Annotated in this window: 41 protein-coding genes and 1 pseudogene (1 of these 42 only partly in view); 33 read left to right on the top strand and 9 right to left on the bottom strand. The window is 38.7% G+C overall.

Going from position 1 to position 57,671, the window contains the following annotated elements; genetic code table 11:
- Positions 1-713: the 3' portion of an AraC family transcriptional regulator gene (locus FDK13_RS29225; RefSeq protein WP_229216267.1), read on the top strand. Its footprint begins 169 nt before the window's first position; the window shows 713 of its 882 coding nt (coding positions 170-882); its start codon lies beyond the left edge, outside the window; it ends in the stop codon at positions 711-713.
- 100 nt (positions 714-813) lie between these two features.
- Here the strand turns inward: FDK13_RS29225 and FDK13_RS29220 are convergent, their stop codons facing one another.
- The gene (locus FDK13_RS29220) at positions 814-1,212 is read right to left on the bottom strand and encodes a response regulator (RefSeq protein WP_137343555.1); all 399 of its coding nucleotides are present in this window, start codon (positions 1,210-1,212) and stop codon (positions 814-816) included.
- Between the two features lie 112 nt (positions 1,213-1,324).
- On the opposite strand from FDK13_RS29220, the gene FDK13_RS29215 reads away from it, so the two are divergent.
- Positions 1,325-1,708, top strand: a complete 384-nt coding sequence (locus FDK13_RS29215; RefSeq protein ID WP_137343554.1) for a response regulator — start codon at positions 1,325-1,327, stop codon at positions 1,706-1,708.
- Positions 1,709-1,815: 107 nt separating this feature from the next.
- On the opposite strand, the gene FDK13_RS29210 is transcribed toward FDK13_RS29215, so the two are convergent.
- Positions 1,816-2,460, bottom strand: a complete 645-nt coding sequence (locus tag FDK13_RS29210; protein WP_137343553.1) for a 3-keto-disaccharide hydrolase — start codon at positions 2,458-2,460, stop codon at positions 1,816-1,818.
- A 177-nt stretch (positions 2,461-2,637) separates the two neighbouring features.
- On the opposite strand from FDK13_RS29210, the gene FDK13_RS29205 reads away from it, so the two are divergent.
- Positions 2,638-4,410: an ABC transporter ATP-binding protein gene (locus FDK13_RS29205; RefSeq protein ID WP_137343552.1), complete on the top strand. Its 1,773-nt coding sequence runs from the start codon at positions 2,638-2,640 to the stop codon at positions 4,408-4,410.
- Positions 4,411-4,609: 199 nt separating this feature from the next.
- On the opposite strand, the gene FDK13_RS29200 is transcribed toward FDK13_RS29205, so the two are convergent.
- Complete coding sequence (locus FDK13_RS29200) at positions 4,610-6,349, bottom strand: T9SS type B sorting domain-containing protein (protein ID WP_137343551.1); 1,740 nt, start codon at positions 6,347-6,349, stop codon at positions 4,610-4,612.
- A gap of 542 nt (positions 6,350-6,891) precedes the next feature.
- Here FDK13_RS29200 and FDK13_RS29195 point away from each other — a divergent pair.
- The 23 genes and pseudogenes from FDK13_RS29195 to rfbD all read left to right on the top strand — a co-directional run bounded on the left by FDK13_RS29195 (position 6,892) and on the right by rfbD (position 33,657).
- Positions 6,892-7,626, top strand: a complete 735-nt coding sequence (locus FDK13_RS29195; RefSeq protein WP_137343550.1) for a tyrosine-protein phosphatase — start codon at positions 6,892-6,894, stop codon at positions 7,624-7,626.
- A gap of 227 nt (positions 7,627-7,853) precedes the next feature.
- Positions 7,854-8,681, top strand: coding sequence for a polysaccharide biosynthesis/export family protein (locus FDK13_RS29190; RefSeq protein ID WP_137343549.1), 828 nt, complete (start codon positions 7,854-7,856; stop codon positions 8,679-8,681).
- A gap of 43 nt (positions 8,682-8,724) precedes the next feature.
- A complete protein-coding gene (locus FDK13_RS29185; RefSeq protein WP_137343548.1) occupies positions 8,725-11,085 on the top strand; it encodes a GumC family protein in 2,361 nt (786 codons plus the stop codon).
- 454 nt (positions 11,086-11,539) lie between these two features.
- Complete coding sequence (locus tag FDK13_RS29180; protein ID WP_137343547.1) at positions 11,540-12,862, top strand: UDP-glucose dehydrogenase family protein; 1,323 nt, start codon at positions 11,540-11,542, stop codon at positions 12,860-12,862.
- Positions 12,863-12,906: 44 nt separating this feature from the next.
- Positions 12,907-13,908: a mannose-1-phosphate guanylyltransferase gene (locus FDK13_RS29175; RefSeq protein ID WP_137343546.1), complete on the top strand. Its 1,002-nt coding sequence runs from the start codon at positions 12,907-12,909 to the stop codon at positions 13,906-13,908.
- Positions 13,909-14,042: 134 nt separating this feature from the next.
- Positions 14,043-14,984 carry a GDP-L-fucose synthase family protein gene (locus tag FDK13_RS29170; RefSeq protein ID WP_137343545.1) on the top strand — a complete coding sequence of 314 codons (942 nt, stop codon included), beginning with the start codon at positions 14,043-14,045 and terminating at the stop codon, positions 14,982-14,984.
- 59 nt (positions 14,985-15,043) lie between these two features.
- A complete protein-coding gene (gene gmd, locus FDK13_RS29165) occupies positions 15,044-16,186 on the top strand; it encodes a GDP-mannose 4,6-dehydratase (protein ID WP_137343544.1) in 1,143 nt (380 codons plus the stop codon).
- 76 nt (positions 16,187-16,262) lie between these two features.
- Entirely contained in the window at positions 16,263-17,630 is a 1,368-nt protein-coding gene (locus tag FDK13_RS29160) for a lipopolysaccharide biosynthesis protein (RefSeq protein WP_137343543.1), read from the top strand.
- A gap of 20 nt (positions 17,631-17,650) precedes the next feature.
- Positions 17,651-18,256 (top strand): acyltransferase, encoded by a 606-nt coding sequence (locus FDK13_RS36285; protein WP_170982947.1) that lies wholly within the window; start codon positions 17,651-17,653, stop codon positions 18,254-18,256.
- Positions 18,253-19,587 carry a hypothetical protein gene (locus FDK13_RS29150; protein ID WP_137343541.1) on the top strand — a complete coding sequence of 445 codons (1,335 nt, stop codon included), beginning with the start codon at positions 18,253-18,255 and terminating at the stop codon, positions 19,585-19,587. The genes FDK13_RS36285 and FDK13_RS29150 overlap by 4 nt, the downstream gene beginning before the upstream one ends.
- Positions 19,588-19,734: 147 nt before the next feature.
- The gene (locus FDK13_RS29145; protein ID WP_137343540.1) at positions 19,735-20,484 is read left to right on the top strand and encodes a glycosyltransferase family 2 protein; all 750 of its coding nucleotides are present in this window, start codon (positions 19,735-19,737) and stop codon (positions 20,482-20,484) included.
- A gap of 113 nt (positions 20,485-20,597) precedes the next feature.
- Entirely contained in the window at positions 20,598-21,803 is a 1,206-nt protein-coding gene (locus FDK13_RS29140) for a glycosyltransferase (protein WP_137343539.1), read from the top strand.
- Positions 21,796-22,620, top strand: coding sequence for an O-fucosyltransferase family protein (locus FDK13_RS29135; protein WP_137343538.1), 825 nt, complete (start codon positions 21,796-21,798; stop codon positions 22,618-22,620). Before FDK13_RS29140 ends, FDK13_RS29135 begins: the two co-directional genes overlap by 8 nt.
- A 226-nt stretch (positions 22,621-22,846) precedes the next feature.
- Positions 22,847-23,755 carry a hypothetical protein gene (locus FDK13_RS29130; protein WP_137343537.1) on the top strand — a complete coding sequence of 303 codons (909 nt, stop codon included), beginning with the start codon at positions 22,847-22,849 and terminating at the stop codon, positions 23,753-23,755.
- Between the two features lie 630 nt (positions 23,756-24,385).
- A pseudogene (locus FDK13_RS36775) lies at positions 24,386-24,535 on the top strand (DapH/DapD/GlmU-related protein); the annotation flags it as partial.
- Positions 24,536-24,580: 45 nt separating this feature from the next.
- On the top strand, positions 24,581-25,501 hold the full coding sequence (locus FDK13_RS29120) for an NAD-dependent epimerase/dehydratase family protein (protein ID WP_137343535.1): 921 nt from the start codon (positions 24,581-24,583) through the stop codon (positions 25,499-25,501).
- Positions 25,498-26,661, top strand: a complete 1,164-nt coding sequence (locus tag FDK13_RS29115) for a glycosyltransferase family 4 protein (protein WP_137343534.1) — start codon at positions 25,498-25,500, stop codon at positions 26,659-26,661. Before FDK13_RS29120 ends, FDK13_RS29115 begins: the two co-directional genes overlap by 4 nt.
- A 340-nt stretch (positions 26,662-27,001) precedes the next feature.
- Positions 27,002-27,778: a WecB/TagA/CpsF family glycosyltransferase gene (locus FDK13_RS29110; protein ID WP_137343533.1), complete on the top strand. Its 777-nt coding sequence runs from the start codon at positions 27,002-27,004 to the stop codon at positions 27,776-27,778.
- A 448-nt stretch (positions 27,779-28,226) separates the two neighbouring features.
- Positions 28,227-29,591 (top strand): sugar transferase, encoded by a 1,365-nt coding sequence (locus tag FDK13_RS29105; RefSeq protein ID WP_137343532.1) that lies wholly within the window; start codon positions 28,227-28,229, stop codon positions 29,589-29,591.
- A 121-nt stretch (positions 29,592-29,712) separates the two neighbouring features.
- On the top strand, positions 29,713-30,768 hold the full coding sequence (locus FDK13_RS29100; protein WP_137343531.1) for a hypothetical protein: 1,056 nt from the start codon (positions 29,713-29,715) through the stop codon (positions 30,766-30,768).
- Positions 30,769-30,903: 135 nt separating this feature from the next.
- Positions 30,904-31,647 carry a YjbH domain-containing protein gene (locus FDK13_RS29095; protein WP_170982946.1) on the top strand — a complete coding sequence of 248 codons (744 nt, stop codon included), beginning with the start codon at positions 30,904-30,906 and terminating at the stop codon, positions 31,645-31,647.
- Positions 31,634-32,761, top strand: a complete 1,128-nt coding sequence (locus FDK13_RS29090) for a YjbH domain-containing protein (RefSeq protein WP_229216266.1) — start codon at positions 31,634-31,636, stop codon at positions 32,759-32,761. Before FDK13_RS29095 ends, FDK13_RS29090 begins: the two co-directional genes overlap by 14 nt.
- 44 nt (positions 32,762-32,805) lie before the next feature.
- A complete protein-coding gene (rfbD, locus tag FDK13_RS29085) occupies positions 32,806-33,657 on the top strand; it encodes a dTDP-4-dehydrorhamnose reductase (RefSeq protein ID WP_137343529.1) in 852 nt (283 codons plus the stop codon).
- Positions 33,658-33,832: 175 nt separating this feature from the next.
- Here the strand turns inward: rfbD and FDK13_RS29080 are convergent, their stop codons facing one another.
- Both FDK13_RS29080 and FDK13_RS29075 read right to left on the bottom strand, forming a co-directional pair.
- Positions 33,833-35,506, bottom strand: a complete 1,674-nt coding sequence (locus tag FDK13_RS29080; RefSeq protein ID WP_170982945.1) for a T9SS type B sorting domain-containing protein — start codon at positions 35,504-35,506, stop codon at positions 33,833-33,835.
- A 425-nt stretch (positions 35,507-35,931) separates the two neighbouring features.
- Positions 35,932-37,692, bottom strand: a complete 1,761-nt coding sequence (locus FDK13_RS29075) for an alpha-L-rhamnosidase-related protein (protein WP_137343527.1) — start codon at positions 37,690-37,692, stop codon at positions 35,932-35,934.
- 362 nt (positions 37,693-38,054) lie between these two features.
- Here FDK13_RS29075 and FDK13_RS29070 point away from each other — a divergent pair, with 362 nt between their 5' ends.
- From FDK13_RS29070 to FDK13_RS29060, 3 genes are all read left to right on the top strand, one after another.
- Entirely contained in the window at positions 38,055-38,393 is a 339-nt protein-coding gene (locus FDK13_RS29070; RefSeq protein WP_137343526.1) for a PadR family transcriptional regulator, read from the top strand.
- Positions 38,390-41,098: a permease prefix domain 2-containing transporter gene (locus FDK13_RS29065; protein ID WP_137343525.1), complete on the top strand. Its 2,709-nt coding sequence runs from the start codon at positions 38,390-38,392 to the stop codon at positions 41,096-41,098. The genes FDK13_RS29070 and FDK13_RS29065 overlap by 4 nt, the downstream gene beginning before the upstream one ends.
- Positions 41,099-41,626: 528 nt before the next feature.
- Complete coding sequence (locus tag FDK13_RS29060) at positions 41,627-42,397, top strand: class I SAM-dependent methyltransferase (RefSeq protein WP_137343524.1); 771 nt, start codon at positions 41,627-41,629, stop codon at positions 42,395-42,397.
- 390 nt (positions 42,398-42,787) lie between these two features.
- Here FDK13_RS29060 and FDK13_RS29050 read toward each other — a convergent pair whose 3' ends face one another.
- Positions 42,788-43,567, bottom strand: coding sequence for a GNAT family N-acetyltransferase (locus FDK13_RS29050; protein ID WP_137343523.1), 780 nt, complete (start codon positions 43,565-43,567; stop codon positions 42,788-42,790).
- 595 nt (positions 43,568-44,162) lie between these two features.
- Here FDK13_RS29050 and FDK13_RS36275 point away from each other — a divergent pair.
- Both FDK13_RS36275 and FDK13_RS36270 read left to right on the top strand, forming a co-directional pair.
- Positions 44,163-45,722, top strand: a complete 1,560-nt coding sequence (locus FDK13_RS36275) for an ABC transporter permease (RefSeq protein WP_229216265.1) — start codon at positions 44,163-44,165, stop codon at positions 45,720-45,722.
- Entirely contained in the window at positions 45,719-46,603 is an 885-nt protein-coding gene (locus FDK13_RS36270; protein ID WP_229216264.1) for an ABC transporter permease, read from the top strand. The genes FDK13_RS36275 and FDK13_RS36270 overlap by 4 nt, the downstream gene beginning before the upstream one ends.
- A 421-nt stretch (positions 46,604-47,024) precedes the next feature.
- On the opposite strand, the gene FDK13_RS29040 is transcribed toward FDK13_RS36270, so the two are convergent.
- The 3 genes from FDK13_RS29040 to FDK13_RS29030 all read right to left on the bottom strand — a co-directional run bounded on the left by FDK13_RS29040 (position 47,025) and on the right by FDK13_RS29030 (position 53,954).
- The gene (locus FDK13_RS29040) at positions 47,025-51,185 is read right to left on the bottom strand and encodes a hybrid sensor histidine kinase/response regulator (protein WP_137343522.1); all 4,161 of its coding nucleotides are present in this window, start codon (positions 51,183-51,185) and stop codon (positions 47,025-47,027) included.
- Between the two features lie 501 nt (positions 51,186-51,686).
- Positions 51,687-53,129, bottom strand: a complete 1,443-nt coding sequence (locus FDK13_RS29035) for an alpha/beta fold hydrolase (protein WP_137343521.1) — start codon at positions 53,127-53,129, stop codon at positions 51,687-51,689.
- Between the two features lie 60 nt (positions 53,130-53,189).
- Positions 53,190-53,954: a helix-turn-helix domain-containing protein gene (locus tag FDK13_RS29030; protein ID WP_229216263.1), complete on the bottom strand. Its 765-nt coding sequence runs from the start codon at positions 53,952-53,954 to the stop codon at positions 53,190-53,192.
- A 982-nt stretch (positions 53,955-54,936) separates the two neighbouring features.
- On the opposite strand from FDK13_RS29030, the gene FDK13_RS29025 reads away from it, so the two are divergent.
- Both FDK13_RS29025 and FDK13_RS29020 read left to right on the top strand, forming a co-directional pair.
- Positions 54,937-55,269 carry a hypothetical protein gene (locus tag FDK13_RS29025; RefSeq protein ID WP_137343519.1) on the top strand — a complete coding sequence of 111 codons (333 nt, stop codon included), beginning with the start codon at positions 54,937-54,939 and terminating at the stop codon, positions 55,267-55,269.
- Positions 55,270-56,922: 1,653 nt separating this feature from the next.
- Complete coding sequence (locus FDK13_RS29020; RefSeq protein ID WP_137343518.1) at positions 56,923-57,507, top strand: sigma-70 family RNA polymerase sigma factor; 585 nt, start codon at positions 56,923-56,925, stop codon at positions 57,505-57,507.
- Positions 57,508-57,671: the final 164 nt, after the last annotated feature.

Here is a 57,671-nt window from a genome sequence, read left to right as displayed (position 1 = left end):
TTGATTATCTGCCGGGCGAAACAGTATTGGTGCCAGCACATGTGACAATGAAGATTGATTTCCCCGAAGCGACTGAACTGAACCCGACCCAGTGTATTGCCCTGGCTTTGGACCAAACAAAAATCCAGCAAATTGTTGACCGGCTAAATGAGCAGTATCCGCGTGAAGGCCAGGATCAATACTGGCAGCTGCATCATAACCAGTATCATTTTCTCAACAATCTGGATCTTGCCCAAAGCATTAACAAACTGATTCATATCTGCTCAGGCAGTGCGCTTGGAAAGGATATCCTGGCTGATCTTACTTTGCAGGAACTGATAGTGCACATCATCCAAACCCAGCATCTTCATTCGGCAGAGGAAGGTCTTTATCACGAACATGACAGTCCGCTGGCTTATGTGCTGCATTATATCCGGACGAACATCGGAGAAAAAATCCAGGTGGAGCAGCTCAGCGAAAAAGCTTGTATGAGCCGCGCATCCTTTTACCGGGCTTTTAAAAGAGAATTCAGCATCAGTCCGGTGGAGTTTATTTTGAAGGAAAAAATTAAAAAAGCAAAGTCTCTGCTCTCGGATTCAAAGGCGACGATTTCGGATGTTTGTTATCAGCTCGGATTTTCGGATCTGAATTATTTTGGAAGGCAATTTAAAAAATCAGAGGGAATTTCGCCTTCGCAGTACCGGCATGTTTCTGGTCTGCACGAAGAAAAATAGGGTTTTAAACGCTGGCTTAGGGAGTAATTGCGTGGAGGCATTGAGTTTTGTTCTTTTTGATTTTTAGAGAAATAGTGAGGTTATTTTGTCTCGTTTTGAGTTATCTTAAAAATTTGAAGAATATTTTTTTGGCTATATCAATGAGTGCCAAGAAAGAATTTGGTTTGGTAAAATAGTCGGTGGCGCCGGCTTCGATTGCTTTCTTTTTAAGCTCCGGATTATTGGATGTTGACAGCATAACCGCTGGCACTTCTGATAGTTGAAGATCATCTCTTATCGCTTTGATCGTCTCGATACCATTCATTTTTGGCATATTCATATCCACCACAATGACCGTATCATCCAGATCATCTGCATTTTTGATATTTTCTATAAGTTCTTTGCCGTTTTGCGCCTCCACAACTTTAACTTCCGGATTTGCTTCCTGCAAAGCTTCTTTAAATAACATTCTGTCGTCTTCGTCGTCGTCTGCCAGATGAACAGTTTTTGTATTATCCATATCGTATAAATTCTTCTACATTGTTGACATCTATAATCAAAAGTACAAAAATATTTGTTGTGGAATGATATTTTGAATATTTTCAAAAACTCCAATTTAATAAATCCGGGATATGAAAAATCGAGCCTTCCTTCTTATCGATGATGATCAGGACGATCATATCATTTTCGCGGATGCGTTAAAAATTGCAGATCCGAATGCTACCTGCGATTATGTTTTCAATTGCCCTGACGCAATTGATTTTTTAAAGAAACAGGTAATCACCGTTCCGGATTTCATTTTTATGGATTGGAGTATGCCTTACATGGATGCCATTGAATGCATACAGGCTCTTCGCGAAATCCCCGGGATTGACAGAACGCCCATTTATATACTTTCAGGCTCAAGACCAAGTTTCGAAATTCAGGATAAAGTGGGACTGATGATCCAAAAAGTTTTGACCAAACAAAATTCGATCGAACAGCTGGCTATGGAAATTCAGGAAGCTATCGCTTGAAATTTAAAAGCAGAGTTAAATGAGTTAAACACGGAGTTACGCTGCTTCCAATAAAAAACGCTCTGCGAAACTCTGCGCCAAACTCATTTAACTCTGCGTTTAAAACTTTATTCCGTTAACGGTTTTACCATGATATCTTTGAAGTATACAATACTTTTAGGATCGTGTGCCTGGAAGGCGAATGTTCCGCTGCTTAGGAATCTTTCTTTATGATCAGGCGATCGTTTATCCGCGTCTGCTTCCTCGTAATCTACTACGGTTTTATCGTTGATTTTAATGGTGATGTGTTTCCCTTCTACTTTTACATATTCGGTATACCATTCATTGTCCTTCGCGTAGGTTTCTTTTACGTCCACAATATCATACAGACTTCCTGTCCGTTTCCAGTCCGTGTGCGAGTTGTTCACCTGAACTTCATATCCCTTGGATGGCCAGCCCGTCTCCTGATAAGTGGTATGAATGTAAATTCCTGAATTTGCTCCCGGTTTTGTCATCACCTGCGCTTTAAATTCGAAGTTTTTAAACATATGGTTTTTAACCGGCCCTTCATAAAACAAATGACCCACCGGCCCATTCACCTTAATAGCGCCGTCTTCGATCGAGAAAGAACTTGCATTATTGCCGACTTTCCATCCTTTCAAAGATTTTCCGTCAAAAATAGAAATCCATCCGTCTTGTTTGGGGGCTGAAACAGCACTGATTAAAACCGTAAGGGCCAATAGCGCCGAAAATAAATTTATTGTCTTCTTCATAAGATTGGGTCTTAACACGGTTTAGATTAAATGTTGGTTTTTATTTATAAAAAGAAGAAAATTTATTAAAAACTACTCCCTGTTGCCAGGAAATAATATTCTACCGTTAAGATCCGATAACTGCATTTCTACAGGAAAAACAATCCAGCTATCTTTACATTTGAAATAACAATCTGAATGCGTAACCCTTATATATCCCTACTGGCCACTTCCTGGCGTTATGCCCGCCAGCAGAAAAATCGCTACCTTCTGGTTTACGGCATGTTTATCATGTCTAACCTGATACTGGCCTTGCAACCTATTTTGTACGGCTGGTTTGTACAATCACTGCAAACAAAAGGCACCGAAGTACTTAAAAATGTATGGTGGTATGCCGGTGCTTACATCGGGCTTAATTTGCTGGAATGGGCATTTCACGGACCCGCACGCGTGATGGAAAGAAAGCTGGCCTTTGATCTGAGCCGGAATTTTCTGGATGAACTCTACCACCAGTCGCTGCATTTGCCCATCCGCTGGCATCAGGATCACCACAGCGGTGCGACTATCAACCGGATCAGAAAAGCCTATGAAGCATTGAAAGATTTCTTTCAAAACGGTTTTATGTTCCTGCACGCCTTCTCTAAATTCGTCTTTTCTTTTGCCGCAATCGTCTATTTCTCTCCTTTGTATGGAAGTATCGGTGTCGTGATCGGGATCATTACGGTTTGGGTGATTTTTAAATTTGATGAACCTTTTATAAAAGCGCTAGACGAAACCAATGAAAAAGAACACATTGTTTCCTCAACGCTTTTCGACAGCCTGTCCAATATCATTACCGTGATCACACTCCGGCTTGAAAAACGAATGCAGGTGAGTCTTCAAATGAAAATTGCAGATGTTTTCCCGCCGTTTTTAAGAACTGTTATTATTAACGAATGGAAATGGTTTGTAGCCAGTCTTTTCATCGGACTTATTTACGTGGTGATTACCGTCGGTTATATTTACCAGAACTATATTCCCGGAACCATTTTTCTGGTCGGCGGACTGGTAACGCTGCTGGGCTACGTCAACCAGTTTACCAGCGTTTTTCAGGATGTCGCCTGGCAGTACACTGAAATCATCCGCTACAATACCGAGGTACAAACAGCCCGCAATATTGGCGAAGCCTACGCCAGTTCTCACAGCGCGGAAATCGCGGATTCTCTGCCGGAAAACTGGAAAGAAATCCAGATCAGAAACCTGAATTTCTCACATTCGGCTGTTTACCAGGCAGAAAAAAAGGCGCATAGCCTTCACGGACTGAATATCCGCATCCAAAGAGGCCAGCGTATTGCTTTTATTGGTGAAAGCGGAAGTGGCAAAAGTACGCTGCTGGCGCTTTTACGCGGTTTATACGATGCTGAAAAAGATGTACAGCTTCGCGTGGACGGATCCGAAAACCTGCCTCTTGAAATACTGGCGGATACGGTTACCCTTTTTCCGCAGTATCCTGAAATTTTTGAAAATACCATCGCCTACAACATCACGCTCGGACTGCCTTTCCCTGCCGAGCAAATAAACCACGTCTGCGAAACCGCGCAGTTCAGCACGGTGCTCGACAAACTGCCCAACGGAATAGAATCCAACATCCAGGAAAAAGGCGTGAATTTATCAGGTGGACAAAAACAGCGGCTTGCTCTCGCCCGTGGCGTTCTGGCCGCCAAGAGCAGTGATATTATTCTTCTGGACGAACCCACCAGCAGCGTCGACCCGAAAACAGAAGCTTTGATCTATGATAATATGTTCACCGAATTCAAAGAAAAAGCGGTGCTTTCCGCGCTGCACCGGCTGCATCTTCTGCCAAAGTTTGATTATATCTACATTTTAAAAGACGGCCGTTTGATTGAAGAAGGAACGTACGCTGATCTTCGGGCAAGTAGTCAGGTCTTTTCGGATTTGATGGGAAGGGATGAGCGGGAATCGGTTGGGTGATGGATTGTCTCATGCAGGTATCACAAAAAGCCAGACGATGGAACGAGCCACCCGTCCGACGGCTTTTCGCCGTCGGACAGGTAAAAAACCGTTTTCATTCTCAGCAAAAACAGAAAAAGCTCCTTCAACCTTTTACGATCATAGCGACTTTCATTACCCGTTGGACGGCAGAAAAAGCCGTCCGACGGGAAACCTCTCACTACTTCAACAAAGTCACAATCCCTTTATAATCCACCAGCTCCCCGCTTTTGAACTCCACCTTGATTTTGTAAGGATAAACACCCGGCTCGGTCGGCTGGCCTTTGTAATTTCCGTCCCAGCCATTTGACGGCTCCGAGGCTGCAAAATTTTCTTTCATATAAATCACCTCACCCCAGCGGTTATAAATGACCATTTTTCTGACGCGGTTCACACAGCTGTTTCCGTAGACAAAAAATACATCATTCTCTCCGTCGTGATTCGGCGAAAACGCTGTTGGCGGATAAATGCCACACGGCCTGACTTCCACAATCACCTTCCCATTCCGGCTGCAAATCTGGTTTATATCCGAAACCTTTAACGTATAAAGCGTCGTGGATGCGGGCTGCGCCCAGGTATCTGCGCAGGTCGGACATAGCAGACTTGCCGGTGGCTGCCAAACGTAATTGTAATTTCCCACCGGATCCACTACCGCATGAAGCTCCACACTATCGCCCTGGGTTATGTACAAATTCTGCATCGCAGCCAAATTCAGCTGATCTACTTTCAATTCCGTAGTTACCGTGCTGTCACAACCCAGTTTTGTGCTCAGTATATTGACATAAGTACCGGCGGCACGGTAAAGTGAATCGCCAACCGCCAGACTATCCCCTTCACAGATCGTAATGTTCTGCGTGTATTTGGCAACAGGATTTACAGTCAGCTGAAGATTAACGGTACTATCACATACGTTGCTATGACTGATGTGTCTGGTAAAATTTCCGCTCGTCCGGTAGGTGGTGTCTCCTACGGCCACACTTTCTCCATCACAAATCGTTTTGACAATTGTCGTATCACTTTGTTTGAATTCAATCGTATAATCCATTTGCAGCTCGCAGGATTCATCCAGGCTTCCTACCGGCACCAGCTTCACAGAATATTTATCACCCAGGTTCGCCTTTACTTTCGTCTCCGAAGTCGTTGCGCCGTTGCTCCATGTATACTTTCCAAAACCCGTTGGTGCCACAAGGGTCAGGTAGCCATCGTCGTCCGGACAGTTTGCCGCCTGCCTCACTTCCGATTTCGTGCACTGTGCATCAAAATATGCATAGCCAAAATGTTTCTTTTTCGTACATCCGTGCGCCGTTACTTCCACCGTGATCGTTTCTCCGATGTGATCCCTCAAATCCATAGCGCCCGTCGTCCAGTTGCGGTACTGGATATCGCCCTGCGTTTTGAAACCATCCACCGTATTGTCCGCTTCAAGCTGAATGTCATAATTGCTGCACGCGATATCATTTCCGCTCGCATCATAGATCCGGATATTAAAACCAGGCTTTTGGTATGGCTGGTGATCATTGGTCGGGTTCTCTAATAAAATGGCAAACTTGTACTGAAACAAAGTATTATCCGGCCCCACCACAAAAGAAGTCTTGGCTCTGTCAAAGCGGCTTCCCATCAATGTATTTCCAATCCGCAGCGAATAATTGCTGCCGGGTGCAACCATCGGTATCGCCTCTGCTGTGATCTTGGGGTCATTGCCATCAGTCGCCTTTGTAACCAGATGACCATTTGCGTATATACCGACAGTTTCGTTGGTGTAAACCACTGACGTTCCAACGTTTTCAACGGTTCCGTTTGTTAAAATCCAGCCATTGGTACTGCCTTCTTCAAAACCAATGTTGCCGCAATCTACTTTTTGCCCGTACAGTCTTACCGACAAACAGAAAACAAGTCCCGTCAAAAATAGAATTTTTCCCATAACCAAGTGAAAGGATCAAATACCTGAAAAAGCGTTCAATTATCCTTACGTAGGATAGACGTAACCTGTTGCAGTAGTAAGCGGCTATATTTTGGGGCTATCGGAGATTGGCGGTCGGCCTGCGGAGGTCGGCTGTCAGATGCTTGCTTAAAAATGAATGTCAAGAGTCGAAATTCAAAACCTGCCATCAAGCACCTCAGGATACGAGATTTCTTAAAATGATCAATAACCAAAACTTTCAATCGCTCGTCACTGAAAGCCGACCGCCGCCACATCAATTTTCGTCTACAACCCCATCGAATTTATATTGGTAGCCTTATAGAAAAAAATATAATCCATTTTAAAAACGGAATTTTGATAAACAAATCAAATAATTATGAATTTTGTATTAAACTTGAAATATTCCAAGCAATATTCTGTGAAGTGTGCCGTTTTTTACATTAAATTTGCCCTACCCTTAGATACACAATATTCCTGAAATAAGTAACTACCCAATCGCGAACATCCGGGGTAAGGAAATTTTTGGGGCACTTATAAAATATATGCTCAACTGGTTATTCGATAAGAAGAAGAAAGAAGTGAACCTCGAAAGGATTGGAATGGATATCCATTCACATCTGATCCCGGGTATTGACGACGGCGTAGAAACCATCGAAGAATCCGTGGCGATGGTTCAAAAAATGCAGGATCTTGGCTTTTCCCAAATTTACACCACACCCCATGTGATGTGGGATTGCTACCGCAACACCCCCGAAGTTATATTATCCGGACTGGAAGATGTCCGCAGCGCTTGCCGGATTGCAGGACTTACCGTTGAGATCAACGCAGCCGCTGAATATTTCATAGACGAACACTTCATTGAAACCCTCAATACCGGACAGGGGCTTTTAACTTTACCGGGAAACAGGCTCTTGGTGGAACTTCCCTACTCCACCCCTTTAATGAATACCTCCGAAACTCTTTTCAAAATCATCGAAAAAGGATTCCAACCGGTTTTAGCACATCCGGAACGTTACACCTATTTCTATTCCGACCCTTCCGTTTTCAAAAAATTAAGTGACCAGGGCTGCGAGTTGCAGGTGAACATTTTATCTCTTGGCGGTTACTATGGCGACAATGTTCATAAAATGGCAGACTGGCTTTTACGCCACCGTCTCATCACGTTTTTAGGCACTGACGCCCATCGTATGCAACATTTAGACTTAATTTCCAAAGGCGACAAAGCATCGTGGTTAACAAAATACGACTTCCAAAACGAAAAACTATTAAGTGCCTGATTTGAAATAATAGAACTTATTCTACATTTCAATTAGAAATTTTCGACAATAAATAGTAGTATTAAAAATAACTTTATATAACTTTGCCAAGAATTCGTCAGAAATTGAAATAGAATAGTATAAAGCTCAAAAAATTAAATAAGACAAAACCAGTTTTCTAACAAACCATTTTAAGCCACTTACCATCAACAATTTAATTTTCACAAACTGATTTTTTACATCGACTTATGAAGAATACCTTTTCAAAAATATCCGGTTACAGTGCCTTTATTGCTTTATTATATCTTGTGATATGGGGAGGAGCCACTTCTTGTGTTTCACCTAAGTCGATTGTGTATTTTCAAGGGGATAGTTCAAGGTATTATTCACAGGCGGTTACCGAAACCTATATACCTACGATACAGAGCAACGATCTTTTATCTGTTGTGGTTGGAAGTTTAAATTCCGAGGCCAATGAAATGTTCAATGTGGCTAATACTGCGATGACCGCAAGTACAAATTATTCTTCAACCGCAGCTGGTGCTAAGTTACAACCTCTAGGTTATTTAGTTAATTTAGATGGTTATGTAGAAATACCACTAATTGGTAAAGTCAAGGTTAAAGGCCTAACTACCACTGTTGCCGCGGATACGATTCATCTGCGACTATTAAACTATTTAAAAGAACCGTCGGTAGTGGTTAGAAATCTAAATTTCAAAGTTTCTGTCTTGGGGGAAGTTAAAATACCGGCAGTTTATACAATACCTGATGAAAAAATAACTCTTCCAGAAGTTTTAAGTATGGCAGGTGACTTGACAATTTATGGAAATAGGAGTAACGTAATGATCATTCGCGAGGAAGATGGAAAACGCGAATACGCAAGAATAAATCTTACCGCAAGAGACATATTTAATTCTCCATATTATTATCTTCATAAAAACGATGTAATTTATGTTGAACCTGTTAAATCAAAAATGCTTGACACAGACAGTCGCGTTCGAACTGTGCCATTAATTGCTACTATTGTCGGAGGAATTAGTACACTTGGAATTTTGATAATAAATATCAGTAAATAAATGATTTTCTTAATCATCGTTTTCAACGACTAGAATTAACATTATGTCAAAAGAATTTTTAGAGGAAGAGCAGCAGGAATTCCATTTACAGGATTACATACGCAGATATTTAAGATACTGGTATCTTTTTCCTATTTTCCTTATGCTTGCACTAACCGCTGCATTTTTTTACCTACAGATTACACAGCCGGTATATAGTGCAAAGACAAGTATTCTTATCAAGGATGAAGAAAAGGGATTGGGAGGATCCCAAGGAGATATGCTGTCTGAGTTGAGTAATCAGTTTGGAGGGAATAAGCTTGTCGAAAATGAACTTGAAATTCTCAAATCGCAGACTTTAATGGAGCAAGTTGTTAAGGATTTAAATCTCGATGTCTCTTACATTACCAAAGACGGATTGAGAACTATTAATTTGTATAATGAAAGTCCGATAATTGTAAAACCCGAAATTATTACAGACCATGGGCTGCAAGAGCCACTTGTCGTTCACTTAGTAGACAGTGCACATTTCAGATTCAACGATGAAGAAAAATTACATACGTTTGGTCAGCGCTTCAATAATGTCTGGGGTGCATTTATTGTAACAAAGGGAAAAAATGCAGAATATAGAGATATTAATGTGAGTTTTGGAGATGTTAAAAATTTAGCTGAAAATATGCTAGGACGACTTAACGTACAACAGCCTAATGTTAAAAGTACGATTATAGAACTTTCATATGAAGATGTATCCATTCAAAGAGGAAAAGATGTACTAAATAAATTATTGGACGTATATGTTCAATCATCCTTAAGTGACAAGAATAGTGAAGCAAGCAATACCTTAAAGTTTATTGAAACACGTTTGGGGTTGATTACCGGAGAATTAGGTGATGTTGAGAAAGATGTAGAATCTTATAAGACAACCAAGGGCATTACGGATATTAGTGCAGAATCTCAACTCTTTCTAGAAAATATTAAAGATAATGATGCAAAATTGAATGAAGTCAATACTCAAATAAGTATTCTGGAAAGTGTAGATAGCTACATTAAGGATGCTGGAGACGGCGCAGTAGCACCGGCCACTTATATGATTAATGATCCAGTTTTGGTTTCACTCCTAACAAAATTCAATGAACTTGAATTACAGCGCGAAAGATATGCACGTACGACGACTACAAACAATCCACTGTTACAAACTATCAATACGCAGTTAGATGGCACTAGGCAGGCAATTCGCGAAAATGTTCAGAATTTGCGTCGTGGGATGGATGTTACTAAGCAAAATTTACAGGGGATCAATACACGTTTCTCAGCTGGTCTTCGCAGCATCCCGCAAAAGGAACGTGAATTTGTGGGAATTAAGAGGCAACAAAGCATCAAAGAGGGTCTTTATCTCTATTTGTTACAGAAAAGAGAAGAAACAGCATTAATGTATGCCTCCACAGTAACAGACAGCCGTTTGATTGATGCACCAATTTCATCCCATAATCCTATTAAACCGAAACGTTCCCTAATCTGGGGTGGGTCTTTCGCAGCTGGCCTAGCTATCCCATTTTTGTTAATAAACCTATTGTTTTTGCTTAACAATACGGTTCAAAGTAAAGCAGAAATTGAAAAGGCAACTCATGTTTCTATTTTGGGCGAAATAGGGCACATGAAAACCGAAAAAGGTGAACCCGGGGAAGATGCCATCATCAAAATGACTAGTCGCAGCGCAGTAGCAGAACAATTTCGTGCGTTGCGAACAAATTTGCAATATCTGGGAGATGGAAGCTGTCGAGTTCTAATGTTTACATCGTCTATTGGTGGAGAAGGGAAAAGTTTTGTGAGTATAAATCTCGCTGCAAGTTTGGCCTATTCGGACAAACGAGTATTGCTTATAGGACTTGACCTAAGAAAACCGACGTTACATGAAAGGCTTCAAGTACCCAATCAGTATGGTGCTTCAAATTGTCTTATCGGTCAAGGCAAACCTTCTGATTTCATTCAAACAACCATTGTCCATCCAAAATTTGATGTGCTGACAAGCGGTCCTATACCTCCGAATCCATCAGAACTATTGAGTAACGGACGATTACCTTTATTAATAAATGAACTTCGTAAAGACTATGATTATATCCTAATCGATTCACCACCATATGGCTTAGTAACGGATTCTTCTCTTATTGCAGAACATGTAGATGCTACTTTGTATTTGGTCCGTTATAATTATACGATGGTCGATCACCTAAAACGCATAGGAGATCTTCAGCGTGCCAAACGCTTCTCTAATTTATCAGTAATTTTTAACGGCGTTAACTATGGTGCAGGTTATGGCTACGGATACGGTTATGGCGGTTACGGATATGGATATTACGGAGATGACAAAGAAAATAAAGTTCAAGGACTTGCCTATCGTCTAAGAAAAATGGTTGGTAAAGCTTAAAACAGAAGTTGGAGAGTATTTTTTATACACATTGCCGAAATACTCTCCACTTATACTAAGAATTGTGATGTAACGAGCTGTTACTAAGGTTCAATATTATTGGTATAATATTTATATGTACAGATTAAAATACTTTTTACTATTCAGTACTATTTCAATATAATACAAGCAACCAGTATATAGAACCCAGTATTTTTTGTATTATATCACGAACTTAAAGAAAAGCTTGATACTCAAAATAAATTGCATTAAATTGAGTAGTCAATTATAGTTACACGATTCTAAAACAGATTATCCTGTAATAAATTATTTACTCAACGTTATATGAAAAAAATAATATCTTCCCAAATCCGACCTGAAGGTCGCTGTTATTATACTCCTTCAAAGTTTCTTAACTTTGCATATGTAAAGTTAGAGCCTCTCCTTTTCATTCATTTTAATTGCTGATTCTGATATGAAAATCGCAGTTGTTGGTACAGGCTATGTAGGCCTTGTCACAGGTACTTGTTTTGCAGAAACCGGTAATCAGGTTACTTGCGTTGATATCGATGTTAACAAAGTTACGCGTTTGCAAAAAGGAGATATCCCTATTTATGAACCTGGTCTTGAGGTACTTTTTGATAGAAATATCGCAGAAGGTCGCCTGACATTTACAACAGATCTAAAAGAAGGGATAAAGGGTGCCGAAGTAATATTTCTGGCTTTACCAACCCCTCCTGGTGAAGACGGGTCAGCGGATTTGAAATATATTTTGGGCGTGGCTAATGATCTTGGGCCAATCCTTGAAAATTACGCGGTGATTATCGATAAAAGTACAGTTCCGGTTGGAACCGCAGAAAAAGTAAGCGCAGCAATTAGGCTGAATGCAACAGTAGATTTTGACGTTGTATCAAATCCCGAATTCCTCAGAGAAGGTGTTGCCGTTGAAGATTTTATGAAACCTGATCGCGTTGTCGTAGGAACCACTTCCGAAAAAGCGAAAAAGGTGATGGAAAAACTCTACGCACCATTGGTACGTCAGGGTAATCCTGTTATTTTCATGGACGAGCGTTCTGCTGAAATGACGAAATATGCAGCGAATTCTTTCCTTGCATTGAAAATTACTTTCATGAATGAGATTGCTAATCTATGTGAAAAGGTTGGCGCCAACGTGGACGATATTCGAAGAGGAATTGGAACAGACAGCAGAATTGGAAAACGTTTCCTATTTGCAGGTATTGGGTATGGCGGAAGTTGCTTTCCAAAAGATGTACAAGCGCTGGCTAAAACTTCTGATGATTATGGTTACGACTTCCGCACATTGAAATCAGTTATGGCCGTAAATGATGACCAGAAAAAACGCCTTCTCCCTTTAATCACAGAGTATTTTGACGGTGATTTAAAAGGAAAAACGATAGCAGTATGGGGACTGGCATTCAAACCTTACACCGATGATATACGTGAAGCACCTGCTTTGGAAAACATAAAAGCCTTATTGGCAGCAGGAGCAAATGTTACGGTTTACGATCCCGAGGCGATGGACAATGTGAAAGGACTGTTGCCTGATCTAACCTATTGCCATACAGCATATGCTGCACTCGACGATGCTGATGCTTTAATGATCTTTACCGAATGGCCCCAATTCCGGACACCGGATTTTGATAAAATGGCCAAACTTATGAAAGAAAAAGTAATTTTCGACGGGCGAAACCTATATGAACTGGAAGTAATGCGTGAAAATCAGTTTACATATTATAGCATAGGCCGGGAATCGGTTGACTCGAAAGTGACTGCTTAAATCAAGATTAATCAATAATACTCAACAGATATAAAAAATAAAATATGGCGGTTGTTCATGTAATTCTATCAGGCGGTGTCGGAAGCCGGTTATGGCCGGTTTCCAGGAAGTCAATGCCCAAGCAGTATATTCCTATGTTTGGAGAGAAGTCATTGTTTCAGCTTACAGCAGAAAGAAATGCACATTTAGCTGATCAAACGCTGGTTGTAGGGAATAAAGACAATTATCTATTATCGCAGGCAGATCTGATACGTGCAGGTGTGCATCAATACACGGAAGTGATAGAAGCTGCTCCACGTAATACCGCAGCGGCCATTGCTTTCGCAGCCTTTGATCTTAAAAGTGATGATGTCATTCTTGTAACTCCATCAGATCATATCATCACAGATGAAGATGCTTATGCAAAAGCCATAGCAGAATCTATTCAACTTGCAAAGGAAGGTTACCTGGTCACTTTCGGTATCAAACCTTCTAAACCTGAAACAGGGTATGGTTACATTGAGCATAATGGAAATGAAGTAATCGCTTTCCGGGAAAAGCCAAATCAAAGTACAGCAGAATTGTTTCTGGAACAGGGTAATTTCCTTTGGAACAGTGGTATGTTTTGCTTCCAGGCCGGTATATACCTGGAAGAATTAAAAAACTTCGAACCGGAGATTTATGAAACTTCCCTAAAAACCTGGGAAGCTCGCTCTAACGCCTTTCTTCCGGAAACAGAAACGATGTTGATTCCGTCAGTAAGTATTGACTACGCAGTAATGGAACGCTCTGAAAAAATAAAGGTGGTTGAAGCCACCTTTGGCTGGTCCGATCTGGGTTCCTTTGAATCCATCTGGGAACACTGGGAAAATCAGGGAGAAGTTCACCATTTCAAACAGAACAACTGTGTCGTTGGATCAACAAAACATGTTGAATTTTTGGGTGTAAGCAACCTGATGCTTGTCGAAACACCGGATGCAATTCTGGTTCTGGATAAAAGTAACTCGCAAGACGTAAAAAAAATCTATGAGAGGTTGGAGAGAGAGATTCCGGAACTCGTTCGATAATGGTTAGTTGTTAAGGCCGGGTCGCCGATGCGATTAATTGTTAATGTTGGAAAAGGAAAGATTAAACTAGAAGTAAGTTTAGGCTGTGAAAGTTCTGAGCAGTACTAAACGCTAATAGCCAAAAGCTAAAACTCATGGAAAAGGGATCAAAAATATATATTGCTGGGCACCGCGGGATGGTGGGGTCGGCTATTGCCAGAGGATTGGCTAAAAAGGGTTTTGAAAATATTGTTACGCGTACTTCTGCGGAACTGGATCTTCGTAACCAACAGGCTGTTGTCGATTTTTTTGCAGAAGAAAAACCGGATTATGTTTTTTTAGCGGCTGCCAAGGTGGGCGGAATTTTAGCTAATAACATTTACCGTGCCGAGTTTTTATATGACAATTTAATCATGGAGTCGAATGTGATCAATTCTGCTCATGTCAATGGTGTTAAAAAATTGATGTTTTTGGGTTCGTCTTGCATCTATCCGAAACTGGCACCTCAGCCTTTACGTGAAGATTATTTACTGACAGGATTATTGGAAGAAACAAATGAACCTTATGCAATCGCAAAAATTGCAGGTATTAAACTTTGCGAAGCCTATCACGATCAGTATGGAAGCAATTTTATCAGTGTTATGCCAACAAATTTGTATGGGTACGGAGACAATTATGATTTGAATAACTCACACGTATTACCTGCCTTGATCCGCAAGTTTCATGAGGCAAAAGAAGAAAATAAACCTTTTGTTGAAGCATGGGGAACAGGATCTCCGAAAAGAGAATTTCTTTTTGCAGATGACCTGGCTGAAGCCTGTTTATTCCTTATGGAAACTTACAATGGCCGGGAATTGGTAAACATTGGTACCGGAGAAGATTTAGCTATTAAAGAATTGACAGAACTTGTAGCGAAAACCACAGGTTTCGAAGGCGAAATCAAATGGGATACTACCAAACCAGACGGAACTCCCAGAAAGCTAATGGATGTATCCAAACTTCACGGATTAGGATGGAAACATACCATAGAACTTCCGGAAGGCGTTTCCCTCGCCTACCAGGACTTCTTAAAAAATCAGGAAATTTACACAGTTTAGTTAAAAAATATACTCTAACCCGCCGACAGCCGAAAGCCGACAGCAAAATTTCAAGTAACATGTCAAAAGTAGCACTTATCACCGGCGTAACAGGACAAGATGGCGCCTATCTTAGCGAACTTCTTTTAAGCAAAGGATACACCGTACACGGTCTAAAACGCAGAAGTTCTTTATTCAACACGGATCGTATTGATCATTTGTATCAGGATCCTCACGTTGACAATGCGAAATTCATTTTGCACTACGGCGATCTTACGGATTCAATGAACCTTACCCGTATCATCCAGGAAGTGCAACCGGACGAAATCTATAACCTGGCCGCTATGAGCCACGTGCAGGTAAGTTTTGAGATGCCTGAATATACTGCAAATGCGGATGGAATTGGAACACTTCGTATACTGGAAGCAGTTCGTTTACTTGGATTAACTAAAAAGACAAAGATTTATCAGGCATCCACTTCTGAATTATACGGTTTGGTACAGCAGGTTCCCCAATCAGAAACAACGCCCTTTTATCCACGTTCTCCATATGCCGTTGCTAAAATGTATGCCTACTGGATAACGGTTAACTACCGTGAAGCTTATGGTATGTTTGCATCGAATGGTATTCTGTTCAATCATGAATCTCCATTGCGCGGCGAAACTTTTGTAACGCGTAAAATCACCCGTGCAGCTGCCAAGATCGTTTTGGGCCTGCAGGATTGTCTATATATGGGTAATATCGATTCGCAGCGTGACTGGGGACATGCCAAGGATTATGTAGAAGCCATGTACCTTATTTTGCAACAGGAAGTTTCAGAAGACTTTGTTATTGCAACAGGTGTGACAACCCGTGTTCGTGAATTTATCCGTAAAACATTTGCTTTCCTGGGTGTTGAATTAACCTTCACAGGAACAGAAGAAAGTGAAGTTGCAACAATTTCAGCCGTTGATTCTGCTCGCCTGGTAGAACTAGGCATTACAGCCGGCGACCATTTAAAGCTGGGAACAACCGTAATGAAAATTGATCCAAGATATTACCGTCCAACCGAAGTTGAATTGCTAATTGGAAATCCTGGTAAATGCGACGAAAAGCTGGGATGGAAACCAAAACATACTTTGGATATGCTGATTGAAGATATGGCTACTTCTGATTTACGTTTGTTCCAGAAGGATCAATTGTTGTTGAAAGAAGGATTTGGGGTTTTGAATTATTTTGAATAATACCAATGTTTCCTCTTAAACTTCTAAGGGGAAACATTAGTAAAAAGTTTATACTACATAATCTAATACCTTTACCATGATAAGCACTTATAGATTAAAAATTAGTAATCTTTTTGAGAAGAGAAACGAACGTTCTCAAAAAATTATTAAGAACATCTTAATGTCTGTAGGTATAAAGGGAGGTAGCATTGTTATTGGTCTGTTATTGGTTCCAATGACAATAAATTACATTAATCCTCTCCAATATGGCATTTGGCTTACTGTGAGTTCTATCATTAGTTGGATGAATTTTTTTGATATTGGAATGGGCAATGGCCTTAGGAATAAATTGACTACTTCAATTGCACTCGGTGAATACGACAATGCTAAAAAGTATGTAAGTACGACTTATGCAACATTATGTATAATTTCATCATTGTTATTCATAATATTTTGGTTCATTAATCCTCATATTGATTGGCGTAAGTTTCTAAATATCCCTACGTCAGTCAGTGACAATATTAATCTTGTGATCCTAATAGTATTTAGTTCTTTTTGCTTGCAATTTGTTATACAATTAATTAATACGGTACTGACTTCTATACATGAACCCGCGATTGCTGGGCTGATATCTTTTATAGGTCAAGTTATGTTATTATTGACAATTTTTATTTTAAAAAATACCTTTTTACCTGGTAGTTTACAAGTTCTAGTTTTAGCGTTAACCGCTGTTCCAATATTAATTCTGCTAGTTGCGAGCATAATTCTTTACGCTACAGAACTGAAACACTTTGCTCCCTCCCTAAAAAGTGTTGACTTTAAGTATGCTAGAAATATTTTAGAAGTTGGAGGTGCTTTCTTTGTGATCCAAATTGGAGCCTTAATATTGTTTCAGACGAACAATATTATAATAACAAAAATAATTGGCCCAGAAGCAGTGACTCAATTCAATGTAGCTTACAAACTATTTTCAGTTGTAATTATGGCTTTTACAATAATTATGACCCCTTATTGGAGTGCTTTCACTGATGCGTTTGCAAAAAAAGATTTTTTGTGGATGAAAAAAAGCATGACTACATTAAGAAAAATCTGGGCATTTATCGCGATTATAATTGTACCATTAATCGTCGTAATTTCGGACTATCTATTCAAAATATGGCTGAATGATAGTGTAAGTATTCCATTTAATTTATCTATTGCTATGGGACTTTACGTGATATTTTATACTTGTTTATCTCTTAACTGCTTCTTTTTAAACGGAGTTGGAAAGTTAAAAATACAGTTGTATTTATATATTATAGTTAGTGTCATAAATGTTCCACTTGGCATATATCTTGGTAAAAATTTTGGACTTCAAGGAGTCGTTTTTTCTAATGTTATAATTTTCGTAGCCATGAATGTAGTTTTATGGATACAAACAAACAAGGTTCTAAACAATGAAGTATCAGGAATATGGAATTCTTGAAAAACTTCAATAATATCGGGATGTTAAAGAAAATAGCTAGAAGTCCATATTATATACTAAAACGTTACAATTACTTCGTAAATGAAATAAGAGGCCATTTACAACTTAAATTTTGGCAAGTAAAGTATGCTAGTAAACCACAAATTAGAGGACGGTTGTACTTAAACAATCAAGGAATTATAGAGCTCGGAGAAAATGTTATATTCAATAATGAAATTGAATCAAACTGGGTAGGATTAAATAAAGCTTGTACTGTTAAAGTTGAAAAAAATGCATCACTTTTTATTGGAAGCAATTCTGGTTTTTCGGGTGTTTCTATTTTTTGTATGACAAAAATTACAATAGGTGATCACGTTAATTGTGGGGGAAATGTTTGTATTTGGGATACTGACTTTCATCCTTTACAATATGCAGATAGGAGAATTCACAATATCAAAAAAATAAAATCGTTCCCGATTACTATCGGGAACGACGTTTTCATTGGTGCAAATTCAATTGTACTAAAAGGTGTATCAATTGGAGATCGTGCAATAATTGGAGCAGGTAGTGTTGTTACGAAAAACGTACCGCCAGATGAGATATGGGCAGGTAATCCTGCGAAATTTTTAAAAAAGGGAATAATATGATTTGTTATTTGCTTGTAGTAATAAGTATAGCTCAATACATAAGAAAAGAATATTTTTATTCCTTGCTAATCTTCTTTTTTTTATTGCTAGAAGGCTTTCAAGTGATACCATTAAATATATTAACTATTGGTTTTTTTTCGGGATCGTCCATTGATGCTTCCCTATTAGTATTTTTAGGTCTATTTGTTCTTAGGGGTAACTATTGGATAAAAAATGCCGTCAGGAAAACAAAATTCGCCAAAGCTATCTTTATATTTATATTTATTCTAATATCCAATGTGATTTATGGCCTTTTAATTGGCTATTCATTTGGTGATGTATTTAAAGGAGCAAGACTATATATTTTCTTACTGTCCTTCTTAATGTTCACTGAAATAAGCGAAGTTGAATTAATCCGCGTACTTAAAGTACTTTTAATAATCACGTTTGTCCAATCAATACTATTTCTTTTACAAGTAGTTACGGGACAGACTTTATTACAAGGACCTAAGGAGTTATTGGTAAATGATTTAAAATATACCCGATTTTACAATACACCTAAATTGCTCGATTTATCCCTAGCGATAACTTTGTTTTGGTTTCCCTTTGGGTATTCTAAAAAAATTCGTTTCGTATTTATATTCATATTTGTTCTAGCCGTATTGGCACCATTGCATCGAGGATATATGTTTGCATGGTTCCTAACAGTAGCTATTCATTCATTGATTTATAATAGCTATACTAAAAAAATCATATACGTAATTTTATTAGGATTTTTATTAATTATAATTCTGTCAGTAGAGGTTTTAAGATCCAGGGTTTTTGAAGCAATTAACCAATTATCAATACTCAGTGACATTTTTTCAAATCGTGTTATTTATGATAGTAATACTTTTTTATACAGAGTAAACCATTTAACTGAACGTTTATCGTATATAAATAATATTCCCTTAGGTTGGCTTTTTGGAATTGGTTTGGTTGATGAAAAGGCCCCAGAAGTACTTACTTTACCTCTTCGATATGGTCTACCTGATCCAATATCCGGTAATATTGTAAAAGTATATACACCAGATTTAGTGTGGTCTATGCTTTTTCTAACAATGGGATATATTGGAGCGTTTTTTTATGTCAATATTTTTATTGTTTTGGCTCGTAGGTACTCTTACAATACAATAAACTTAAATATATCAAAGGTTATTTTATCATTAATACTTATTGGAGCCTTTTCTTCCTTCACTTCAAATACATTCCTTCAGCCACATTTTTTTATTCCAATTCTTTTGTTAGCGATAATAGTTGAAAAGAAAAAAATTGCTGGGAAACAGAGGTTAATCAAATATAGGGTTACTTAATTTTTCAAGATGTGTTGAACCATCCTTTATTAAATTCCAAGAAAAATGATTAGAGCGCAAAGCAATTAATAAAAAAAAATAGAAATAAGATATAAGACCAGTAAAATAACAAAATCATACTAAAAAAAGTAACCCTAATAATATCCAATGATGCAACCACTAGTATCTATAATTACTGTTTGCTTTAATAGTCAAAAAACCATAAAAAAAACTATACAATCTGTACTCGATCAAAGTTATCCCAATATCGAATACATAATTATAGATGGAGCGTCTAGTGATTCAACATTACCTATCATTAAAGAATTTATGACCAACAGTTCAGAGGATTCTTTCATTTTAGTATCTGAACCTGATAAAGGAATTTATAATGCGATGAATAAGGGGATCAATATGGCAAAGGGGGAATTAATTGGAATCATTAACAGTGACGATTGGTACGAAACAGACGCAGTTGAAACAGTCGTAAGTTCTTATTTGCAGCACAAAGAAGCCATTCATTATGGATTTATGAGGATTATAAAATTTGATCAAGAATATTTAGTTGAAAGAAGTCATTTTAACTTCTTAAATGAAAAAATGATTCAGCATCCTACATGTTTTGTTCCTAAGAAAATATATGAACTCAATGGACTTTTTGATGAAAGTTTTAAATCGGCGGCTGACTACGATTTTATGCTACGTATAAAAAAAAATGGAATTAAGTTTATCACTATTGATAGGATATTGGCCAATTTCACAGTTGGAGGGGTATCAGGAAGTGATATAGGACTTTTAGAAAGCCTTAAAATAAAGTATATGAATAATATAATAAGTAAGAAAACATACAATACAAAAAAAATCGAATTAAAATTTAAGGCAAGTTTGAAAAGATTTATTTCTTATAAAATCAGTTAGCTCGAAGGCTTAGCTTAAAAGTAACTAAGTCCATTGTAATGAATTTAGGATTGCGCTGACAATTTACAACTTAGTAGAGAAATTTAAAAGTCTTCAAACATTAAGTATAATCCATGATAAGTGATAGAATTATTTGGATAATCCCATCTTTTTATGTTTCTGAAGATTATCCCTTAAGAGGTATATTCTTTAAAGAACAGGCAGAAGCCATATCCAAACACTTTAAAAATATTACCTTAATATATCCAGAATCAAGAAGCATTCGTGACATTTCATTAAAAGGGTTAATTAAAAATCACTTCCAGTATTCAAAAAATGAAGAGAATGGCTTACAAGTTTATCGTAAACATCGCTGGAATCTTTTACCAACTAGGTTTGATCTTTCTTTGGGACAAAGGTTATGGATATCAGAAGTAATGAAAATGGCAGAGCGATTGTTAAACAGCAACCGAAGACCCGATATTATTCATGCCCATTGCGCGATTGGTGCTGGTATAGCAGCGATGTACCTCTATAAAAAATATAAAATACCTTACATTATAACTGAACACTTAACACTATATCAAAATTCAACTTTAACTAATCAAGAAAAAAAAACCTTAAAGGCAGTATTTGAAAATGCAAGCAAAGTAATCACTGTGAGTTCACCTTTCAAGGAATTACTTTCTAAAGTACTTGGATTAAATAAAGAGATCGTATCGGTAATTCCTAATTTCATTGATACAGATTTTTTTAGTCCTCTAAAATTGAAACCGGTAAATGCAAATTTTATCTTTCTTACTGTTTGTCATTTGAGTACAAAAAAAAGAATAGACAGATTGATCAATTCTTTTTCAGAACTAATAAAGAAAGGGCATGATTCAAAATTAATTATTGCTGGTGAAGGTACAGAAAAGCCTGGCCTTATGAAACTAGTAAACGATCTTAATTTAAGCAACAAAGTTAGCTTTCTGGGATCTGTTGATAGGCAAGAGGTTAGGCAATTGATGCAAACCTGTGACTGCTTTGTTCTACCTAGTGATATTGAAACTTTTGGGGTAGTTTTAATTGAAGCACTATCTTGCGGCCTACCTGTTATAGCTACAAAGTCCGGCGGTCCAGAAGATATTATAAGCCCTGATTGTGGTTTTTTGGTAGAAAAAAACGAAGACGATTTAACAAAGGCAATGATCAATATTATTGATAGAAGAAACTTTTATCCTCCTGAAAAATTAAGGGATTACGCGGTGGAGCATTATGGTGCTACTAAAATTTCTTTACAATATGCTCAACTTTATGAAAAAATAATTATTGAAAGTCGGTTAAATCAATATGAATAAACTAACTATATTACCGCAAGGAGGTCTAGGGAATAGAATGAGAGTTTTAGAATCGGCAATTTATTTCTGTCATCAATTCAATTATAAATTAAAAGTTATCTGGATTAATAACGACGATTTAGGTTGTAATCTTGAAGACATTTTTGAGAGTATCGGAATTGATTACTCGAAACCAAAAACGCTTTTCGAGTATAACTTTTATAAATATTTCTGTCGTTATAAGCTTTTAAAATATTTACCATCTCTTTACTCAACATTTGGATTGCTGCTTTATGATAAGGTGCTATTAGATTTGAATATTAAATCTTTTAACGGAGATATTGATATAAAAATCGTAAAAGATAAACACAATTTGTTTATTTCAACATGTTATCCTTTTTTTCAATTTCCTAATTATAATAACTTTCTTCTTAAAAAAAGTTTGAGCGAGGATTTATCTCTTTTGAAGAAGAATCTTGGAGAATCGTACTTCGGAATTCATTTCAGAGGTACAGATAACTCAAAAGCTTTAAAAAATAGCCCATTGGAAAAGTACATAACTGCAATAGAAAAAATACTAGAAAGTGATTCCAATTCTATATTTTTTTTAGCAACGGACGAAGAGAAAGTTAAGAAAAAGATGAAACTTATTTTTGGAGAAAAAATACAAATGTTTTCAAGCTCCTTAAATAGAAATACAAAAGAGGGAATACATGATGCCGTGTTAGAGCTGTATTGTTTAGCCAATGCCCATACAATTATTTGTTCACCCTTTAGCAGCTTTTCTGATACTGCCCAACTAATTGATAAAAAAAAGAGAATTATTTTAATTCAATAACTTATTAAAAACAGATCTTTTAAGATTATCCCCAACAACACTATTGTACACTTTGTTAAGTACCATTTATAATAATAAATCATTAAGGAGAGATTGAATTTTATTTTAAAGTTTACGCGCAGTATATAGATTATGAATTCTTGGAAAATGTTTCATTGGCTCATAAAAAGTCACACTACAAGATGTAAGTCATAAGTCTCTTTAAGGATAACTATAAATATATTTCATGAACAGATACGCCCCCATAGCCCTCTTTGTTTACAATAGACCTAACCACACAATTAGGACTATTAGCGCTTTACAGACTAATCATTTAGCCAAAGAAAGTGATTTGTTTATATTTTCAGATGCTCCAAAAAACGAGTTAGCAAATGATAGCGTTGAGGAAGTACGAAAATTCATCAAGAGTATTAGTGGATTCAAAAGCATAACAATTATTGAACGCGATATCAATTATGGTCTTGTAAAATCAATATCAGAAGGAGTCACTGATATTATTGATAGATTCGATAAAATAATTGTAGTGGAAGATGACCTAATTACCCATAAGCAATTTTTGGAGTACATGAATAAGTCACTAGACCTTTATAAAAACAAGCAAGACGTACACGAGATAACTGGATATTCTTATATAAATACAAAAAGTATATCCCTAGAAAATCAATCATATTTTCTAAAAATTTCAAGTACATGGGGTTGGGCTACATGGTCTGATCGATGGATTAAGTTTTCAGATGGATTAACTGGTATCGAATCCTTGCATAATGATTCTAAGTTGAAATACCAGTTCAATTACAACAATTCATACAATTACTATAAATTAGTTAATGATAATAAAAAGGGGATTGTGAAGTCATGGGGGATTGTTTGGTACTGGAATATATTTAAAAATAATGGCTTAACTCTTTATCCCACAGAAACGTTAATAGATCAAATTGGATTTGATGGTAGTGGCGAAAATTCAAAAAATTACTTGCAGTTACCCAGCAGAATTAAAGATCAAAATTATGAGTTTCATTTCCCAGATATAATTGAAGAGTCCTTAACATATAGAAAAAAAATAATTAAAATACTCCGGTTTCGAAAACTTTTTGTAATAATTAATGCTTTAAAATATATTTTAAAGATCCAGTAAAATCATTATATTCCTAACTAAAATACCTCATTCATCTCTCATTTTCTTATTAAACATAGATTGGTTTGTTCCTAACCGTGTTCAATAAGCTTTGAATTCAAAAAGCTATATAACTTAGGATATTTCGTTTTTAAAGGCAAATTAGATTTATTTTACAACCAATTAGTCCATAGTAATTTTATTATGTGTGACCATCTTTTTTCTTAAAAAATGCATTTAATCAAAAAAGTCAAATATCTTATTAGACGTATCTTGAGTGTTAATATCCGCCGTAAAATGAATGCCTCGTCTAGTGCTGTATTTTATCTAAGTACAAAAGTATTCAACCTCTTAAATGATCCAACTAAAATTGTAGTAGGAGATCAAACTTTTGTTCGAGGTGAGTTACACGTATTTGGGTATGGTGGTGAAATTACTATTGGCAACAGATGTTTTATCGGAGAAGGAAGTAGAATCTGGTCGGGCAATAAAATCAGTATTGGAAATGATGTTCTAATTTCACACAATGTAAATATCATAGACACAAATTCTCATGAAATGGATCATATAGAAAGAGCCGAAGGATTCGTGCATCTGATTAATGTTGGATACCCAAAAGGGCCTGTCAATATAAATACCGCTCCAATAATAATTGGCAACAACGTTTGGATAAATTTTAATAGTATCATACTAAAAGGCGTAAACATAGGAGACGGAGCTATCATTGCTGCAGGATCACTTGTAACAAAGGATGTTCCAGCTTTTACAGTTGTTGGGGGTAATCCGGCACGCGTAATTAAGAATCTTAAGTAATCCTGAATTAGGCAATTAATAATCTCAACGTTCATGAATAAAATAGTAATAATAACCGGCGCCATCGGTTTTATTGGTCAAAATATAGCTAAAGAATTTAAACAAAACAATTATTACGTCATTGGAATTGGACATGGTTTCGTATCTCCAGTTCGATTAAAAAGTATGGGTATTGACGAATGGTATGAGTCAGATCTTTCAATGGTTGCTCTATTAAAGATCACCAAAAGACCGGATCTCATTGTACATAGTGCCGGGGGAAGTACAGTTGGAAAGTCAATAGATAATCCTTATCTCGACTATCACAAAACAGTCAACTCTACGCTTGAATTATTAGAGTATATAAGATTGCACACTCCTACTACTCCAATTATTTACCTTTCAAGTGCAGCAATTTACGGTGCAAAAGAAGATATAATTATTCATGAACAAGACAATCCCAATCCTGTGTCACCATATGGATTCCATAAATTGGCCTCTGAATCAATTTGCAAATCGTATTCCCAATGCTTTGGAATTAAAGTGGCGATTGTAAGGCTATTTTCAATATATGGAGAAGGATTGACCAAACAACTTTTATGGGACGCATGCAACAAAATTATTAATGCAGATAAAGATGTGTTGTTTTATGGAACTGGACACGAAACTAGGGACTGGTTACATGTTAAGGACGTTGCATCATTGGTACGACATTTGGCATCTACTGAATTTTCATTTTTGGTTTTAAATGGCGGATGTAGTAACAAAACGACTGTAAAAGATATTCTGGAATTGTTGGTACTAGAATTAGATAGAAAGGACGTTAAAATTGTGTTCAATGGTCTGGTAAAAGAAGGTGATCCCAAATTCTATCATGCAGGTATTGAAGAAGCATTGAATATTGGTTGGCGACCTACTTTACCAATTGAAACGGGAATAAAAAATTATGTTAAATGGTTTAAAAATTATTTATGATACGAGTTGGATTCACAATAATAGACGGTAAGGTTGAATGGATGGGTGGAATAAATTACTTAAAAAATTTACTATTTGCCCTTTCACAACTTGAAAATAAACAAATACAACCTATTTTGTTTGTTGGAAATAATACGGATGAAAAGCTCATCAAACAATTTGAAGATCTAGCGGAGATACAAAGGGATTCCTTATTTGATAGATATAGCCTTAAATGGTTTGTTTATACATTTATGCGAGATATTTTGAAAAGAAATTTTCTTATAAATCAAATTATAAAAAAAAATAGAATTGATATTTTCAGTCATTCTTATATTTATGGACCTGACATTAACTGCTACACGGCCAATTGGATACCCGATTTTCAGCATCTTAGACTACCAAAGTTATATTCTCGATTGCACCTCATAGTTAGAGACTTCAGATTAAAATCATTAGCTAAATTTAGCAATAAAGTTATTTTGAGTAGTTACGATGCTCTCAGTGATTTTAAAGGTTTTTGTCCAGAATTTGTATCGAAAGCGAGTGTTATCCATTTTGTTTCACAAGTTACTTCCTTTGAAAATAAGAATTTCGGCTACTTAGAAAAAAAGTATAAATTTACGGGTAAGTATTTTTTCCTTCCAAACCAATTCTGGGCTCATAAGAATCATAAGGTTGCGTTTCAAGCCATATTGCTTGCAAAAAAACAAATTCCCGAAATAAAGCTGATTTGTAGTGGTTTACTTTCTGATAAAAGAGATAATAATCATATACAGAATCTAATAAAGTTTATTGATGAAAATCAGTTAAACGCCAATATAATGTTATTGGGACTAATTCCTTTTAGTGATGTTCTTATATTCATGCGACATTCACTATCAATAATAAATCCATCATATTTTGAAGGATGGAGTTCCACTGTCGAAGAGGCAAAAAGTATGAAAAAAGACCTTATTCTTTCGAACATACCTGTCCACCAAGAACAAGTTTCTATTAGTGGCGACTTTTTCGATCCCGACAAACCAGAAGAATTGGCAGCGATTTTAATCCACAAATGGCATGAGACAAATTCCACTATTGATCAAGCATACCATAAGGTTGACGAGCAAAGCTTACGAACTATTGAATTTGCAAATAATTACACATCAATAGTGACAGATTTGCTTAGGTCTCATTAATTCACAGCGTACGTGATAGTTTGTAAACTAATGAAGCATACGCATTGAACTGATACTAAATAATGTTGGCATTTTTTATTTATTCAGGATTAGTACTAGAGAATAATATAATTTGTGCAACACCAAAAAAATCTGTTGCTAATCCTTTTGAGAAAATTAAGCAAGGCCGTTGTTCATAAAATATAAAAACAACATTTTAGATTTAGCGGATAAACTTTTGTTAGAAAGTTTTGATATATGTCGATCTATCGTGATATCTAAGTATTCTAATATACAAATATTAATTCAGTAAAACTTTGTTAATCAACATTATAGCCAATAAGGAGAAGTCTTTATTCATATGAAGAAAGCAATCATCAGTCTCAATATCACAACAGGAAGTTACCGAATGTTTATCGATAATATTCTTGCCCTGATCAATGATGTTACATCCTGTTACATATGTGTTGCCAACGTACATATGCTTGTGGAGGCCTACAACGATCCCAGATTTGCATCAATTGTCAATAAATCTGTAATGACTACTCCTGACGGTATGCCTTTGGTATGGAGTATGAATATTCTTCACGGAATAAAACAAGATCGAGTTGCCGGCATGGATTTACTACCCGATTTACTTAAGGAGACTTCGGAAAAACAAATTCCAGTGTATTTCTACGGTGGTACTCAGGAAATGTTAAATAAAACTAAACAATTCATAATTACGAAGTATCCGGGCTCGGTTCTTGCTGGTTTACATAGTCCACCTTTTCGTGAACTTACAAAAATTGAAGAAAATGATATTGTTGAAAAGATAAATCAAAGTGGAGCTAAAATCCTTTTTGTGGCATTAGGCTGTCCAAAACAGGAAAAGTGGATGGCAAGTATGAAAGGGCGTATTATGATGCCCATGATAGGCATAGGAGGTGCATTACCAGTTATGGTAGGACTACAAAAACGGGCTCCTGAATGGCTACAAAAAACAAGTCTTGAATGGCTATATAGGTTAACCCAGGAACCCAAACGTTTATTTAAGAGATATGCAATAACTAATTCTTCATTTATATGGCTTTTATTTAAAGCAGTCGTACAAAAAAAGATTTCAAAGAGGTCACCAGAATTACATCCCTATAAGTGAATTTTACTTTCTTTCTTGCTGATCTACACTTCTTAATTTAACTGAAATTATGGAACTTCTTACTGAATTAATTCTCTTAAAATTTAATTATATCTCAGTGTAAATCTACTCGTTGTACTACATAAAAAAATAATAAAAATAGAAAATTAAGAAGAATGTTTAGACTTATTTAGTTAATTTATAATATTAATTGCTTGGCTATCTGAAACTTAAACAAATTTTACTTTTATTTGATTGGGATTTACCAAAGATTTGTCGTAAACTTGTTAAAACTATTCAACTACAATCGTTATGAAATAAATACTACAAATATCTATTATAAATACGATGCCGGTAAAGACAAATTGAAAATGATCTGTTAAGATAAGCACGAATATATTACGTATATAGTCCACTAGGGCAAAATAGGAAGCAATACAAAGACATACTCAACGTTATTTTTAAAATCATGAAAAACCGCTATCCCGGGCTCCTTCCCAAGGCCCACCTCTGGACAGATCTTGTCCTCCTAAATGGAGCTTTTCTTTTTGCTTATTCCATACGTTTTGGTGATCTATCAAACCTATTTGAAAATCAGTATATTAATTTGTTACTGGTATCAAATTTACTTTGGATCTTCGCTATCTACTCATTAAAAACTTATCTGTTTACACGACTTTCTTACAATTTCAATAACCAGATTGGTAATCTTTTTAAAGCTACCCTAATACACTCCGCTGCTATTATGGCCTTTTTGTATCTTACACAAAAAGGAGATGAATATTCCAGACAGCAGTTTGTAATGACATATGGCATGTTCGTTATTCTGGCCGTTACTGTTCGAGCTGTAACGGTTTTGTTTTTAAAACTTTACCGCCAGGCTGGGTACAATTACAACCGCTATGCCATTGTTGGTAAAGGTGATTTGGCCACTCTTATTCGTGGCTTTTATAGCGACCGAAAAGAATTGGGTTACCGGTTCTGTGGCATGTTTGAATTTAATGATCACCGGGACGAACTTCAAAAACTCGAAGCTTTAATGAGCAATGAGAAACTGGATTATGTCTATTGCTGCCTATCTGAAATGTCTGACGAGCAGGTAAGGGGCGTTATTAAACTTGGAGAGCGTCAAAAAACACAAATTCGCCTGGTTCCTGATTTTCGTGGATTTATGACTAATATGGCGACGATTGAATACCATGACATGTATCCGATTATTCAGGTTAACACAAAGCCATTTTCTAGTGTGAATGAGCAAACACTGAAACGCTCGTTTGACCTGATTTTTTCAAGTATCGTTATGATCCTGGGTGCGCCCATATTCCTTACTGTGATGGCTGCGGTAAAAATCACATCTCCCGGACCTGTTTTTTATCGTCAAAAACGTTGCGGACAGTGGGGTGAAATGTTTGAGATTTACAAGTTTCGCAGTATGTGCCTGAATGCTGATAAAATGGGGCAGCATTCCACTGGAGATAACGACCCCCGGATCACACCAATTGGCAAGATTATGCGTAAGACAAGACTTGACGAATTACCACAATTCTTCAATGTTTTAAAAGGTGATATGTCCGTTGTGGGTCCACGTCCTTTGTACAAATATGACGTCGATATGTTAATGGAAGCTGAACCACATGATTTTCAACGCCTGTTAACTGTAAAACCTGGTATCACATCCATTGGACAGATTAATGTTGGTTACGCAGATACAGTTGCAAAAAATGTTGAAAGATTGAAATACGATTTACAGTACCTAAAAACTTACAGCGTACTCGAAGACATCAACCTCATTTTTAAAACAATGCAGGTCATGGTATTAGGCAGAGGACAGTGATCTGAGTCCTATTTTAGTAAACCAACAATAGTACTGGAACCACCTCTGAGTGTTTTGAACTTTTGTATTTATTTATATAAATAATGTAAACTATTAATTCCACAAATCAATTTTACTCGCAATGAAAAAACGTACAATTAAATTAGCAGTACTTGGTCTGATGATGACCGCGGTCCTGTTCAACTGTAAGAAGGACAACACTGATCCTACGACACCTGATCAAGGGATTACAGACGCTCTTAAAGCGGTAACCATGGCTACGGTTACTCCGGCTGCGCCCGTAGCGGTAGTTTCAACCCCATCAAGCTTTGCCACTTCTGCTCAAGCCAATGCGGTAAACGGAGCTTTGGGTGACATTGCATCAACTGGTGTGGTTCCTGCAAGTGTAACTGCCGCAGCTACTGCCGTTTCAGGAGCTGTTTCAGCTTCTGATGTTGCTGCTCTTAACTCTGTATCTGCTTCTACGATCGCGTCAGTATCTAATGGAGGTGCTGTTCCTGCAGATATCAAAGCGATATTAGACAAAGCAAGAGCAAACCCTGCATTGGCTGCTTATCTGCCAGTATTTACTTTTCCAAGTGTTGGTGGTGTAACTTTAAATGGAACACGTATTGCTGGAACTACGACTATTGATAAAATTGCTGGTGTTGATGCTGTTGAAAAAGTAGAGAAGGTATTGGTAAACGATGCATGTGTCGCTACCGCAACTGCTACATTTGACGGAGTAAAAACAACTCTTGATGCTTCAAAGGCTACTCAAACTGCAACTGTTTTAGCTGCATATAATACTGCACTTGCCGCAGTTCCAAGTTCAGCTACTTGTACTTCTTCGGTTACTGAAAAATATGTTGCTACCAGAGCTACTGTAAATGCTCAGGGAACCAAAGCTCTTGCCGATATTGAAAATGCAAAGGCTGCTTTGGGAAGTAGTTATGATCTTGTGAAAGCACTTACTAATATTGCTCTATTAGATGCTTTGAGTTCAATTAACGCCCTGGAACTTGCTGACAAACAAGCTTGTACTTCTGTTTCAGCTGCTGCTACGGCTAATGCACTAGCTGCAAAAAATGCAAACCAAGCGCTTGTAGACGCTGCTTATGCAACGGCATTGGCTTCAGCTACGAAGCTTAAAAATGACGCAATTGCAAGTTGTCACAATGAGGGTGGAAGTAACTAATCATCCAATATGAATCTAAGACTGATCGTCATATTTGACATATTGGTTGGAAAGATTTACGTTAAAAATAGCAGGAGGGGCAGTTTTTTGCCTTTCCTGCTAATTTTATTTGTGAACACTCCACTTTTTGCTCAAATGAATTTTTCTGGTAAACCAGGGCTTCTCAATATTCCCACAGCCATAGAAACAAAAAGCGGCTCTCTAATTGCAGGATATGCATATAATCCGGTAAAATATAGTTTTAGAAGAAATGGAATTCAATCTGAAAGTATTTATTATGTGAACTTAACAATTCTCTCAAGGCTTGATCTCAATCTTAACCTGATGCGAATGAATGGCGAAACTCGTTTTCAAGACAAAGGTATAGGAGACAGACAGCTGGATTTAAAATATCTGATATTAAAAGAAAAGAAATACCAACCCTCATTGGCGCTATATTTATCAATGCCATTTGCAATTGACAACTCCTTTACTACAAATGCTTTGGTTGCAACTAAAACTTTCAAGTTGAGTAATAATTTCTTTGCAGAAGTAACGGGTGGTTATGGAAGCCCTGTTTATATCAAAAGAGGTGATTCTGAAAAAGAAAATTCGAATATTTTTAGTAACCTGAAAATTCAAAACAAGAATACGGATAAAAGATATAAATATTTATCCGGCCCTATTGGCGGTCTAAATTTACGCTATCAAAATAAAGGCGGAGTAATGCTCGAATGGGATTCCAGACACTTTAATATTGGCGCCTATGGTAAACTTTTCAAGAAGTGGACCATACAAGCAGGCGTTATAAATTTTGATCAGGTAACCTTTGGCACTTCTTATGCCCTCAATCTTAAAGCGCTTCCCAAGCGTCTGAAAAAAGCGAATGAAAATAAGTAAACTGCTTTCAGGCATCGTTATGATGTTTCTCATGTCCCCTGTTTTCGCACAGACCGAAGAAACAGAAGCCCAGAGAAAGTCACTTTGGCTGAATTACGAAAATACCACCCTCGATCCGGCGAATGGGAAGATATATTATGAACAACGTCTTGACCGTAACCCATTGTATGGATTATGGGAAATGCGTAAATCCCTTGCTGACAATAATATTCACGAGTATCTTCCGATGTTTCAGGGAATTATTATAGGTAATTATAAACTTGGGTCTAAAATAACTGCTGCTGTACCAACTTCCGAGGAGCGTAAAACTCAACGTATAAAGTTTTTACCACACCCAGGCCGCTACAAATTTGATTTCTGGATTCAGCCTGCATTCGCAGCCATTTTTGGATATAGAGAGCAGGTAGTACAAAGCAATACCAGTGTACTGTTGCAGACTCAATTTTATCTATGGCAGGGAATGGTTTTAAATGCCGGAATTCTGTTTCCCATTACCAATGACATGGATGGTAATCCGAAAATAATCCGCCCTGCCCCTATTTTTCTGAATCAGTTTTTTGCAATTGGGAAAAACTTTGTTAACGCTTCGGCAGGGTTCTTTTATAACGATCAATATGGCGTTAATGTACAATATCGGCACACGGATATGACGACTCCATTGTCTTATGGACTGGAAGCTGGCTACACTGGCAGATATTTTTATGCGAAGGATGGCATTCATTATAGCAGTTTTAACCAATTATTGTTGCAAGCAGATATTGCCTACCGACTTGCCAGGCCTGACGTAACGCTGAAATTATCCGGAGGACAATACTTGTGGCAAGACCGTGGTGTGAGAGTTGATTTTATCAAACAATTTACAAACGTTGAAATTGGTCTTTATGCCATGAAAACTAAAAATGGTTCTACCGCCGGCTTTAATTTTGCAATTCCAATTCCGCCCGGGAAGATTTTACAAGGACGTAATGCCCGGTTACGGACAACGGATCAGTACCGTTTTGAATACTCCTATACTCGCGGATTTCAGATTGGTGAACGTTACCGCACAGGATATCAACTGGATCAGAAGCTTAGACAATACCACACGAATTATCTAAACAGTCAAAGAGAATAACAATCTAATATTCTAACTTTGCTGCGAAACATTAATACTAAAAAATGAAAATAGTAGTACTAGGTGCATCCGGACAACTAGGCCATTGCCTTAAAAAGGTTTCCGAGGAAAGAGGCAATACAGACATTTCTTTTCCATCGGAGCAAGAAGGTAATATATTAGACATCAATCTACTTGATATATTATTCACAAAAGAAAAACCTGAATTTGCCATCAACTGTGCTGCCTATACTGCTGTTGATAAAGCGGAAGATGACATTGATATTTGCCGGAAGGTGAACAGAGACGGGGCTGAAAACATTGCAAAGGCTTGTGCCAAACACAATGTAACTTTAATTCATGTTTCTACCGATTTTGTATTTAAAGGCAACGTTCCACAAATCTTATCCGAAACAGATCCGGCAGAACCAGAGAATATTTACGGGCTTACCAAACTGGAAGGCGAAGTTGCCATTTCTGATGTTTTGGAAAAACACTTCACCCTACGTACCAGCTGGTTGTATTCCGAGTATGGAAATAACTTTGTAAAAACGATGTTACGTTTGGGGAGCGAGAGAGACCAATTGGGTGTGATTGTGGATCAAACCGGCTCCCCTACTTATGCCATTGATTTGGCCGGTGCCATTTTAGATATTATTGAGTCGGGCAGTACTGAATACGGTATCTATCATTACAGTAACGAAGGCGTAACATCCTGGTTTGATTTCGCCAGAACGATTTTTGATATCAGTAATACCACCGTAAAAGTTAATCCGGTTAAAACATCAGAATACATCACAAGGGCAGTAAGGCCTGCCTACTCTGTGATGGATAAAACCAAAATCAAAACCACTTTTGGAATTCAAATTCCATACTGGCGAGACAGCCTCGAAGTGTGCATCAAAAAACTGATTTAATTAAAAAAAAGAAACCCATACAGAAATGGTTATGAAACCCAAATTTCGTGACCGTTTCTGTTAGTGCCCTGGTCAAAATTACGAACCCAAACTCCAATCACAAAATACAAACTCCCAACGTCCATTCCCGATCATGTGACGCCAGCTTTCAACGGTGCGACGACCGCTGAAATAATTATCTCTGGAGCAAAAAACTCCCCTTCCTCACAAACTCTTCCCCCATTTCAGTCTTATATTTAAAAACATAAACATAATCGCCATTTAGACAATGGGTCGCATTGACTTTCCCGCTCCATTCAGCCGCAGGACTAGAATCAGTAAATACCAGTGAGCCCCAGCGGTTAAAAATATCAAGTTTGAGAGCGGTTCCTCCAATGACTACAATCTTAAATGTATCATTGATTCCATCCTCATTCGGTGTAAAAATATCAGGTATAAAAACCCTGGCGTCACAGACTCCAAAATCAACGTTCAATTGTTTTTCTATAAAACAGGTGGCATCATCTATGTCAAATACTTTCAAATTAAAAGTTTTCATTCCGGAGCCGCTTAAGATAATAGAATCTGAATATAAATCAGATTCCTTAATATCTTGTCCAGCCCATTGAAAATCAGAATTGGCATTGGCAATCAGTTTATAAAAACCGCAATTTATCTTAATTGCTCTTGGCTCTGCGTTAAGTATTTTAATTTCTTTTACATCAGAAAATATTTTTTCCTCAGAACATTTATTACTTACAATCACTGAATATTTCCCGGAACTCTTTGGCCTATACGCTACCTCATTTGCATTTTTAATGATCGAGTTGTCAACATACCATTGATATGAATTATTATTAGAAACAGGATAATAATTTGCAGTAAGCGTAATGTCATTACAGTTTTTTTCTTCAACAATAGATAATGACGGTTTTGGTAAATTAAAGGTTGAAACAAAGTTAGGAAGCCCGATACCACCTGCCGCTCCTAATACAAATCCTTCACTGACGTAGTCGCAGCTTAAACCTTTGCTATTAGGATTATTAATTACACCCAGGCTTTTCATTCTGTTTTTCGCCACATATATCTTATTATCCGGACCAAGTTTTAGTGCTCCAAAGAAAGATTCACTCGTATGTCCAACCGTAGTCTTTGACTTTAAAATCTCAACTGGTTTTTTGTCTGATATATCTAACTGAAAAATACGACTGGCTGTTTGGAGCGTTTCTGTAACGTATAGAAAATTTTCATCGGGAGAAAATTCCAGACCGTATGCCATTTTAAAATCATGATGGGTCAGAACTATAGGATTAGAAATTGAACCTGAACTGTTATTAAAATCATAAAGTTCAAAAATACCCTTACTGAATAAAGCAGCGGCCAACTTAGTTCCTGATGGAGAGAATTTTAGATATCCTAAGGAATTGGATGCGTTGTTTCCAATTTTATTTTCAACATAAGTTTTCTCTAAACCATCACTTTTAAGTAAGTAACTCCTAAATTTATTATTCCCGGTTTCATGTGCTAAAATCCAAAAATCTTTACCATTACAATGCTGAACTGCCGTTAATTTTTCAGTGGAATGTTCCATTAAAATATTCATTGAAACGATACCGCCTTCTCCATGATTTAATCTTATATCTACGATGATACAGGTTAAGCGGCTAAAAGTGGTAAAGACATAATAAATATTAGCATCTCCTGGTTTGGGAACAATAATGGCAGATTGCGTCGCAGAATCATTCCCACCTAAATCAGCATCTCCTGAAATAACTTTGTGTTTATTGTTCCATATCTGTACCCCGTTTGTATACAAAAGCAATTTTCCATTTTCATCACAAATGGAAGCCGTCCCCTCCCACTGGTTCATTTTGCTGTCGTTTAAGGCAACTGGTTTTCCGCTGTTAAAATCTATTCCGGCTTCATATCCAAAATACCAGACATTGGCACGCTTGCTTTCCTGAGCGAGGGCTGCTTGAAATATTAATAAAAATGAAAGAAATAGAATTAAATAACGAAACATCTTTCTCACGGATCACACTGTACTAACAAACTGGTTTACAGAGTACTAAGTTAGACAGTTCCATCCAAAAATGAAAGATAATTAACAATAATATAATACCGGTGACAATCTTGATTTACAGGATTTTCTGGAAATGTCAGGATTGGTGAAGGATTGCCATTTATCGTCAGGTTTTGTCATGGGTAGTCAGGAGGCGCCATTTCAGCCTCGAAGTAATCCTCTGTGTACCTCTTTTTAACCCTGTCAACCTCTATGTCACCTACAAAAACCACCTACAAATTACCGTCCACCACTTTAACTCCTTTGGGTGCATCGATTGTTGATTTGATCTTTCCGTTTGCAAGCTTTTCATGTCTTATTTTAACAGCGCCCATAGGCGTAGGAAATGTACCTTCCACCCATTTAAGATCACCCAGATTTGGCTGGATGCGGATCGTTTTACATCCTGCTTCCAAAACCGTCACGCCCAGTACATGCTCGCTCAGCCAGGCCGTTGGCCCCGAAGCCCATCCGTGGCAAAGACTGTGGCGAAGATTTTTGTAACAATAAGCGCCAAAATCACCATGGATATCATCTTTTCCTTCGGGCACAATTTCAGTGATCGGGGCTGCATTTTTGGTCCAGTCCAGATCAAAATCCTCCCAGAAGGTTGTCGCGCCCATATCAAGCATTCCGCCCCAGTAATTGCGTATACAATCAATCGCACCCTGGTAATCGCCTGCCTTGGCTCTGGCCTGAAGCATGTAATAGCCATAAAAGGTGGACATTCTCGCGCAGCCGTCCACAGCCAGTACCTCACTGTTGGCTTTTTGGGCAGGCACAAGACCGGACAGTGCAAGCAGCGCAGCGGCCTGTTTTGACCCGTTTGCATCGGGAACGTATAATTTCAGGTTTGTGGATGCGGCTTTGCATTTCTGCGCCTGAGCCGGCTCATCCAGAATCGTGCAAAGCTCTGCGCCCGCATCAAGGGTCATGATCATCATCGCATGAAGCCCGGCATGGATCGCTTTTGGGTTCTCACTCGAAGGCCAGTCCAGGAAACGCGTTCCGTCCAGATTCTCCTTGTTATCTTTTATTTTGCTCAGCAGAAGATCCAGCAGGGCCACCAGATATTTCTGCTGTTTTTTAAGATACTGCTTATCGCCCTGGTATTTATAAAGGTCCCGGTGAATCAGTACCCACCACATCGAATAAGCGCTGATACCATTCATCCAGCCCGGAAGCGGTGTGATATCTCTGGCCTGGTCAAGACTTTTTGCCACGACTTCATTTTTACCGAAAACACTATTGATCGTCATGATTTCCGGGTGCATATCCCCTACCCAGACAAGTCTGTCTCTTTTAATACCATCCCACAAAAACTGCTGCATATTCAGGTGTACTGTGTAAGCCCCGGTATTCCAGATGGTATTCAGTCTTTCATCATTACTTTTAAAAGAACCCACGTAGTCAAGATCCCGGTATTCAAAAATAGCCCTGGCTTCCTTTAATTGCAGCTCGCGGTTATCATCGACCAGATCAATACGCACAAAACGAAAGCCTGTATTACCTGCCTGCATCACACCCAGCCAGGGCACTTCAATGACAAAATCACGCATGGCGTGATCGTTGGTCGCGCCGCTTACCGTATCGACTTCGGACATGGTCTCACTGACGGACTCTCCAAAGCGCAGTCTTATTTTTATCGGGCGGTGATCCGAAGGCTGGTCTGTGACCAGCTGGATACCGCCTTGTATTTCTTTTCCAAAATCAAGAATTAGTCCGGGTTTTTCGCCTTCCTTACTTGTAAGTGTACAGATATTCTGATGCACCAGATCCGCCTGTCCTGTACCGGGTCTTAATAGGTTCTGCTCACCTGAAATGCCCGTTCCGCTGGTTTTCCAGACAATTCTTGTCGCTGTCAGATACTGTTTTATTCTGGCATCTTTTTCAGAAATAACGTTCGTTCCAAATATCGGGGGTAAATTCTGAGCCAAAGTCGGTTGGTTTTCAAGATAAAATAAACAGATCAGCAGAGCAAGGAGTTTTTTCACTGGGCGGCGATGGTTTAGAAATGAATGCTTTAAGATGGTAAAAATCTTCGAAAATAAATCAATTTCGGCCAAAGAACTAGCCTGTGCTATCCTGCCTGCTTTTTCTCCCACATTTCCTTTATCCCCCTTTTAACCTTGGCCTTCATTAAAGAAATGGAGGTAATGGACATGGCTGCTTTTCGTAATTACCGGACAGTGTAATAATAGCTCAACAATCATTGTCCAAAACTGGACAATGATTCGTCCGTTTTTGGACATCGCTTTTACTATTACCAAGCTGTATTTGGTTTAAAGACGCTTTTCAATGCTGGCACAAGATTTGTTTTAAGATATTGTATCTAATCAAACAATCAGACACTCTCATGAAAAAGACGATACTGGGGGAGTTGGAAGAGCTGGTGTTGCTGGTTGTGGCCGCAAGCACCGAAGATGTCTATGGCGTTCCGGTTACGGAACAACTTCAACTCCGGACCGGCCGGAGCTTCACCACCAGTGCGGTGCATACAACCCTGTATCGACTTGAAGAAAAAGGGTTTCTGTCGTCCTCAGTGGGCGGGGCCACTACCGAGCGAGGAGGCCGTCGTAAGCGCCTGTTTGCCTTAACAACGGCCGGTGGGCGGGTCTTACTGGAAATTCAGCAGATGCGCCACCAGCTCTGGCAGGACATACCTGAGGGAAAATTTGAAATACTGGGACTATGAGAAAACAATCTAACCCGAACGAGCCCTCCTATGCTGGCTCACGCCCCCCTCGCTGGGCTGACCGTCTGCTGGAATGGTTTGTGGCCCCGCACCTATTGGAGTACATACAGGGGGATTTGCACGAAGTATTCTACAAGCGCGTTGAGCAGGCAGGGCTGAGCCGCGCCCGGCGCGAGTACGGCTGGGCGGCGCTGCAATGCCTCACTCCTTTTTTTCATAAACCGCTCCGGCACGCTCCGCGCGGTACCGGTAAACCCTTTTCTAAACATCCACAACCAGCACTAACTGATATGCTAGGCAACTATTTCAAAATCGCTTTTCGTAACCTTGCCAAAAACAAGGTGTACTCGTTCATCAACATTTCGGGGCTCGCGATGGGCATGGCAGTCACGATGCTCATTGGGCTTTGGATCTACGATGAAATTTCGTTTAACCGCTACCATAAAAATTATGATACCATCGCCCAGATAAGGAGATTGTATACAGACCCCAATATCCAAAAAACGGATGGAACAGATGCTCAGCAGCTTCCAATGGGTGCCGTCCTAAAAAGCAATTACCATCAATATTTTAAGCATATTTTGATGGCTTGGTGGGTCGGGGAATATACGCTTTCGACCGAAAACAAAAAGATGCCGAAAAAAGGCGAATTTATCGAAGCAGGTGCTTTGGAAATGCTTTCGTTGAAAATGCTGAGGGGAAACTATGCATCGTTGAATGAACTGCACGCTATTGTGCTGTCAAAATCAGCATCGGAAGCCATCTTTGGCCAAGAAGACCCCATCAATAAAAGTCTAAAGATTAATAACCGTATTGACGTGGTTGTGACGGGCGTATATGAAGATATACCCAGGAATACTCGTTTTAGCGAAGTGCAGTTTTTTTCTCCATGGGATTTATGGGTCGCTTCAAATAATTGGATAAAACAAAATGAAAACGATTGGGGCAACAGTTCATTTTCCATTTATGTGCAGCTGCAACCTAATGTTTCGCCAGAAACAGCCAATGAAGGCATCAAAGATTTTTATCAGAAAAGTACGCCAAAAGACATGGCCGAACGGGCGGCAAAATACAATTACGAAGTTTTTTTGTACCCGATGAAGGATTGGCATTTGTATTCGGAATTCAAAAATGGAAGGCCCGCCGGTGGACGCATCACGTTTGTTTGGCTTTTTGGTATTGTTGGCCTTTTTGTATTGCTTTTGGCTTGTATCAATTTTATGAATTTGAGTACAGCAAGGAGTGAAAAAAGAGCCAAAGAAATAGGAGTGCGCAAAGCCATTGGCTCATTGAAAAATCAACTTGTTCTCCAGTTTTTAAGCGAATCCTTCCTGGTGGTTGTCTTATCGTTTGTGGCGTCAATGTTGTTGATTTCAATTGCTCTTTCCTGGTTTAATCAAGTGGCGGACAAAGATTTATCGCTGCCATTTTCAAGCTTACTTTTTTGGTTAACCAGTCTCGCTTTTATTACCATAACCGCCTTTTTAGCAGGCGCTTATCCTGCGTTTTACTTATCTTCTTTTCAGCCGGTGAAAGTCCTGAAAGGCGCGGTTCATTTAGGACGTTTTGCGGCTTTACCTCGAAAAATCCTGGTGGTTGTCCAATTTGTCGTTTCGATCGTTCTAATTATCGGCACCCTGGTCGTCTACAAACAAATTCAGTTTGCCCAGGATCGACCTGTGGGCTATAACCGGGAAGGCTTGATTACAATTCCAAAAAATGATCCCAATTATGAGGGTAAACTGGATGTGCTGCGAAGCGAGTTGTTGAATACCGGCACGGTGGCCGGCGTGGAGTTGTCATCAAGCCCATTGACAGACGTTTGGAACAATATGGGCGGTTTCAGCTGGGCTGGTAAAGACCCCGAAGTAGCGGACGATTTTTCCATAACTGATGTTTCCTATGGATTCGGTCAGCTCGTGGGTTGGCAGTTTATTGCTGGCCGGGATTTTTCCAAAGCACTTGCCACTGACAGTACCAAAATGATCATCAATGAATCTGCCGCTAAATACCTTGGTTTAAAAAACCCTGTCGGAGAATTTATAAAATTTTATGACGGCAAAAAATCACGGCAAATAATTGGTGTGATCAAGGATATGGTCATGACCTCGCCCTATGAGCCAGAGAAGCGTGCGTTTTTCTTTTTAGATGCTAAATATGATGCCGCCAGCCAAATTGACATAAAAATCAAACCAATCGTTAGCGCGAACGAGGCCCTGCCAAAAATCGAAGCCATTTTCAAGAAAGTAGTCCCTTCGGCGGCATTCGATTACAAATTTGTTGATGAAGAATACGCTAAAAAGTTCAGTAATGAAAAACGGATCAGCAAGCTGGCTTTGTTTTTTGCAACACTGGCCGTTTTCATTAGTTGCCTGGGTCTGTTCGGACTGGCCTCGTTCATCGCAGAACAACGTACCAAAGAAATTGGTGTGCGTAAGGTGCTGGGCGCCTCAGTCCTGAATCTATGGGGATTACTCTCCAAAGACTTCGTGTTTCTGGTCGTCATTGCCCTGGGAATTGCTATCCCAACAGCCTGGTACTTTCTAACCGGTTGGCTTGAGAAATATGCGTATCGTACTGAAATTTCCTGGTGGATTTTTGCAGTGTCAGGCGCAGGGGCTTTAATGATCACCATGCTGACAGTCAGCTTTCAAAGCATCAAAGCAGCTTTGATAAATCCGGTAAAAAGTTTACGTTCAGAATAAATTTATCGTAAAGGCTATCACTTAAAAGCACCGTAAAGACTCGGTGCTTTTTTCATAATCCAACTTCTGACATGAAGGCCAATTAGGCTGTTAAGTCGGCTCTGACACAATGTAAAAGATCCTGTCCTGATCTTCCAGTCTATGTCGTTACGTTCCAATCATTGGTGGTGATAATTCGCCATTGGGTTGATACACCGTGAGCTGTATTCAAATTCTCCGTGGCATCATTGAAGATAAATCAATATGCTTAGGTCCAGTTCTGGAGATTATGCCAACAGCAAAGTCTGTTGACTAGATTGAGACCCGATAAAAATGTCATTTTTAAAGCTTATTGGTGGGAGACGGTACTTGTTGTACAATCTTTCAATTCAATACAAACTACATACAATTAGCTTACTATCAATCAAATAGTAGTGCAAATAATATCAATTTGGAATATCAGTTACAAATTTGTACTCTTGTAATAGCGCACAAAAGTTGCGTCTACTTACAAAGTTAGCGGCAAGGCAAAAGTGACAGCACCAGACAATGAAATACTTTAACCCAAAGACAGCAGCAGAACGTTATTCAAAAGGACGACCTGACTTCCACAACAACACTATAAAGCACATCAAATATTTCTTGCATCTTGATAATAAAGTCGATAACGCATTAGATATTGCTTGTGGGACAGGACTTTCAACAAAAGCGCTTTTAGAAATTGCAACGAATGTGTATGGTACAGACACTTCGCAAGAAATGTTGAATTTTGCATTACACTCCGACAAAATTCATTATTTAATTGCTTTGGCAGAACAACAACCGTTTGGGGATAATATCTTTGACTTAATCACGGTTAGTTCGGGTGTTCATTGGTTTGACATAGATAAGTTCTTAATAGAAGCCAACCGACTTTTAAAAAGTAGATCTTGGCTTGTGCTGTACGAGAATCACTTTATTGCTGAAATGGTTGGCAATGACAATTTCACCGATTGGTTTCCTAATGTATATTTAAAAAAATTTCCTTCTCCACCTCGTAATAGTGCTTACGCCTGGACAAATGAAAATTTAAATCCAAAGAATTTCAACTTTATAACCGAAGAGAGATTTAAGAATTCAATAATACTAACCAAACAGCAACTTGCTTTATATTTTACGACACAGAGTAACATCATTTCAGCGGTGGAGAAAAATCAAACAACTTATGAGCAAGTTGAAAGCTGGTTAGACCAAGAGCTTACTCCATTTTTTGACAATGACAATACAACTCAGACAATTAACTATGGAAACTGGATTAAGTATATTCAACGGGCAAACTGATAACGACTGCCAAGCCGCTAACGAGTGCATTTGTTTTTCAATTCAGCATTTTACCAGGCTGACAGTTTGTTATTGCCATGCCTTCACAAATGCCGCAACGTTGAGGTTTTTCTTACAAATGGGCGGAAACATACGTTAATCAACTATGCTTTTAGTTTTGATGATTATAGACGGTTCCATAAGCTGCTCCTAATTGCTTGGAAATCTTATTCATTGATAATCCCGGTTGTTGCAATTCAAAAATTTCCGTTGCGGCTGGTATAAGTATCTACAAAGGAAGAAACCTATCAATATGCGTCCAAGGGGCCCATTTCTATGAGTACATATTTCAGAAAAAGATGAATTTTCAACTCTTCTTCAATATTACAATACAGAAGGTACCACTGAGCTCTACATGTAGCACTCGCCACTGACGCTGAAAGTATATTTACCAAATCTCATGCGCCGTGCCGTACGGGCCTCTTTATAACCTTTACCATACAAAAAATCCATTGCTCCCTGGTTCTCTTTTGGGAATGTTACTTTGTCATTAGTATTTAAATGTAAATTCAAAAGCGCAATTCCGGCTGATACGGTATTTGCAATTATTAAGCCATCACCAAATGTTGGCATATAGTATCCCTCAGTCGTGTTATTTTTACAGTACTGGTGTCCTTGTTTTAGATAATTTTCAAGATGAAACATTCTATCTTCTCCGGAATTTAATTTATCGATTATGGCAATCTGCCTTTTGAATCTTTTCTGATAGGGTTCAATATTAGTTGATATTGCTAATGCTGGTGCAATAATAATGTCTTTAAAAAACAAGTATTCTGTTTCAGTAATAAATCCCAATTTTTGGTAGACCGGTGCTCCCAATTCGGTTGCAATTAAATATATAGTTTCGCATTTATTATTCATTGAAATAGTTATCAAAGCCTGTGTAATACGGTTTCCAATTCCATTATTCCTATAAGCCGGATGAACAATAATGTGACCCAGCCAAGCAACGTCACTGTGAATAATTGCCGCCCCGACACCAACAATCTCCCCTTCAATAATTACTTTAATTGGAAAGCAAAAAGGGACTTTTGTATAAAAATTAAAGTTGAGTGTTATATCCTGCCACCCGTCCGGCTGCAAGCTGACCAGCGATGAAACATCGTTATGATTTAAAGTCTTGATTTCCATTTTCCTGTTTCTCTGTCAATCCCAAGGTCATACTTTACTAACAATGAATTGATCAGGTAACTTGATATTACCACAATACTAAGTTACGGATGCATAATGAAGTTCACAAACTTTCTACCATGCCGCAAGCCTCCGCAAACATAATCCATGTTACATTACAAAATGTATTATTTAGTGTACATTTCTAGTTATACTGCTACTGCACTTTTCCGTGTAATACATTCTTTACTCTTCTGACTTCAAAAGTAATGGAGATGCATAAGAACGAAAAGAAGAGAGGTTGTTGCATTTTTCGATTTGAAAAAATGTACGATTACAAGATAAATTGTTCGTTAACGAACAGTATCAGCGACAATAACTATGTTAATTATTTGATTTAAAGACACTTATGATATAGGCATGATTTTTTCTGATCAGTAATAAAATATAAGTCAATATTCATCATTTACCTTACAATATAGTGAAGCGATTTCATGTTACAAAGACCTTTGATACCGATTCGTAGCCGATCAGGCTGCTGCTGTATAATTCATTAACTAAAACAAACTTATGCAGTTCGAATACCAAAATTTGTAGACCCTTTTACCCACTGGATATGATCGGAAGTTACTTCAAAACATCGGGACGCAGCTTAATGCGCAACAAACTGTTCTCATCCATCAATGTTATTGGCCTTGCCATCAGTATGTCTGTTGGTTTACTGCTGATCGCGTTTGTCTTCGACCTGCTTTCCTACGACAAGTTCCACAAGAATGGTAAGAGGATCTATCGGATCACCAACGTAGCGACTTTCCAGAGTGAACAAGGCGGCAAGTTTGCATCGACATCGATAAAGACCGGAAAGCTTATCCGGGAGAAAGTAACCGGTATAGAAGAAGTAGCTATTATGCGAAATGACTTTTCACAGGATGCTAAGGTTGGCGACAAAATTCTTCCGATCAAGGGCTTCTGGGCGGAGCCGTCGCTGTTGAGGATATTTACATTTCCGATGCTGGAAGGCAATCCCGAAACGGCACTGAAAGATCCTCACTCGATCGTTCTGACGGAGACCGCAGCGAAAAAGTTGTTCGGTAACGAATCTGCTCTCGGCAAAGCGATCAAATTCGATACACTCGATTACCAGGTGACCGGTATCATCAAGGACGTTCCCTTCTTTTCGCATATCAACTTCGAAGCACTGATATCGTTCTCAACGGCTGAACAAAATGGTAAAGCCGATAAACGTTTTGAGGCTTGGACAAACATGTTTTCGAACTCGGTGTACCTGCTGCTACCGGAAAATGCCGACATGGCTTCAATCCAGTTGCAGCTCGATGCAATTGCAAAGGAGGAAAATCTCACCGACCAACAAACTAAGATACAGCTCGAACTTCTTCCTTTATATGACATCGTGGTCGGAGAGAATCTCCGTAGCTCCGAGGGTGGCCCTGGCTCCGTCGGCCCTCACATGCCTCCGGCCGTGCTTTGGATACTCGGTGGCCTTGCATTCGTTGTAATATTGTCTGCATGTTTCAACTATACCAATCTTTCAATAGCGCGTGCCATGCGCCGCTTGAAGGAAGTAGGTCTTCGCAAAGCTATCGGCGCCCAAAAGAGCCAGGTTCGGCAACAGTTCCTGGCGGAAGCGATCATGATCTCTTTGGCAGCCCTTTTTCTTTCATACTTCATATTTCTCGCATTGCGACCGCAGCTCATAAACATGGCTCCCCAGATGCAGCGCATGGTGAAGCTCGATCTCACTCCGGCTGTAGTTGTAGCCTTTATCTTCTTTTCGGTCGCCGTAGGGGTTATTGCCGGCTTGATGCCTGCAATATTCTTTTCGAAGGTTAGCGCGATCAATGCGCTCAGGAATGTGTCCGCTCCGGCGTACCGGTCAGTGAAAGCATTCAAACAGGGAACACTCAGACGCGCTATGGTGGTGACTCAGTATACTGTCACACTGATCTTTATCACAACAACCACGGTGGGCTATGTGCAGTATAAAAATATACTTGCATTCGACCTGGGATTTAACACAGAAAACATCCTGAATATCAATATGCAGGGTAATAAACCCGATGCGCTTCTTAAGGAACTAAGCGAGATGCCGGAAGTAGCTGCACTATCCCGGTCACTGATTATCACCAGCGTTGGCAATGCCTGGGCGGCCATATGAAATACAAAGATTCTGGGGACTCTGCCCTGGTCTTGACCAACCACGTCGACGAAAATTATTTGACCTTGCATGGATACAAGCTCGTTGCAGGCGGAAATTTTATTGCACGCCCCTCCACAGCCGAGGCTGCCAGCGAGGTGATCGTTAACGAGCAGGTTTTAAAGCGATTTAACATAAGTACCAACGACCCCGCGAAAGCAATCGGGAAGGAAGTAACATTCAGTAGTTTTCGAATTAAAGCACGCAAGATGACCATTGTTGGGGTAATGAAGGACTTTCACTATGGCAAGGTCGACAACCTCATCGAGCCGGTAGCATTCATGTTCTGGACACCTGAGGACCGGGCAGTCATTAATGCCAAAATACAAAGCACTGACATGCTGGCGACGATGGCCAAAATCGAGTCCACATGGAAGAAGATCGATCATGTTCATCCATTTAAGGCAGAATTCTATGAAGAAGCAATAGAAGATGCCTACGGCGAATTTTCGACCATGATCAAGATCATTGGCTTCCTTTCATTTCTAACTATTTCTATTGCATCGATGGGATTGTTCGGAATGGTGGTATTCACAACCGAGACGAGACTAAAAGAGATCGGCATCCGAAAGGTTATGGGCGCCAGCTCCGGTAACCTTGTATACTTACTGAGTCGCAGTTTTCTTTTGCTACTATCCATATCCGCACTTATCGCTCTGCCCGTGACTTACCTTTTCTTCGAAAAAGTTGTGCTCACTAATTTCCCTTATCATACACCAGTGCAAATCGCAGAGCTATCCATTGGCTTGCTGGCGGTATTACTGATCGCATTCATTATGATCGGATCGCAGACGTTGAAGGCAGCAAGGAGTAATCCGGTGGAGATTCTCAAGAGCGAATAAGGGTTAACTACAAGGATGATTTATCGTCAATAGGCTTTTATGTAATGCACTTGGGACTGGATAAGTAATCAGAATAATAGTTGGGCTAAATAGTAAATAATCCAGTTCTCCCATCTGACCTTTAACCGGACATTGAATAATTAAACAATTTCGGGTGCTTAATAATTTAAACATCAGGAATATCGCCTATAAAAAAAAGCACTGGCCAGTGCAAAATTCACTTAAGGGCAAGATCATTTTCGCACTGCCTCAGGCGTAGACAAGCAAAAATACATATTCCACTCTATAATTTTCCCGGAATATGCAATCAAGGAAGATGGTCTTAGCCAAATCACAGCAGCTCACCATCAGTGACCAAGAACCCTGTTTGCCCGGAAATATCCAAAATAGCTTGATCGATCAAAACAAACGTCTTAAATTTCTAATGCGCAAGGTTTTGTATTTTCTTTGACCATTTTTCTAGCATTTCCATTAATTCTTCCAGATTTACTGGCTTGCTGATGTAATCGTCCATTCCTGCGGCAAGGCATTGCTTCCTGTCTTCCGGCATGGCATTAGCCGTCATGGCGATAATATAAGGCCGGGCAGGATTACTTTTCTTGATTATTTTGGTTGCTTCAACACCGTCCATGAAGGGCATTTGTACATCCATTAATATTATATCAAATACTTTTTGCGTCGTCTTCACTACGGCTTTGGCCCCATCTGTAACCATCTCTGCTTCGTATCCAAGCTTGCCGAGGACATTCAAGATCACAATTTGATTCACCTTGTTATCCTCTGCAACTAAAATATGCAGCGGATATTGTTTTGAAAAATCAGAATAAAGTACCTTATTTGATACCTTAGGCTGAGACGCTACGCCCGCAGTATCCTTATTTTTAAACTGCTCATAGATACTATTAAAAAAGATCTTCTTATTTACCGGTTTTTTTAACAAAGCACAAAATAGTTCTTTCTGGACTTTAGGCAGTTCTGTGCCCTTGGGACTTAAAAGTATAACCGGAAGCTGAGGATAATGCTCATGTATCTGCCTGGCTAACTGTATCCCGTCCACAGATGGCATGTACATATCGGTAATAACCATCCCTATGTTTTTATTTAGTGCCAGTACCTCAAGTGCCTCAGCGCCGTTACTTGCCAATAAGGAAGTTATCCCCCAATCTTTCAGCTGGTCTGCAATGATCTCACGGCTGTTTTGGTTGTCGTCTGTCACCAATATCGTGATTCTCCCAAAATCGTGGCTATACTCCGAAATGTTTTGATCCGAAACAGTTTGAGTTCTTAAAAGGATCGAAAAATGAAAAATACTACCCTGTCCTTCCTGGCTGATTACGCCAATAGTTCCACCCATCAGACTTACCAGTTTTTGAGAAATGGCAAGGCCCAAGCCCGTACCACCGTACTGGCGGCTTGTTGAGGAGTCTACCTGTGAAAATGCCTTAAACAATCGATCCTTCTTTTTTTCAGAAATACCAATCCCGCTGTCCTTGATTTCAAAGTATAATCTGATCATGTCCTGATCTAAGCTGCCATCCAGACGGACTGATAAGATAATTTCTCCATCCTTGGTAAACTTAACTGCATTTCCTATCAGGTTGATTAGGATTTGACGAAGCCTGAGACTGTCACCTATAAGCTGCTCAGGGACATCGCGATTAATTTTATAAAGCAGCTCGATTTTTAATTCCCCCACCTTTGATATAAAAACATCCATTACTTCTTCGATACAGCTCCTAAGATTGAATGGGGTTTCTTCCAGTTCCATATTACCGGACTCTATTTTAGAAAAGTCAAGAATATCATTAATCACCGTCAGTAAGCTATTACCGCTGGACTGTATACTTGTGGTGTAACTGCGTTGTTCTTCATCCAGGTCAGTTTCTGCGAGCAGCGAAGCCATTCCAATTACCCCATTCATAGGAGTCCTTATTTCATGGCTCATCACAGCCAGGAATGCGCTTTTTGCACGGCTGGCCAGCTCTGCCTGCTGCTTTGCCTTTTTCTCTTCTTCAATAGCAATCTCTGCGATGCGCTTGGCCTTTCGTTCTTCCTGCATAGCAACTTCCAGCTCCATTGTACGCTGTTTTACTTTTGTTATCAGCAGTTTCTTCTGTCTACGGCTGGAATCGGTACGGAGCTGATAAAATAAAATCAGAAGGCCTATAAAACTTATTAATGAAATTAGCCTAAACCACCAGGTTAGCCAAAATGGCGGGATAATGGTGATTTTAACAAAGTTGCCCCTGGTATTCCACACCCCGTCATTGTTGGATGCTTTAACTTTGAAAATGTACGTCCCCGGATCCAGATTCGTATAAGTTGCCGTCCGCTTGGTTCCCACATAATTCCACATTGGATCAAACCCTTCAAGTTTGTATGCATACTGGTTTTTTTCGGGGTTTGTATAATTAAGCGAAGCAAATTCTAACGTAATTACAGACTGTTTGTAAGAAAGTGTGACCGAGCTTGTCTGACTGATATCTTTTTGCAGCACGGAGGACTTATCACCTACCGAAACAGTCTTGTTGAAAATCTGCAAATCAGTAAGAAAAACGGGGGGAATAAAACTGTTATATTTAATGCTGTCTGGATGAAAGGTACTTAAACCGCTCACCCCGCCAAAAAACATTCGCCCGCTTTCGGTAGTAAAGCAGGAATTATCTCTGAACTCGTTGCCCTGAAGCCCATCTTTAACTCCAAAATTGTTGAAAGTTTTATTTTTGGGATTGAATCGAGAAATGCCTTTGTTAGTGCTTAACCATAAGTTTTTATGATGATCTTCCAGGATTGCAAAAACTACATTGCTGGCCAAGCCATCCTTTTCGGTAAAGGCTTTAAAAGTTTGTTTGCTGGTGTCAAAATAATTGAGTCCACCGCCGACTGTTCCTATCCATAAATTGCCCCCCTGCGCTTCGCGGATACATTGTACCTTATTATGCGATAGAGATAAGATATTTTTGGGATCGTACTGGTATCGTGTGAAATATCGGCAGGTACTGTCCAGCTTGTTCAGTCCGTTATATGTCCCTACCCAGATCTGGCCCTTTTTATCCTGAAAAACAGCCGTGACAATGTCTGAGCTAATACTGGTGCTATCCCTGGGATTAGTGCGATAATGTTTAAATTTTCCATTTTTGATGTTGTAATAATTCAATCCGCCTCCCCAGGTCCCTATCCAGATATTACCCTGACGGTCTTTATGCAGGTTGTTAACATCTGAAACCGACAGACTGTTTGAATCGTTAGCATTTGGTAAATGGTGTTTTGCAATGCCGGTTTTAGTATTAAAAAAATCGAAACCACCGTTGTGATAACCCAGTGCCAGCACGTCCCTGGAAACCCCCACCATCGAAATCACATAGTCATTACTGATTGAATTGACATTTCGGGGATCGTGCCTGTAATTGGAAAAAGTATTTTTATTGTAGTTAAATACATTCAGCCCACCACCATCTGTACCGAGCCATATTTTATTACCGGCACTATCGCCACATATTGAAAGCACCACATTATTAGTCAAGCTACCCGGGTCTCCGGGAATGTGACTGTATGAGAGAAATTTCTCTCCAAACCTCGGCAGAAAATCAACCCCGCCTGCGTAGGTACCTATCCAAATATTTTCAGCATTATCCTGATAGATCGAATACACAGAATTATTGCTTAATGTAGCAGCTTCGTTCGGCCTGTGCTCGTAATGAACAAATTGCACTTTCAGGGCATCGTAAACGCTGATACCTCCATTTTCGGTCCCTATCCATATTTTGCCGTCCCTGGCTTCGACAATAGAAAGAATGTCATTGTGGGCAATAGAATTTGTATTGGATGGATCGTTAAGAAAATTGCGGAAGGAATGATCCTTGTGGCTGTATAGGAACAAACCGTCTTCTTTGGTCCCTATCCATAAATTTCCATGGCGGTCCGTACATAAAGCTCTGACCGGAGGAGCAACCAAACAGTTTGTGCATTCCAAACCGACGCGCCGACTGGTGTATTTTTCATTGTTTACGGTAATTTGATAAAGACCATTTTCAGTTCCCAGCCACAGTGAACCGTCCTTATTTTCTGCAATACGGTAGATCGAATTTTTAATTTGACTACTGTTGTTTTGACCGGCATCCAAATACAGTCGAAATGATTTTTTTTGCCGGTCAAACAAAAAAAGGCCTTCCTGAGTAGCCAGCCAAATTCTGTTTTTGCTATCTTCAAAAAGGTCGTTAATATCCTGGGTCAGATAATGAATAAAACTATTTTTGCTTCTGTCAAATCTGTCCAGCCCGTTAGAAGTGGCAATCCACAAATCACCTTGCTTGTCTTCGAGTAAATCCTGTATGTAGCTATCTGTTATGCTGTTTTTGTCGTAAGGATCATGTTTATAGTGCGAAAACTTGTATCCATCATATTTATTCAATCCGTCTTCGGTTCCAAACCACATAAAGCCTTGTCTGTCTTTAAGTATTGCACAGATGTGGCTTTGAGAAAGTCCTTGATTTGTTGTAAGATGATTGAATTTTAGACCTTGTGCATGAACCAAGCTCAGCAAAGACACCCAAATAACCATCAGAACAACAGCGTGTTTCATTTAATTGGGAAAGGAATGTTGAGAAAAGTTATACAATTCCTTGATTGGCAGTGATCGTCTGTTATCAAAAAAAGAAGCTCATTATTTATGACAATTTATACAATATATAAAATTAATTCCACAAACAATGCAATTTAAATACGCCAATGATTAAATTTTGATTCGTGGCCCGGCTCGCTTCAAACATCAGGCTGAAAGCTGGCATCAGACCGGTCAAATAGGCTCTGGCCTGCCGATTGGTGATCTAAATAATAAGCGGCTCAGCAAACTTTCCTTCCGCTTAACATGTAGCCTTTAAGACTATGAAAAGACAGCAATCCGGGTTAATTTAATAGATTGAAGACAAATTCCGTGAATTTGATCAAAGCCCGGCTTCTCCGAAGCGAATTTGCCGCATTAAATTTTCGGGCTGGGCTGCCAGGTGGTACAATACCAGAGCAGCTGACAAATTGCTTGTATACAATTTTTAGTTTCTTATATCTACTCCGTTTATGAACTAAGCTATTCCATAATCAGATTTTTGGATTGAGAGACAATTTTTTTATTGGGGTTCTCAAAAAATAATGTCGCGTAATTAATACCATCAACAACATAACCCGGCCCGTGCCCTCCATTATGCACAAGCATGAGCTGAGCATTAGGCATATAGCGTTTAATAAGCCGGTTGTAAAATGGCCTGCATGAAGGATCGATATCTCCGCCAACAATTAGAGCAGGAACTTTCGAATATACCTGCTTTCTAACTATTTCAGGCTCCGGTCTAACTTTCCAGCAATCACAAACAGTCCTGCTAACATCATTAAACGAGCAACCCGCCAGCCAGGGCAGGACTGTATTTTGTAGCTTTTCCAATACCGGATCAGAATATGCTATTTGTTCTGTGCAGTAAACCGAATACCTCATACCCAGCGATACCGAATGATCTTCCGAGAAACCTCCATCAATAAGTTCGGTTACGTAAGATCTGTGTTTACCTGCAACAAGATCATCAATAACAGCAGGAATAGTTTTTACCTGATCACCGTTTAAACGGTTCACTATTATGTCCAGTAATTCACCCTTGGTATAATAGATCCTGGTGCTGTCACGTGCATTCCTTTTAAGATAATTGAGTTGAAATATCTTGCCCGTAATATCTGTAAAATAACGTTGAAATCGTTCCCGTAAATTAATAGAAGTCTTGCTCATTAAAGAATCATCCTCATAGTTGGTAAAAACCTGATTTAGTGCTTCATTGATATTGATTAAACCATCTTCGTCATATCGCGCATAACTGGGCAAAGGCGAATTTAGCATTAAAGTGCGTACTGCTTCCGGATGGTTACGTAACACATTGAGCATTAGCCCGCCACTGTAGGAGACGCCTGCAAGATTCAGTGAATCCAAATGCAAGGCCAGTCTCAAATCATTGATATCTTCGGCACTTTCCATTGTATTAAAAGCCGAAAGGTCAATACCCTGGCTAACAAAACGCTTACGGCAGTCCTTGATAGCAATCAGTACCAAACTGTCTTTATTTAGTCCTTCTTCATAGCTGCGCTTTACAGCCAGGGGTATTTCTGTACAATCCAGACAGGGCTTTGCCAGTTTTGTTCCTCTTTGGTCAAAAAGTATTAAACCGCCATATTTCAACAAGCCGGATTCATAACCAACACTGTCTGTATTATCAATTGCGCTATAACCAGGGCCGCCGGTAGTATAAAGAAAAACATTTTTTTTAGCGTCATGATTGGGCTGGCGCGCGAAGAAAAATGGAATTTTTACTTTTCGCCCGTTGACTTTCTTGCGGTTTTCGGGTACCACCAGATAACCGTATTTAACGATTAAACGCGCATCGGTTTTAATCGGACAAACAGCCAATTCTATGACTGGCGTATACGATTGGCTGAACAATTGCTGACAGCAAACAAAGCTAAAAAGAAGGCTAAAGGAATATAATTTCATGTCGTTTTTTTTACAAAGCTCGAAATCAATCTCCTACTTAAAAAGTAAAAAACGGACAATTTAAATGCCTTGCTCTTTTAGTTTCTGACCGGTAAATTTCATTTGATCCTTATAAAAATGACTCATGTCATAATAGCCATAATCATCCGGCTCAAACTGTTTCTCACTGTCAATAAAGTGCGATAAGGCATTCCGGGCCCTAAGAATGGAAAAATAACTTTTTGGTGATACGCCCACAACCCGGTGAAAATATCGGTTAATGGTTTTTGAAGTAATAAATAGCCGTTCGGCGACAGCCGAAGTGTTCAACTGAAAATCTGCCGCATGATATTCGCCAATTGCATCCCTAACCATTGCAAGATAATGATCATTGTTCCGTCGTTTACGGAAACTATTTAATAAAAAGCATTGCATCAATTCAACACGTTCTGTAAAATTAATGGCATGCTTCATTTTTACCAATAAGCTGTCTGGAAGTATTCCTTTTAAGTTAATTACCTTATCAACGACTCCTAGCTGACTTAGTCCTAAGATCGCCTCTAATCCACCAGGATAAAATTTTACTGTAAAAATATTATCAAAAGGTTGATTGATACGTTCAATGGTGGAGTTTCGCAGGACTAAAATATCCTGGTCAGCTTTTACCAAATAGCGGTGCTTTGCCAAATCAATATAGTAAGGTGAACCTAAATTTATATAAAAAGTGGGTGTCCAGCTAGCAAACATTTTTACAGTAAAACACTCGTTTTCGAAGTGCCGTCTTGTTAATTCCGTAGAAGATTCCGCAAAAAATTCTATAAAGTCTGCCAATTCTTCAAATGGCAATACGAAATCATAGATTTTACGGATATTTTGAAAGATTTCAACCATAAAAAATGATAGAATGTATTTAAGATTATAAAATAATTTTACAGCTAAATCACAATTCACTTACGCCGCATAACCATTAGAAATATAAACCTCTTTTTATAAATTCCGGCATTTTAAATTCTGGATTGATCTGAAAACTATTGTACTGTCTAAAACGAACTTTTTTTTACAAAATTGATAATTTGATTCGTTGCGAAATTGATTTTCAAATTTGTAAGTCCTCTCCCAGCCAGAAACCATAATGAAGGTACTTCTGTAAAAGCCGTCAGGGAGTATTTAGGCAAAAATTGATTTACAAAGGCAGCTACTACCATGCATGGCAAACAGCTATAAATCTGCAAGAGTCGGCAGTATCCGCCAAAAATTGGTGTTATTTAAGCAATTTGACGGTTTGTCCTAAAAAATACATACCAACATCATTTAAATGCTGCGCCGAATCTTTCAAAATATAAATGTCAAAACAGCAGCACCTTGACTTTTTTTCGCTGAAATAATAATGAGAGTGTCGCATGAAAACTCACCGGTGCGTGCTAATCTTTCCAGTGATAACAGGCATATTTTACAGACACTTTAGAGGGCATAAGATTTTTACAATGTGCGTATCTAAACGATGTAAAAAGAGCTCATGGCTGGTGGGCGTCTTACTTCGGGATCGAACGAATGACGGTTGTTTATGGAAGATTATATTCGGAAAAATGAAAAAAATATTATTTAATTCTCCATATTATCCAGAGATAAAGCCTATGACAAAAAACAACTAAAAGCTAACAATGAAACACTTAACCATTAACTTACCTACCCCAAAATAAGTTTTCATCAGTATTTAAGAGTCTGATGGTCACAAATCATCCAGCTTGCCTGAGTCAATAATATTAGGACTGGCAGAAAAGCCATTTAATTAACTTATATTGTATCAAGTAAACCTACCCAATTAAAAGTGAAACCCCAATCCAATATTTTCGTGTACATCGAGCTGGACAAGCTCGTTGAAAACCTGACTTTAAATCCACTTCGTTCCAAACAGTATTTAAAATCCCAGGCAGGTCGTTTTGGGCTAATCCCTATCAGATATTTTTCCGCTAAACTCTCCGGAGAATGGCTGAATATAACTAAAACATTAAATATCTCAGAGCCAAACCGGCATAATAAAATAAAGAATACCAGAAATGCGGCCGTTGATTCCATTGATCAGATGAGCCCTCAGGAATGTCAAGAATTAACTTTGAAAATCTGTGATCTTTTCGAAAAAGTAAAACTTGAATTCATGTAAGGGATCGCTGGTACAGCCAGTTGCTTAGTTTGAAAAGATAGCTTTGAAGAACGTAAGCCGAATACAAACCAATAAGAATTTTGATCTTTCTGAGCTGGCTGTTTGAAGTGGTGATTCTCCCCCATTCTCTGTCTGAGCCAATAAAAAAGACCCAAGTAAAAAAAGGAAAGGGTAATAAAGCGCCTCTGGTTCTCTTATCAAGGCTTTATAGCGCCCAACAAAGCAAGAATGTAAAGATTATATTTTAGCCTTTTTGATATATCATTTCGGTAAAAACACCAGCACGGGTCTTTAATTTTGCTTTGCGATTTTGCTTGTCTTTTTTATCATTAGGGCAAAGTTCATCTCAAACAGATGGCTGACGAAGCTTTGCTTACCCCTGTTCAAAAATGGAGGCGGCAGTTTATTTTCAGCGGCAAGCTGCGAGCGCTTACACAAAGCAGGTTGTTACAAAAACAAACATGCCTGAACTGCTTCCAAACTCAAAATAAGGAAGTGTCCGCTTTTGCAATTTCTCTGTAAACGTATTCTCCCTACTTGCCGAAACTGGTTACGGGCTGGAAAAAAATCAATTAAACCGGAGAAAGCCAATAACGTATATAGCATACGTTTTCACTCCTCCCTTTATGGAAGAAACCAAGCCCTTTTGTAAAGCTTTTGGTATGGATAACCCGGCATTTTTCTTTTAAAGTAAACAACACAAGGCTTTTTCCCTCACATAACCGCTGGGCTGGTACGCTCTAAACCAGTCTCAATTTGCGTTATTTACTTTAGCTTTTATAATCATTCGGTAACTTATCAACTCCCGCAGCTTCCAAGGTAAGCTATGGTGTTTTCAAGGATAGCCGGTGTAGGAACTGCTCTCTACTTACGGATATAGCCTGTTTCAAAACTACCACTTTGGTATAGTTAGATACGCTTTCTATGCTGATTTAACGATCCTGGCCCTTGTGTCGCAGGTTTTTGGCTGATGATACCGGGCTCTTCCGGGTTGGCAAGAGCGGAAAATATATGCACGGAACTAAGCTGCGGGTATAAATTATTTTTCATTTGTTTTGTTAAGTAGCATTGAATTCAAAATATTAAACCCCTTTTGGTATTACATTAGTCGTATTTCAAACGAAGATATCGTAAAACACTTCCAATAAATATCGAAAATATTTACAAAGTACTGATTTACAGTATATTAAATTAACACATTTTATAAAATATCCTGATAAGGCAAGTTTTATACTGGCCATATGGATACAAACTGTACGATTTATACTACTTTATCTCTGATATTATGTAGAATATTTTTGTTTTTTATAACGTTGTTTTGTTTTTAATCCCGTTACATTTGCGCTTGTTCAATTGATTACCGTGTGCAATGTCCTTCATATCCTTTATCATGAAAAATCCTGCCTTAATTACAACTTGCAATTCTTTCTATAAATTTTTTGCCCAGGCATTTCATTATCGCATTGGATTTTGGTAAAGCAAAGTCTGTTTGATGAATCCCTTTTTATAGGTGGGCAACGCGTACTTCACGGAAGGTTCATCCCTATGATTTTAAATTTTCGAGTACAGCGTTAATGTCGTGACAACTTATCCAGCAGAAGGATAAGTCAAGTCGCCATACATATACTACCGCTTATCAATACTGTCCCGACCATGACTGATGCACAAAAGATAAAGTCCGATGAACATGCACTTATAGCTGCCATCAAAAATGGAGGTACCAATAAAAACAAATATGTCACCCAACTTATAAATGATTATCAAGGATACATCCACAAGTTGCATTCTAAAACAAGCATAAGTGAAAGCATTTTAAAGGATATCTTTACAGATACGGTCTTACTTGTTTTAGAACATATTGAAAGTGAAACCTTCCGGGGTGAAAGCAAATTGTCAACTTATTTCTATAAAATATTTTATTTTAAAGCTGTTGATTATCTCCGCCATCACGCGGCCAACAAGATCGACTACATGGACAGTTTACCGGAATATGCAGACGATAAGCAAAATATTATGCAGCAGTTAGAATCCACCGAGACATTGAGCCAGATCATACAATTGCTTGACAAGATGTGTCTTCCCTGTCGTCAAATCATTATGGGCTGGGCTTATTGGGGCTTTAAAACAGAAGAAATAAGCGACCGGATCGGAGAATCAGATCCGGTGAAATATTCTAAAATCAAGTATAATTGCATAGTTAAGTTCAAAAAGCTTTGGAATAAAATAGTGGATAGCTAGCAGAATGACAGACAGTTATAATGTCTATACTTTCATAAACAAAGATGCGTAGGAATAAAAAATTTGCAATAAACCTGTTGTTTCACCTGCGTTTTTTGTTTTTAATGTAAAGCCTTGATAAGCGGCTGGGATGATATTTTAAAAACTTAAAAAGCCAAAGGCCG

Source organism: Dyadobacter frigoris, assembly GCF_005280585.1.
Lineage (GTDB): Bacteria > Bacteroidota > Bacteroidia > Cytophagales > Spirosomataceae > Dyadobacter > Dyadobacter frigoris.
The sequence above is the reverse complement of the archived record's forward strand: the minus strand, read 5'-3'. Positions and strand labels throughout refer to the sequence as shown.

Excerpts from the sequence above, each read along its gene's own strand:
- FDK13_RS36285 (WP_170982947.1), top strand. The coding sequence starts at position 17,651 with ATGTTAAAGAAAATAGCTAGAAGTCCATATTATATACTAAAACGTTAC.
- FDK13_RS29180 (WP_137343547.1), top strand. The coding sequence starts at position 11,540 with ATGAAAATCGCAGTTGTTGGTACAGGCTATGTAGGCCTTGTCACAGGT.
- FDK13_RS29210 (WP_137343553.1), bottom strand. The coding sequence starts at position 2,460 with ATGAAGAAGACAATAAATTTATTTTCGGCGCTATTGGCCCTTACGGTT.
- FDK13_RS29070 (WP_137343526.1), top strand. The coding sequence starts at position 38,055 with ATGAAAAAGACGATACTGGGGGAGTTGGAAGAGCTGGTGTTGCTGGTT.
- FDK13_RS36275 (WP_229216265.1), top strand. The coding sequence starts at position 44,163 with ATGATCGGAAGTTACTTCAAAACATCGGGACGCAGCTTAATGCGCAAC.
- FDK13_RS29130 (WP_137343537.1), top strand. The coding sequence starts at position 22,847 with ATGAACAGATACGCCCCCATAGCCCTCTTTGTTTACAATAGACCTAAC.
- FDK13_RS29200 (WP_137343551.1), bottom strand. The coding sequence starts at position 6,349 with ATGGGAAAAATTCTATTTTTGACGGGACTTGTTTTCTGTTTGTCGGTA.
- FDK13_RS29080 (WP_170982945.1), bottom strand. The coding sequence starts at position 35,506 with ATGAACCAGTGGGAGGGGACGGCTTCCATTTGTGATGAAAATGGAAAA.
- gmd (WP_137343544.1), top strand. The coding sequence starts at position 15,044 with ATGTCAAAAGTAGCACTTATCACCGGCGTAACAGGACAAGATGGCGCC.
- FDK13_RS29050 (WP_137343523.1), bottom strand. The coding sequence starts at position 43,567 with ATGGAAATCAAGACTTTAAATCATAACGATGTTTCATCGCTGGTCAGC.
- FDK13_RS29100 (WP_137343531.1), top strand. The coding sequence starts at position 29,713 with ATGAAAAAACGTACAATTAAATTAGCAGTACTTGGTCTGATGATGACC.
- FDK13_RS29060 (WP_137343524.1), top strand. The coding sequence starts at position 41,627 with ATGAAATACTTTAACCCAAAGACAGCAGCAGAACGTTATTCAAAAGGA.
- FDK13_RS29205 (WP_137343552.1), top strand. The coding sequence starts at position 2,638 with ATGCGTAACCCTTATATATCCCTACTGGCCACTTCCTGGCGTTATGCC.
- FDK13_RS29115 (WP_137343534.1), top strand. The coding sequence starts at position 25,498 with ATGATACGAGTTGGATTCACAATAATAGACGGTAAGGTTGAATGGATG.
- FDK13_RS29120 (WP_137343535.1), top strand. The coding sequence starts at position 24,581 with ATGAATAAAATAGTAATAATAACCGGCGCCATCGGTTTTATTGGTCAA.
- FDK13_RS29095 (WP_170982946.1), top strand. The coding sequence starts at position 30,904 with ATGAATTTTTCTGGTAAACCAGGGCTTCTCAATATTCCCACAGCCATA.
- FDK13_RS29090 (WP_229216266.1), top strand. The coding sequence starts at position 31,634 with ATGAAAATAAGTAAACTGCTTTCAGGCATCGTTATGATGTTTCTCATG.
- FDK13_RS29220 (WP_137343555.1), bottom strand. The coding sequence starts at position 1,212 with ATGGATAATACAAAAACTGTTCATCTGGCAGACGACGACGAAGACGAC.
- FDK13_RS36270 (WP_229216264.1), top strand. The coding sequence starts at position 45,719 with ATGAAATACAAAGATTCTGGGGACTCTGCCCTGGTCTTGACCAACCAC.
- FDK13_RS29185 (WP_137343548.1), top strand. The coding sequence starts at position 8,725 with ATGTCAAAAGAATTTTTAGAGGAAGAGCAGCAGGAATTCCATTTACAG.
- FDK13_RS29175 (WP_137343546.1), top strand. The coding sequence starts at position 12,907 with ATGGCGGTTGTTCATGTAATTCTATCAGGCGGTGTCGGAAGCCGGTTA.
- FDK13_RS29065 (WP_137343525.1), top strand. The coding sequence starts at position 38,390 with ATGAGAAAACAATCTAACCCGAACGAGCCCTCCTATGCTGGCTCACGC.
- FDK13_RS29215 (WP_137343554.1), top strand. The coding sequence starts at position 1,325 with ATGAAAAATCGAGCCTTCCTTCTTATCGATGATGATCAGGACGATCAT.
- FDK13_RS29160 (WP_137343543.1), top strand. The coding sequence starts at position 16,263 with ATGATAAGCACTTATAGATTAAAAATTAGTAATCTTTTTGAGAAGAGA.
- FDK13_RS29110 (WP_137343533.1), top strand. The coding sequence starts at position 27,002 with ATGAAGAAAGCAATCATCAGTCTCAATATCACAACAGGAAGTTACCGA.
- FDK13_RS29140 (WP_137343539.1), top strand. The coding sequence starts at position 20,598 with ATGATAAGTGATAGAATTATTTGGATAATCCCATCTTTTTATGTTTCT.
- FDK13_RS29020 (WP_137343518.1), top strand. The coding sequence starts at position 56,923 with ATGACTGATGCACAAAAGATAAAGTCCGATGAACATGCACTTATAGCT.
- FDK13_RS29195 (WP_137343550.1), top strand. The coding sequence starts at position 6,892 with ATGCTCAACTGGTTATTCGATAAGAAGAAGAAAGAAGTGAACCTCGAA.
- rfbD (WP_137343529.1), top strand. The coding sequence starts at position 32,806 with ATGAAAATAGTAGTACTAGGTGCATCCGGACAACTAGGCCATTGCCTT.
- FDK13_RS29190 (WP_137343549.1), top strand. The coding sequence starts at position 7,854 with ATGAAGAATACCTTTTCAAAAATATCCGGTTACAGTGCCTTTATTGCT.
- FDK13_RS29035 (WP_137343521.1), bottom strand. The coding sequence starts at position 53,129 with ATGAAATTATATTCCTTTAGCCTTCTTTTTAGCTTTGTTTGCTGTCAG.
- FDK13_RS29135 (WP_137343538.1), top strand. The coding sequence starts at position 21,796 with ATGAATAAACTAACTATATTACCGCAAGGAGGTCTAGGGAATAGAATG.
- FDK13_RS29150 (WP_137343541.1), top strand. The coding sequence starts at position 18,253 with ATGATTTGTTATTTGCTTGTAGTAATAAGTATAGCTCAATACATAAGA.
- FDK13_RS29170 (WP_137343545.1), top strand. The coding sequence starts at position 14,043 with ATGGAAAAGGGATCAAAAATATATATTGCTGGGCACCGCGGGATGGTG.
- FDK13_RS29040 (WP_137343522.1), bottom strand. The coding sequence starts at position 51,185 with ATGAAACACGCTGTTGTTCTGATGGTTATTTGGGTGTCTTTGCTGAGC.
- FDK13_RS29105 (WP_137343532.1), top strand. The coding sequence starts at position 28,227 with ATGAAAAACCGCTATCCCGGGCTCCTTCCCAAGGCCCACCTCTGGACA.
- FDK13_RS29145 (WP_137343540.1), top strand. The coding sequence starts at position 19,735 with ATGATGCAACCACTAGTATCTATAATTACTGTTTGCTTTAATAGTCAA.